Origin of the sequence: Brevibacillus sp. NPDC003359 (assembly GCF_042878995.1) — a bacterium.
GTDB lineage: Bacteria > Bacillota > Bacilli > Brevibacillales > Brevibacillaceae > Brevibacillus.
Genome location: NZ_JBIAOR010000002.1, coordinates 432,542 through 490,212 on the forward strand (window position 1 = coordinate 432,542; position 57,671 = coordinate 490,212).

Annotated in this window: 50 protein-coding genes (2 of these 50 running past the window's edge); 13 read left to right on the forward strand and 37 right to left on the reverse strand. The window is 48.8% G+C overall.

Features of this window, described 5'->3' with window-relative positions; genetic code table 11:
• From ACFYU8_RS11535 to ACFYU8_RS11565, 7 genes are all read right to left on the reverse strand, one after another.
• Nucleotides 1-266 carry the 5' end (the start) of an electron transfer flavoprotein subunit beta/FixA family protein gene (locus ACFYU8_RS11535; protein ID WP_390298442.1) on the reverse strand. 502 nt of this gene lie to the left of the window's left edge, so 266 of the gene's 768 nt are visible here — the first part of the coding sequence; the start codon lies at nt 264-266; its stop codon lies off the left edge, out of view.
• Nucleotides 267-318: 52 nt separating this feature from the next.
• Nucleotides 319-1,092: an enoyl-CoA hydratase gene (locus ACFYU8_RS11540; RefSeq protein WP_390298445.1), complete on the reverse strand. Its 774-nt coding sequence runs from the start codon at nt 1,090-1,092 to the stop codon at nt 319-321.
• A gap of 118 nt (nt 1,093-1,210) precedes the next feature.
• The gene (locus tag ACFYU8_RS11545; RefSeq protein ID WP_390298448.1) at nt 1,211-1,801 is read right to left on the reverse strand and encodes a fatty acid metabolism transcriptional regulator FadR; all 591 of its coding nucleotides are present in this window, start codon (nt 1,799-1,801) and stop codon (nt 1,211-1,213) included.
• Nucleotides 1,802-1,952: 151 nt separating this feature from the next.
• A complete protein-coding gene (locus ACFYU8_RS11550) occupies nt 1,953-3,653 on the reverse strand; it encodes an AMP-binding protein (protein ID WP_390298451.1) in 1,701 nt (566 codons plus the stop codon).
• A 207-nt stretch (nt 3,654-3,860) separates the two neighbouring features.
• Nucleotides 3,861-4,850 (reverse strand): LCP family protein, encoded by a 990-nt coding sequence (locus tag ACFYU8_RS11555; protein ID WP_390298454.1) that lies wholly within the window; start codon nt 4,848-4,850, stop codon nt 3,861-3,863.
• Between the two features lie 53 nt (nt 4,851-4,903).
• Nucleotides 4,904-6,079, reverse strand: coding sequence for an acetyl-CoA C-acetyltransferase (locus tag ACFYU8_RS11560; RefSeq protein WP_390298457.1), 1,176 nt, complete (start codon nt 6,077-6,079; stop codon nt 4,904-4,906).
• 39 nt (nt 6,080-6,118) lie between these two features.
• Nucleotides 6,119-7,066, reverse strand: a complete 948-nt coding sequence (locus ACFYU8_RS11565) for a 50S ribosomal protein L11 methyltransferase (protein ID WP_390298460.1) — start codon at nt 7,064-7,066, stop codon at nt 6,119-6,121.
• A 430-nt stretch (nt 7,067-7,496) separates the two neighbouring features.
• Here ACFYU8_RS11565 and csaB point away from each other — a divergent pair, with 430 nt between their 5' ends.
• Together csaB and ACFYU8_RS11575 are read left to right on the forward strand one after the other, a co-directional pair.
• Nucleotides 7,497-8,594, forward strand: coding sequence for a polysaccharide pyruvyl transferase CsaB (gene csaB, locus ACFYU8_RS11570; protein ID WP_390298463.1), 1,098 nt, complete (start codon nt 7,497-7,499; stop codon nt 8,592-8,594).
• Nucleotides 8,595-8,618: 24 nt separating this feature from the next.
• Nucleotides 8,619-9,470 (forward strand): class I SAM-dependent methyltransferase, encoded by an 852-nt coding sequence (locus ACFYU8_RS11575; protein WP_390298467.1) that lies wholly within the window; start codon nt 8,619-8,621, stop codon nt 9,468-9,470.
• Between the two features lie 57 nt (nt 9,471-9,527).
• On the opposite strand, the gene ACFYU8_RS11580 is transcribed toward ACFYU8_RS11575, so the two are convergent.
• Complete coding sequence (locus ACFYU8_RS11580) at nt 9,528-11,180, reverse strand: putative polysaccharide biosynthesis protein (RefSeq protein ID WP_390298470.1); 1,653 nt, start codon at nt 11,178-11,180, stop codon at nt 9,528-9,530.
• Nucleotides 11,181-11,384: 204 nt separating this feature from the next.
• Between ACFYU8_RS11580 and ACFYU8_RS11585 the strand changes: the two genes are divergently transcribed.
• The gene (locus ACFYU8_RS11585; protein ID WP_390298473.1) at nt 11,385-12,761 is read left to right on the forward strand and encodes a phenylacetate--CoA ligase family protein; all 1,377 of its coding nucleotides are present in this window, start codon (nt 11,385-11,387) and stop codon (nt 12,759-12,761) included.
• Here ACFYU8_RS11585 and murJ read toward each other — a convergent pair.
• Nucleotides 12,736-14,262, reverse strand: a complete 1,527-nt coding sequence (murJ, locus tag ACFYU8_RS11590) for a murein biosynthesis integral membrane protein MurJ (protein ID WP_390298476.1) — start codon at nt 14,260-14,262, stop codon at nt 12,736-12,738. The two genes, ACFYU8_RS11585 and murJ, sit on opposite strands and share 26 nt — an antisense overlap.
• A 189-nt stretch (nt 14,263-14,451) precedes the next feature.
• Between murJ and ACFYU8_RS11595 the strand changes: the two genes are divergently transcribed.
• Genes ACFYU8_RS11595 through ACFYU8_RS11605 form a run of 3 tightly spaced genes read left to right on the forward strand, consistent with a single transcriptional unit; the run spans nt 14,452 to nt 18,158 of the window.
• Nucleotides 14,452-15,714 (forward strand): O-antigen ligase family protein, encoded by a 1,263-nt coding sequence (locus ACFYU8_RS11595; RefSeq protein WP_390298479.1) that lies wholly within the window; start codon nt 14,452-14,454, stop codon nt 15,712-15,714.
• Nucleotides 15,715-15,718: 4 nt separating this feature from the next.
• Entirely contained in the window at nt 15,719-17,347 is a 1,629-nt protein-coding gene (locus ACFYU8_RS11600) for a hypothetical protein (RefSeq protein WP_390298482.1), read from the forward strand.
• Nucleotides 17,340-18,158: a hypothetical protein gene (locus ACFYU8_RS11605; RefSeq protein WP_390298485.1), complete on the forward strand. Its 819-nt coding sequence runs from the start codon at nt 17,340-17,342 to the stop codon at nt 18,156-18,158. Before ACFYU8_RS11600 ends, ACFYU8_RS11605 begins: the two co-directional genes overlap by 8 nt.
• Nucleotides 18,159-18,321: 163 nt before the next feature.
• Here the strand turns inward: ACFYU8_RS11605 and ACFYU8_RS11610 are convergent, their stop codons facing one another.
• A complete protein-coding gene (locus ACFYU8_RS11610) occupies nt 18,322-19,677 on the reverse strand; it encodes a glycosyltransferase family 4 protein (protein ID WP_390298488.1) in 1,356 nt (451 codons plus the stop codon).
• A gap of 208 nt (nt 19,678-19,885) precedes the next feature.
• Here ACFYU8_RS11610 and ACFYU8_RS11615 point away from each other — a divergent pair, with 208 nt between their 5' ends.
• Together ACFYU8_RS11615 and ACFYU8_RS11620 are read left to right on the forward strand one after the other, a co-directional pair.
• On the forward strand, nt 19,886-21,019 hold the full coding sequence (locus ACFYU8_RS11615; protein ID WP_390298491.1) for a glycosyltransferase: 1,134 nt from the start codon (nt 19,886-19,888) through the stop codon (nt 21,017-21,019).
• 156 nt (nt 21,020-21,175) lie between these two features.
• The gene (locus tag ACFYU8_RS11620) at nt 21,176-22,003 is read left to right on the forward strand and encodes a M55 family metallopeptidase (protein WP_390298494.1); all 828 of its coding nucleotides are present in this window, start codon (nt 21,176-21,178) and stop codon (nt 22,001-22,003) included.
• Nucleotides 22,004-22,444: 441 nt separating this feature from the next.
• Here ACFYU8_RS11620 and ACFYU8_RS11625 read toward each other — a convergent pair whose 3' ends face one another.
• The 6 genes from ACFYU8_RS11625 to ACFYU8_RS11650 form a co-directional block, all read right to left on the reverse strand.
• Nucleotides 22,445-22,645, reverse strand: a complete 201-nt coding sequence (locus tag ACFYU8_RS11625; protein WP_390298497.1) for a cold-shock protein — start codon at nt 22,643-22,645, stop codon at nt 22,445-22,447.
• A gap of 108 nt (nt 22,646-22,753) precedes the next feature.
• Complete coding sequence (locus ACFYU8_RS11630; RefSeq protein ID WP_390298500.1) at nt 22,754-23,518, reverse strand: DUF4179 domain-containing protein; 765 nt, start codon at nt 23,516-23,518, stop codon at nt 22,754-22,756.
• Nucleotides 23,497-24,084 carry a sigma-70 family RNA polymerase sigma factor gene (locus ACFYU8_RS11635; protein ID WP_390298503.1) on the reverse strand — a complete coding sequence of 196 codons (588 nt, stop codon included), beginning with the start codon at nt 24,082-24,084 and terminating at the stop codon, nt 23,497-23,499. The genes ACFYU8_RS11630 and ACFYU8_RS11635 overlap by 22 nt, the downstream gene beginning before the upstream one ends.
• Nucleotides 24,085-24,230: 146 nt before the next feature.
• Nucleotides 24,231-25,529, reverse strand: coding sequence for a nucleotide sugar dehydrogenase (locus tag ACFYU8_RS11640; RefSeq protein WP_390298506.1), 1,299 nt, complete (start codon nt 25,527-25,529; stop codon nt 24,231-24,233).
• 277 nt (nt 25,530-25,806) lie between these two features.
• Nucleotides 25,807-26,217: a DUF350 domain-containing protein gene (locus ACFYU8_RS11645; protein ID WP_007728502.1), complete on the reverse strand. Its 411-nt coding sequence runs from the start codon at nt 26,215-26,217 to the stop codon at nt 25,807-25,809.
• 17 nt (nt 26,218-26,234) lie between these two features.
• On the reverse strand, nt 26,235-28,592 hold the full coding sequence (locus tag ACFYU8_RS11650) for an endonuclease MutS2 (RefSeq protein ID WP_390298509.1): 2,358 nt from the start codon (nt 28,590-28,592) through the stop codon (nt 26,235-26,237).
• Between the two features lie 243 nt (nt 28,593-28,835).
• Between ACFYU8_RS11650 and ACFYU8_RS11655 the strand changes: the two genes are divergently transcribed.
• Nucleotides 28,836-29,210, forward strand: a complete 375-nt coding sequence (locus tag ACFYU8_RS11655) for a phage holin family protein (RefSeq protein ID WP_390298512.1) — start codon at nt 28,836-28,838, stop codon at nt 29,208-29,210.
• Between the two features lie 95 nt (nt 29,211-29,305).
• Here ACFYU8_RS11655 and zapA read toward each other — a convergent pair whose 3' ends face one another.
• The 3 genes from zapA to pheS form a co-directional block, all read right to left on the reverse strand.
• Nucleotides 29,306-29,581 (reverse strand): cell division protein ZapA, encoded by a 276-nt coding sequence (gene zapA, locus ACFYU8_RS11660; protein ID WP_007728510.1) that lies wholly within the window; start codon nt 29,579-29,581, stop codon nt 29,306-29,308.
• Nucleotides 29,582-29,662: 81 nt separating this feature from the next.
• Nucleotides 29,663-32,086, reverse strand: coding sequence for a phenylalanine--tRNA ligase subunit beta (gene pheT / locus ACFYU8_RS11665; protein WP_390298515.1), 2,424 nt, complete (start codon nt 32,084-32,086; stop codon nt 29,663-29,665).
• 15 nt (nt 32,087-32,101) lie between these two features.
• Nucleotides 32,102-33,136: a phenylalanine--tRNA ligase subunit alpha gene (pheS, locus tag ACFYU8_RS11670; RefSeq protein WP_390298518.1), complete on the reverse strand. Its 1,035-nt coding sequence runs from the start codon at nt 33,134-33,136 to the stop codon at nt 32,102-32,104.
• Between the two features lie 458 nt (nt 33,137-33,594).
• Between pheS and ACFYU8_RS11675 the strand changes: the two genes are divergently transcribed.
• Nucleotides 33,595-34,314, forward strand: a complete 720-nt coding sequence (locus ACFYU8_RS11675; protein WP_390298521.1) for a DUF2225 domain-containing protein — start codon at nt 33,595-33,597, stop codon at nt 34,312-34,314.
• Here ACFYU8_RS11675 and ACFYU8_RS11680 read toward each other — a convergent pair.
• Both ACFYU8_RS11680 and ACFYU8_RS11685 read right to left on the reverse strand, forming a co-directional pair.
• Entirely contained in the window at nt 34,311-35,138 is an 828-nt protein-coding gene (locus tag ACFYU8_RS11680; RefSeq protein ID WP_390298524.1) for a TrmH family RNA methyltransferase, read from the reverse strand. The two genes, ACFYU8_RS11675 and ACFYU8_RS11680, sit on opposite strands and share 4 nt — an antisense overlap.
• Nucleotides 35,139-35,142: 4 nt before the next feature.
• Nucleotides 35,143-35,796 (reverse strand): potassium channel family protein, encoded by a 654-nt coding sequence (locus tag ACFYU8_RS11685; protein WP_007728524.1) that lies wholly within the window; start codon nt 35,794-35,796, stop codon nt 35,143-35,145.
• 171 nt (nt 35,797-35,967) lie between these two features.
• On the opposite strand from ACFYU8_RS11685, the gene sspI reads away from it, so the two are divergent.
• The gene (gene sspI / locus ACFYU8_RS11690; protein WP_007728525.1) at nt 35,968-36,204 is read left to right on the forward strand and encodes a small acid-soluble spore protein SspI; all 237 of its coding nucleotides are present in this window, start codon (nt 35,968-35,970) and stop codon (nt 36,202-36,204) included.
• Between the two features lie 43 nt (nt 36,205-36,247).
• Here the strand turns inward: sspI and ACFYU8_RS11695 are convergent, their stop codons facing one another.
• The 10 genes from ACFYU8_RS11695 to ACFYU8_RS11740 form a co-directional block, all read right to left on the reverse strand.
• A complete protein-coding gene (locus ACFYU8_RS11695) occupies nt 36,248-37,378 on the reverse strand; it encodes a GerAB/ArcD/ProY family transporter (RefSeq protein ID WP_390298527.1) in 1,131 nt (376 codons plus the stop codon).
• A gap of 13 nt (nt 37,379-37,391) precedes the next feature.
• The gene (locus tag ACFYU8_RS11700; RefSeq protein WP_390298530.1) at nt 37,392-38,522 is read right to left on the reverse strand and encodes a Ger(x)C family spore germination protein; all 1,131 of its coding nucleotides are present in this window, start codon (nt 38,520-38,522) and stop codon (nt 37,392-37,394) included.
• Nucleotides 38,515-39,675 carry a GerAB/ArcD/ProY family transporter gene (locus ACFYU8_RS11705; protein WP_390298533.1) on the reverse strand — a complete coding sequence of 387 codons (1,161 nt, stop codon included), beginning with the start codon at nt 39,673-39,675 and terminating at the stop codon, nt 38,515-38,517. The genes ACFYU8_RS11700 and ACFYU8_RS11705 overlap by 8 nt, the downstream gene beginning before the upstream one ends.
• Nucleotides 39,672-41,210: a spore germination protein gene (locus ACFYU8_RS11710; RefSeq protein WP_390298536.1), complete on the reverse strand. Its 1,539-nt coding sequence runs from the start codon at nt 41,208-41,210 to the stop codon at nt 39,672-39,674. Before ACFYU8_RS11710 ends, ACFYU8_RS11705 begins: the two co-directional genes overlap by 4 nt.
• Nucleotides 41,211-41,321: 111 nt before the next feature.
• Complete coding sequence (gene kynU, locus ACFYU8_RS11715) at nt 41,322-42,602, reverse strand: kynureninase (protein ID WP_390298539.1); 1,281 nt, start codon at nt 42,600-42,602, stop codon at nt 41,322-41,324.
• A 95-nt stretch (nt 42,603-42,697) separates the two neighbouring features.
• The gene (locus ACFYU8_RS11720; protein ID WP_390298542.1) at nt 42,698-43,081 is read right to left on the reverse strand and encodes a DUF1294 domain-containing protein; all 384 of its coding nucleotides are present in this window, start codon (nt 43,079-43,081) and stop codon (nt 42,698-42,700) included.
• Between the two features lie 3 nt (nt 43,082-43,084).
• Nucleotides 43,085-43,702 carry a DedA family protein gene (locus tag ACFYU8_RS11725; protein WP_390298545.1) on the reverse strand — a complete coding sequence of 206 codons (618 nt, stop codon included), beginning with the start codon at nt 43,700-43,702 and terminating at the stop codon, nt 43,085-43,087.
• A gap of 170 nt (nt 43,703-43,872) precedes the next feature.
• Nucleotides 43,873-44,544: a DNA alkylation repair protein gene (locus ACFYU8_RS11730; RefSeq protein ID WP_390298548.1), complete on the reverse strand. Its 672-nt coding sequence runs from the start codon at nt 44,542-44,544 to the stop codon at nt 43,873-43,875.
• A gap of 40 nt (nt 44,545-44,584) precedes the next feature.
• Nucleotides 44,585-46,363, reverse strand: a complete 1,779-nt coding sequence (locus ACFYU8_RS11735) for a B12-binding domain-containing radical SAM protein (RefSeq protein ID WP_390298551.1) — start codon at nt 46,361-46,363, stop codon at nt 44,585-44,587.
• Between the two features lie 122 nt (nt 46,364-46,485).
• Nucleotides 46,486-46,992, reverse strand: coding sequence for a MogA/MoaB family molybdenum cofactor biosynthesis protein (locus ACFYU8_RS11740; RefSeq protein ID WP_390298554.1), 507 nt, complete (start codon nt 46,990-46,992; stop codon nt 46,486-46,488).
• A gap of 173 nt (nt 46,993-47,165) precedes the next feature.
• Between ACFYU8_RS11740 and ACFYU8_RS11745 the strand changes: the two genes are divergently transcribed.
• Nucleotides 47,166-48,608, forward strand: a complete 1,443-nt coding sequence (locus ACFYU8_RS11745) for an aminotransferase-like domain-containing protein (protein WP_390298557.1) — start codon at nt 47,166-47,168, stop codon at nt 48,606-48,608.
• 86 nt (nt 48,609-48,694) lie between these two features.
• Nucleotides 48,695-50,041: a TrkH family potassium uptake protein gene (locus ACFYU8_RS11750; RefSeq protein WP_390298560.1), complete on the forward strand. Its 1,347-nt coding sequence runs from the start codon at nt 48,695-48,697 to the stop codon at nt 50,039-50,041.
• Between the two features lie 63 nt (nt 50,042-50,104).
• Here the strand turns inward: ACFYU8_RS11750 and leuB are convergent, their stop codons facing one another.
• From leuB to sat, 6 genes are all read right to left on the reverse strand, one after another.
• Entirely contained in the window at nt 50,105-51,199 is a 1,095-nt protein-coding gene (gene leuB / locus ACFYU8_RS11755; protein WP_390298563.1) for a 3-isopropylmalate dehydrogenase, read from the reverse strand.
• Between the two features lie 78 nt (nt 51,200-51,277).
• Entirely contained in the window at nt 51,278-52,816 is a 1,539-nt protein-coding gene (locus ACFYU8_RS11760; protein ID WP_390298566.1) for a 2-isopropylmalate synthase, read from the reverse strand.
• Between the two features lie 56 nt (nt 52,817-52,872).
• Complete coding sequence (ilvC, locus tag ACFYU8_RS11765; protein WP_390298570.1) at nt 52,873-53,895, reverse strand: ketol-acid reductoisomerase; 1,023 nt, start codon at nt 53,893-53,895, stop codon at nt 52,873-52,875.
• 56 nt (nt 53,896-53,951) lie between these two features.
• The gene (gene ilvN / locus ACFYU8_RS11770; RefSeq protein WP_390298573.1) at nt 53,952-54,458 is read right to left on the reverse strand and encodes an acetolactate synthase small subunit; all 507 of its coding nucleotides are present in this window, start codon (nt 54,456-54,458) and stop codon (nt 53,952-53,954) included.
• Between the two features lies 1 nt (nt 54,459).
• Nucleotides 54,460-56,196, reverse strand: a complete 1,737-nt coding sequence (gene ilvB / locus ACFYU8_RS11775; protein WP_390298576.1) for a biosynthetic-type acetolactate synthase large subunit — start codon at nt 56,194-56,196, stop codon at nt 54,460-54,462.
• A gap of 594 nt (nt 56,197-56,790) precedes the next feature.
• A protein-coding gene (gene sat / locus ACFYU8_RS11780) for a sulfate adenylyltransferase (RefSeq protein ID WP_390298579.1) crosses the window boundary here: on the reverse strand, nt 56,791-57,671 show its 3' portion. Its footprint extends 259 nt past the window's final position; the window shows 881 of its 1,140 coding nt (coding positions 260-1,140); its start codon lies beyond the right edge, outside the window; it ends in the stop codon at nt 56,791-56,793.

The following is a 57,671-nucleotide window of genomic DNA, read 5'->3' on the forward strand; positions in this document are numbered from 1 at the left end:
AACAGAGACTCGTCGTCCACCAGTACAGCCTTGTCTGCTCCCATTGCCAAAGCAGTGCGTAGCGCACTTTCAGCCCGGTCTGGACCTACACTGATCACGGTTACTTCGCCGCCGTGCTCTTCCTTGAGCTTGATTGCCTCTTCCACAGCGTACTCATCGTAGGGATTAATGATGAATTCAACGCCATCTTCGGAAATTTGCCCGTTTTGGATGACGATTTTTTCTTCTGTGTCAAACGTCTGTTTCAACACAACCACGATATTCATCAGGATGCCTCCTCCTTAGTGGTACCTCATACTTGTGAAGCTATATGCTTAACTACCGATCTGCGAATTGCGGCTTGCGCTTTTCGAGAAAAGCAGTCACGCCTTCTTTTACGTCCTCCGTCGCGAATACATCGCCAAAGAGCTTTGCTTCTTGCTCCAAGCCTTGTGACAACGACATCTCCGTTGTGTTGTGGATGGACGCTAGGGCAAACTTAAGGGTAATCGCGCTCTTACTTGCGAAAACACCCGCCAGCTTTTGCGCTTCTGCAAGCAACTGCTCAACGGGATAAACCGCTTCCACAAGACCGATGTGCAAAGCTTCCTCGCCACCGATCATCTCTGATGTGAGGATCATTTGTGTCGCTTTACCTCGGCCAACCAGGCGTGGAAGACGTTGTGTACCACCGTAGCCAGGAATGAGTCCGAGATTCAGCTCAGGTAGCCCGAGCTTAGCTTCTGGTGCTACCAAGCGGATATGGCATGCCAATGCAAGCTCCAATCCTCCGCCAAGGCAAGCGCCGTTAATTGCTGCAATGATTGGCTTCGGGAACGTTTCCAAGCGATTAAACAATGCTTGACCCTTCTTCGCCAGTTCTTCCGCATTATCCCGATTCAGTTGGGTAAATTCTTTGATGTCCGCTCCTGCAATGAAAAACCGACCTTCGCCAGTCAAAACGATTGCTTTGATCTCATCGTTATTTTCCCACTGGTCTAAAAGTTCACTCAATTGACCGAGCACTGCTTGACTAAGTGCGTTTGCAGGCGGGTTGCTAATCGTAACCGTAGCAACGCGATCAATGATTTCTACATTCCAATGCGACGCCATTCCTCTCCCCCCAAACTCTCCCCATATATAAAAACAGCATTCTTTTAATTCCGAGCGATCGCTCAGTCTTACTGTTTCCATTGTAACAAACGTTTTCATGCAAAAAAAGCTTTTCTTTTCATTCTTTTCCCTTCATACCAAGCAGGAAGAGGTTATGAATGGAATCAACATAAGAGACAAGGTCGTACTTACACTGTTTCATCACCCAAGATGTCGTCACTTCGTCCAGCGTTCCAAAAATCATTTTGCGTGTAATCCGCACCTCAAGATCGGATCGGAATACCCCCTGTTCCATTCCTTCCACGATCACTTCATCGATGAGGTTGAAATACTGCTTCATCACATTGCCGATTCCCTCGCTGATGATCGGACTGGATTGGCGTAGCTCGATTTGCGTCACTCTTGCCAGATCATGATCATTGGATAGCTGGCTCAAGTGTGCATGAATGAGTACATACAGTTTTTGCTCAATGGTCGTCGCTTCCGAAATGCGTTTGCGGTTTGTCTCCACAAACTGGCCCATCTTTTCGTTAAACAGTGAAATCAAAATATCATCCTTGTTTTCAAAATAGAGGTATATGGTGCCGTCTGCTACCTTCGCCTCTTTCGCAATTTTCGATACCTGGGCACTGTAATAGCCCTGTTTGGCGATTACTCGAACAGCAGCATCAATAATGGCTTGATACTTTTCCCCCGTTTTCTTTGCCATAACTACCTCCATGTTTACTAACATTGATGACGAAATGAATGATCGCTCATTCATAATTAGTGTAATACAGGGCTACTTCTCTGTCAATCGCAAGAGGTCAGCAAAAAAGGCCGCTTTCCACCTGGGATCGCAAGCCTCAAAACATCAGCTACTAGCTCGTTTTGATTTCTTCCTGAGCTTCCCTTTTCTTCTTGTCTTCTTCTTGTAATTGGCGACGCAATACTTTTCCGACCATGGTTTTGGGCAAATCTGTACGAATCTCGTATTGTCTCGGAATCTTATAGGCGGCAAGTCTCTGTCTGCAATGTGCTTCCAGATCCTCTTCATTCGCGAGCTGTCCATCCTTGAATACGACGAATGCTTTGACTGTTTCCCCCCGGTACGGATCAGGAACACCGATGACTGCTGCCTCCTGGATAGCGGGATGCTCAAACAGCACCTCTTCTACTTCGCGCGGATAAATGTTGAAGCCACCAGCTATAATCATGTCTTTTTTGCGGTCTACGATATAAAAATAGCCGTTTTCGTCCATATAGCCCATATCTCCCGTCAAAAACCAACCATCCTTCAATACGGCAGCGGTGTCCTCAGGGCGATTCCAATACCCCAGCATGACTTGAGGTCCTTTTACGGCCAACTCCCCGACCTCGCCTTGGGGCATCTCTTCTCCCGTGGCGGTATCAACAATTCGACAATCCGTATCTGGCCACGGCATTCCGATGCTTCCCGTAATTCCTTTTTCCCAAATGGGATTGGAATGTGTGACGGGAGAAGCCTCCGTCATCCCATAACCCTCGACCAGCTTGCCGCCCGTCAACTCTTCAAATTTGAGCTTGACTTCGATTGGCAACGGAGCTGATCCACTAACACATGCGTCAATGGAAGAAAGATCATGCTTCTTCAGGTCCGGGTGGTTAATGAGACCGATATACATGGTTGGTGCCCCTGGGAAAAGAGTAGGCTTACGCTTGTCAATCATTTCAAATATTTGTTTCACGTCGAATTTGGGAACGAGAATAATTTCCGCTGCGATACAAATGCCTTTGTTCATCACGGTAGTCATCCCGTACACGTGGAACAGTGGGAGCACACACAAAATCCGTTCTTTTCCCTTTTTCAGCTTGTAAAGGACCGCTTGGCACTGGACTGCATTCGCAATGAGATTGGCGTGCGTCAGCATGACGCCTTTGGCAACACCTGTTGTCCCCCCTGTATACTGGAGGAGCGCGATGTCCTGGGTCGGATCGACTGGTACTTCTACAGGCTTGGTAGCGCTTTCTTTTAGGACGGAAAGAAAAGGCTCAATATCTGCACTGTATGTAACCTGCGGATTTTGTCCTTGTTTCTTCTGCACGAACGGATATAGCCATTTTTTCAATAAGGGAAGGAAATCGCCAATGCTTGTGATGATGATTCGTTGAAGTGAGGTAGATGCACGGACTTGGGTAACACGTTTGTACAACAAATCCAGTGTGATGATGGTCTCGGCGCCTGAATCGTTCATTTGGTGAATCAATTCTCGCTCGGTATATAGCGGGTTGGTCATGACCACGATCGCGCCTGCAAAAAGCGCCCCGTAGTAGCTGATGACGGCTTGAGGAGTATTTGGCAGCATAATCGCCACGCGGTCACCTTTCTTTACACCGCGCTTGATCAATGCATTGGCAAATTGGTATGACAACTGCAAAAGCTCTCGATACGTAATGCTTTTTCCCATGAAATAGATCGCGTTACTGTCTGGATACATAGCTGCAGACTGCTCCAGAAAATGCGTCAAAGGAACACGGGGGTAATCCAATGACGGCGCAGTTTCGGGCGGGTAATTGGCAATCCAAGGCTTGGCATTTGACATGGTCATTCCCTCCATCCCTTAAATGGCCTTGCCTCTCCCTATGATCTACATTCATAATCTCTTCCTAATGACTATTGTATTCGAAACATATTCAATTTTCCAACTAAAATCAAGAATTTTCCTTTTTTTAGGACAAAACTATTCTACGAAAAAAAGGACAAAGCCCCTGATGATAGCCGTGTCCTTTACCCTTATGCTCTCCGTGTTTTACGGTGTTACTTCTTTGATCATTTGCTGTCGTGCTCTTTCCCGTTCAGATGTGGGGACGAGATGATACCAGCCAACGATTCCATTATGCCAAATGCGCTCATCCTGCCCGACCAGTGTATCAGCTTGAATGGAGTTCGGAGTGCCATCGCCATAAGACAATAGTAGAGAGGCGATTTCTTGCTCAGTGAGGTCCGTTTTCACATGCTGACCCAGTATTTCCATGAGTGAAAATGCTTTAGTATACACTTGGAGCGAGGTGCCTTTTGAGGCCAATGCTTTGAGAATCTCCTGCTGTCGGCCAATCCGCATGTAATCACTGTCTTCCTTGCCCAGATCACTTTTGCGATAACGGGCGTAATCCAAAGCCTGTTCACCCGATAAAGTCTGCTGCCCTGGTTGAATGTCGATATACGTGTTGTCGCTCGGATCGCTGTACTTCATTCGTTTCTTCACATCGACAGTGACACCTCCCAGCTCGTCCACAATTTGACGGAAGCCATCAAAATCTACGGAGATATACCGATCAATTTTTACATTCAAAAATTTCTCAAGCGACTCTTTCACCATCTTCGGACCGCCAAAAGCCATCGCATGGTTCACTTTGTCGTACCCTTTTCCCGGGAGCTCCATGTAACTGTCACGCGGGATGGCCAGAAGATAGACGGATTGCTTCCCGGGATGAATCGCCGCAAGCATCATTGTATCTGAACGTGCACTTTCCCCGTCTCGACTATCAACACCAAGAAGCAGGGCGACAAAAGGCTTCAATGGTTCTGTTCCTGTCAAAAGATCACGTGGAGGAAGTGAAGCAGCTGCCTGTTTTGCGCTTCCTTTCGCTCCATCGATCGGGGCATACCACTGATTTGTCATTTGCTTATATTGATAGGCACTGTAGGCAACCAGCAATAATGCCGCGATCGCCAAACAGGAAAAGGTATGAAACGCAATCTGTTTTCCATGTCGTTTGAAAAATGACCGTATAAACATGACAAAGCCTCCCCCTTTGCTTCCATTTTTAACAGGGGAGACTTCGTTTAAACCTACATGCGTTCGACAACCATCGCCATACCCATCCCGCCGCCAACACAAAGTGCAGCCAAGCCTCGTTTTAGCTGTCGCCGCTTCATTTCGTGCAGCAAGGTTACGACAATTCGGCATCCAGTAGAACCGACAGGGTGACCCAGCGCGACGCCGCTTCCGTTCACATTCGTCAGTTCCCGCGGCAGCTCCAGCAGTTTTTCCACGGCGAGGTATTGTGCAGCAAAGGCTTCATTTACTTCGATCAGTTCCATATCCGCAAGCGTCAGCCCGGCTTTCGCCAATGCTCGCTTCACTGCTGGTACGGGTCCATATCCCATCAAATCGGGTTCTACCCCCGCTACCGCCCACGAGACAATTCTACCGAGTGGTTCGATCCCGAGCTCTCTCGCTTTTCCTTCCTTCATCAAAACGGCTGCGGACGCTCCATCGTTGAGCCCGGAGGAATTGCCTGGCGTCACTGTACCATCGTCTCGGAAACTGGGTCTGAGTTTCGCGAGGCTTTCCATGGTCACTCCCCTGCGAGGGAATTCGTCTTCCGTTACGATGATTTCTTCGGTGCGTTTTTTAATAGGGACTCCGATGATTTCTTCAGCAAACAAACCGCTGTCTATGGCTCGGATCGCATTTTGCTGACTGCGCAAGGCAATTTCATCCGACTCCTCGCGCCTGATCCCATAACGATCGACCAAACGTTCTGCCGTTTCGCCCATCAGGATTTGGTGGTGGGGATCTGTTAACAACTCCCACATCGAATCGGTCATCTCACCATGCGTCAATCGTTTGCCCCAGCGTGCATTTTTCAGGACATACGGGGCATTGCTCATGCTCTCAACGCCGCCTGCCAAGACGATTTCACTGTCGCCTAAAAGGATTTGGGAAGCGCCGCTTACAATCGCTTGCATGCCGGAAGCACATTGACGTTGAATCGTGTAGCCCGTCACTTCTTTTCCCAATCCTGCATCCAATGCTGCCACTCGCGCTATGTTTGGTTCGTCTGTCCGCTGAATGCAATTGCCTAAAATGACTTCATTGATCTGAGAAGCTTCCAGACCAGATCGAGCCATGACACCACGAATGACAGTTTCTGCTAGCTTGCGAGCGCTTACATCTTTCAGGACGCCACCAAACGTACCGATTGGCGTACGTCCGGCAGCAACAATGACAACCTGCTCCATTTGTTTTCCCCTCCTGTGTAGCATGTTTTCTCTATTGTCTCACACGGAAGTTACATGGCGGTTCAGAGCGATATTTTTCAGTAAAATAGTTACCCATTCGTCTTGTTGACTTTGTTTCTCTACTTGAAATCCTGCCTGTTCAAATGTGGCGATGACAGCTTCCCGATTCCATTCAACAATTCCCGAGAGAATCAAGATTCCTTCTGGCGCGATTCGCTCCGTAATCATCGGAAGCATCGCGACATTTTCATCGCCTCCGATATTGACCAGAATAACATCAGCTTGGTCAGGCAATTGAGACGTAACTGCGTCTTCCCTCGCATCCCCAATCACGACTTTTACAGCCTGGTCAGGAAGATGGTTATTGGTCGCATTGACGAGGACCTGATACTCACTTTGAGGATTAACATCCACTGCCCATACAGGATGCTTAGCTCCATTCAAAGCGCAGTACAAGGAGAGAATTCCTGAGCCAGCTCCTACATCAATGACTCGCTTACCCTCCAGATCCATCTCTTGCAAAAACAAAAGAATGTCCTGCGTCGTTCCATGATACCCGGTTCCGAAGGCTGCACCTGGATCGATCCATAGGATATGCTCTGCCGACTCCAGCGCTCCGGGGTCCGTCCACGTTGGTGCCACCCACCAGTCGCCTATTTTGACTTCCCGGAACTCCTCTTTCCACGATTCATTTTCCTCAGCTACGAGTTCTACTTCTTTTATGGTGACTTGTCCATTCCAGCGCAGAATGTAGGTCTTCAGGCGGTCTACATGCTCCTCTTCATGATCGTGCTGGGGTTCAAACAAATAGCCAACAAGTGGACCTTCCGTATTTTCTGCGTAATCATATCCGTTTTCTGTTGTCAGTACTTCGATTTGCGGTTCGATCCAGCCAAGCGTATAGGAGCTGGTCAAAACCTCTGCCACAAACAAATCCTCAATCTCTGGTTGCACTAGTAATGTGTATTTGAGCCACATGCTTTCCATGATGAAAAATGCTCCTTCCCTTTTGCTGTCATACGCCCCTAATCTTGCGGACATCTATTCACTCATATGTGGATGGCAAGGATGATAGAGAACATGGTATGATAGCAGAATGGACTATCATAACCGCAGGGAGGCTTACCATGTTTGACGAATTTTTTTACCGCCGCCGCAAAAATAAGGGACTATTCATCGTCATGATTGCCCTCATTGTTCTTGGCATCGGCATGTTCGGTATGGGTTTCCTCTATATGTTCTCGTAAGTCGGAACAACATCATTATACCCTACGAACCGCGCTGAACCCACTGTATCTGTCCAAACAATTGGGGCGTGAAGTTTTCTACTGTGGTTGCTTTACTTCCCCTTGTTTACTCGATTATACTTGAGAATGTATTTTTCCTGTACGTTTGATATAGAAAGAAGGTTCACTCCATGTCGCGAATTCTCATCTCCGGGTACTACGGATTTAATAATGCCGGAGACGATGTGGTCCTGTACGGCATCATCAGCTCTCTTAAGCGGGAACAACCAAATATCTCTCTCTCCGTCTTGTCCAATCAGCCTGATCGGACAGCGGAATTATTCGGGATTGAAGCCTATGACCGCTGGAGCTTTGGAACCATCGTCCGCGAGCTTTCGCGAAGTGACATGCTGGTGATGGGCGGCGGCACACTGATGCAGGATGTAACCAGTCCACGCAGTGTCCTCTACTATTTGGGCATCGTCACCATTGCCAAGCTTTTAGGTAAACCCGTGGTCTTTTACGCACAAGGGTTTGGACCCATCCTCAAATCGCTCAGTCGCACGATGATTAAACGAGTGGTGAATCACGTCAACATCATCACAGTTCGCGACTACGAATCCGGGGAGGACTTCAAAGCCTGCGGCGTAAAAAAAGCCCCGATCTATATAACAGCTGACCCTGCTCTGACGATATCCCCAGACGATATTGCAGATCAACGGGGAAATGAGCTGCTCCATGGTATGTTTGATGATCCTTCCAAGCCTTTAGTCGCCATCTCCGTCCGGGACTGGAAGCAGGAACAGCAATTCAAACAGAAGATAGCCCGAGCAGCAGATTGGTTTATCCTGTGCGGATGGAATGTTCTCTTCCTTCCGATGCATGTCCCTAGTGATTTGGCACCGTCCAAGGAAATCATGGACCAGATGACCCAACCAGGAGCACGTCTTCTCGATGCGCCTGTTACTTTTCATGACATTATGTCGGTACTGAAGCAATGCAACTACGTCGTTGGTATGCGGCTTCACTCGCTCATTCTTGCGTGCATGCTGCGAATCCCTTTTATCGGTATCTCCTACGATCCGAAAATCGATCGATTCGTCGAACGCGCTGGAATGCCCAATGCTGGTCATATTACTGAACTCGATGAAACTACACTTTTGACCTTGCTCGCTGAAAAACTGGACAACCTCAATCACGAAATTGATGTGGTAACGGAGCATTCCCATCTACTAGCGATCGAAGCTTCCAAAAGCAGTGAACTTGTTCTGCAGGCGCTACGTAAATAAGGCTGACCTGGAAAGGAGGACATCATGTCCTTTTCTTCACAAGTGTTAGTTGGTTTAAATCGATTATTTCCTCTCCCCGTTCACCCTTTCAACCTGGCAAACAACGGGGAAATGAGCTATACCGAATGGCAATTTCAAAAAGGGGATCAAACCATTCAGTTTTTCCTCCCCTTCCATTCACAGGAGCAAATGTTCCGTGACAAAACCGTATTGGACATCGGCTGTGGCGGCGGGGGAAAAACCTGCTATTATACCACCTATGGTCCGAAAAAAATGATCGGCATCGACATCGTCCCCCACTACGCGGAGGAAGGAAATGAATTCGCGAAGAAAAAAGGACTGGATCATCTTGTCTCCTTCATGACTGGTGATGCCGCAAGAATGGACTTCCCAGACAACACGTTCGATACGATCATCATGAATGACGTGATGGAGCACGTAGGCGAACCGAAAAAGACGCTGGAGGAATGCTTTCGGGTATTGAAGCCTGGCGGGCATCTCTACATTAATTTTCCGCCGTATTATCATCCATACGGTGCTCATTTGTCAGATGCAATCGGCATTCCTTGGGTGCATGCTCTCTTCTCGGAGCAAGCCTTGATTGACGCCTATAAAAAGCTGGTCCGCGACTTGCCAGACGGTTCTGACCGGATTGCTTTTCGCTTCGACCAGCTTCCTGACGGCAGAGATACCATCTCGTACATCAATCGCATGACGATTAAACGTTTTCGAAAAATCCAGCAAGGCGTGGTGCAGCCAGCCGTATACCAGCGCGAGATTCCGTTGCGCAATCAGCTACAAGCATTGGCAAACCTCCCTGCTATCCGCGAGTTTTTCGTAAAGATGGTTGTCTGTGTTTATCAAAAAACGAAATAATAAGAGCGAAAAACCCCCCTTCCTCTATCGCAGAGAAAGGGGGGTTATTTTCGTCCTTTAATCGTTATTCGTATTGGATTTTAGCGACGAGGCTTGCTTCTTCCGAATGAGTTGGATAAAGGCCCGCAGCTTGTTTCCGCCTGGCAGCCAGTCCAGCTCCTTGTCCTCAATGAGTGGAATGAGGATCAGCAGTCCCAAGTAAACCACAAGTCCTACCCCGACCCCAGCAACGGTCTCTATCGCTCCCAAAATGCGCACCGGTTCTCTTCCCCTGAACAGGAAATCAACTACCTCTGTCGCTCCCCAAGCCAGAATGAGCATGAGGTTAGCCACCAGTAACGGGTATATGGTATCGAAACGCCAGTTAATCGGAATCGATACGTACCGGCTGATGACTCGCATATTCAGTACGCAGACAAATGCAGTAGCAACCAGCCATGACAGGGACAAGCCGTCCATACCGAACATCGAGGTAAACACGAGTGTCGCCAATACTTTTACAATGACACCATACAGCAGATGACGCGCAGGGATTTTCTCTTTACCTATGCCTTGCAAAATACCGTTTGTAGCAAGCAACAAGGAAAGTGGGATCGCCGTAATGCCTAAAATCGCCATCGCACGTGTCCCTTCCATATCACCGTACAAAGCCAGATTCGCACCTTCGGCTACAGCTGTCAGCCCAAGACCAGCAGGCAGACCGATCAGCCAGGCAAAGCGCAGCGAAAGCTTGGTCAAGGTCGTAATCCGTTCCTGATCCTTTTGTCTCATCGCTTCCGCAATGGCAGGCACGATCGAGAGGGCAATCGACGATCCGAACAAGCTCGCCATTTGCAAAAGTGGACCTCCCCTGCTGTAAATGCCAAACCACGTATCCGCCGTCAAGCCGTCCACATTCCATATGTAGCGGAAGATGTTAATCGCCAGGAAGGAATCGGTCAGGCTGAAAATCGGGATCACCAAGGCGCTGATACAAATCGGCCAGGCAATTCGCCACATGTACAAGAAGAATGTACGATCGTACCACCAAGCAAGGCGCCCCCACTCTGCCCCGCTAAACACGGAATTTTTCCGATTATGCAGCCACATGAGCAATGCTAGAAACCCGAGACTTAAAAACGTACTAATCATCGTACCGAAATTGACTCCAGTAATCACGGTATCCGTATCTTCACCGAGTGACACGAGATACAGGGAAGCTACCAAAATAAATACGACACGCAAGGTCTGTTCTACGATTTGCGAAAGACCGACAAATAGCATTTTTTGATGGCCATAGAAAAAGCCGCGAATGACCGCAATCAAAGGAACGAACAACAGCGACATGGAAATCGCCCGAATCGGCTCAATCAAATGCGGATTCCCCATGAGCTTTGCGATGAGTGGAGAGCTGGCGTACAGGAGCGCAAACAAGACAAGTCCGATGGCGCCCATCATGACCATGCTGCGGGCGAGAATTTGCCCAATAGAGCCTTGCTTTCCTTCAGCCAATGCCTCTGCAATAACCCTCGACAACGCTACTGGCACACCTGCTGTCGCCAATATGAGAAAGGTCAGGTAGAGAGGATATACTTCCTGATAGAGTCCGAGACCTCTGTCCCCCACTATCTCCTGAAGCGGAATCCGATAAAACATCCCGATAACTTTTGACAAAATCCCCGCTATGGCTAAGATCAACGCTCCCGCGAGAAAATGACTTTTTTTCAACATGGGTAACTCCTTTATTCGTCTCTTTGACTGGATACCCTTGGGGTAGCACCAATCGACATGAACCCACTCTCTATCCTACTATCATTTCCCTCTTCCGGCAAACAGGTATATCGATGGAATTTGGCAGGAATACTGATGAAAAACAGATTCCATTGATTTTTTATAATCGTCTGCATGTCTGATCTGTGAGTAGGAGGGGATATTATGCCCACAACCGGATTTTTGATCCGCCATGTACAGTGGCCCTTAATGGAGGTTTTGAAAGGAAATCGCATCCGTCATTACATGAAAGAATGGCAAGCAGCCGAGCATCTATCGACCGAGGCATTACACGTGCAGCAGCGAGAAAAGCTGGTGAACCTACTCGATCATGTGATACGAAACGTCCCCGCCTACACAGCCTTAGCACTAGACTGGAGCAAAATGCGCGAGATGCCCGAACGTTTTTTGCAGCGCATTCCTGTTCTAACCAAAGCACACTTTCGGCAAAACGCTGATCACTATATGAGCCAAGGCCTACAAACAAGCAGGCTCATCGGAAATCGTACGGGAGGCTCCACAGGTGAACCTACCCATTTTTATCTCGACCGTCCAACTGTCGAGCGATATGAAGCTGCACGCTGGCTGGGGCTGTCCTGGTACGGCATTCGCATAGGTGACCCATGTGTGATGATCTGGGGCTCTCCTCTCGAACTGAACGCCCAGCAAGCTCGCCGCTACCGTTGGAAGGAACGCTGGTTGAAAAACCGCTTGATGATTTCTGCCTATGAACTGGATGAAAGACAGTTGGAAGCAAACCTGCGCCTCATCCGAGAATTCCGTCCAGTTTATTTATACGGGTACGCCTCAGCGCTTCATTCACTCGCCACGATGATGCTACGACGCGGCATGTCACTCGGGCTCCCGCTCAAAGCCGTGGTCTCTACAGCAGAAAGCTTGCACGAGCACCAGCGGCAAACAATTGCCCAAGCTTTTCATGCGCCTGTTGTGAATGAATACGGCGCCCGTGACGGCGGGATCATCGCCTATCAATGCAAGGCTGGTAGCATGCATGCCTTTTCCGGGAACTGTTATTTGGAGGTAGTCGATCCAATCACGCACATTCCCCTCTACAAAGGGCAACCAGGAGCCCTGCTCGTCACAGACCTGCACAATACCGTCATGCCTCGTCTTCGCTACCAATTAGGAGACATCGCCGCTCTGTCTGATTCAGCCTGCTCATGCAATCTCCCGTTTCCACTACTTTCTACGATCGACGGCAGAGAAGACGACATGTTCCTATCGCTAAGCGGACAGTACGTACACGGCCATTATTTTAATCACATCGTGCGCAATATGGACAGCTTCCGCACCTTTCAAATCGTCCAGCATGAGCCCGAACGACTGAGCCTGAGACTTGTGAAGGAGCCCGAACGTTTTTTGCCTGCGGATGAAGCCAAGCTTTTGGCAGGAATTCGCCAGGCGTTAGGCCAAGTGAGCATTCACGTCTCATACGTGGAGACCATTCCCTCCGCAAGCTCGGGTAAGACTCGATATGCAATCAGGGAATTCCCGCTTACGAGCGCCCTCCCGCAGGAGTAGACCGCTTTCGTACTTTTTGCAGTAGCTCTGACACAAGTGGCTCTCGAACCACAATGAGCACCACGAGATAAAGCAGAGCCGCACCGATAATTCCTAGCGGCAAGTACACCCAAACAGGCAGTGCGGATAACCATGGATCAACGAGTAAAATAGCCCCGGCCATGACTCCGCAACCCAGAATGGTTTTCCCGGCCGTCATGAGGAAATTCGCTCGAACAGGGCTGCCCACAGCCCTCCACAGCAAAACAAACAGCAACAGCGCTTGGCTGACAGCCGAAACCGCATTAGCCAGGGCGATTCCGCCATGACCGAGGACCGGAATGAGCAACCAGTTTGCAAGGGCGTACACAACGATCCCGATCGCTCCAATGATAACGGGTGTCTTCGTGTTTTCTAGTGCATAAAAAGCGCGAGTCAGCAAGTCTCTCGATGCTAAAAAGAAAAGTCCCAAGCCGTAAAACGGCAGCGCCCATGCTGTCAAAGCGACAGAACGCTCATCGAACGCACCGCGCTCAAAAGCTAGTCGGATGATAGGCTCTGCGTATAGCGCAAGTCCAACCGTCACAGGCAACAGCAAAATGAGGAGATAGGCAAGTCCCTTTTGCAGAATTTGCTTCATCTCTGACATTTCCCCCCGCTTGACGTGACTAGCCAACAATGGGAACAACGGCAACGTAAACGCCCCGACAAAAATAGCCAGAGGCAATTGCATAATCTGGTTCGCATTGGCGAGAGCCGAAACTACGCCGGTTCCGAGTCCTTCTGCGAAGCCTCGCTCCAAAAAGGTAGTGGCCTGAGCTACCACCGCACCAATCAAAATTGGTATGACGCGCTCGCCCATGCCTTTGAGAGCAACGTCATCACTCCAAGCGAAAGAGAGGCGTTGCTGATAGCCGAATCCACGCAAAGTCGGGAGAATCGGCAACAGCGCAGCCAAGTAACCGATGGTCGTAGCCATTGCCAAACCAATGGGACCATACATCGGAACAAGCACATACATGCTGACAATCACCAGAGCTCCGTTGACTACCGTGCCAAGCGTCGGTGTAAAAAAATGTTGGTGAGCGTTACAAATACTCGACCACAGCCCTGTTAACCCAATGAAAATAGCGGATGGCCACATCCATTGCAGCATGCTAGCCGTGAGTTCCAGCTTCTCACCTGTCAGTCCAAACATCGCAGCAAGTTCGTAAGAAAAGACAACCCCTAAGACAGAGAGAGTTACGAATATACCCAAAATGATCGTGAGCATCTTCTGATACAAGGCAGAAGTCCGCTCTCCTTTTTCCATCATGCCACGCATCGTCGGAATCAGCACAGCATTGACCGCTCCCGGTATGACTAAGAACAGCGTCAGCGGGATCGTCGCCGCAATATTAAACGCATCGGCCTCCATCCCAGTACCGTACAAGCTGGATACATACACACTGCGAAAAAAGCCCAGAAGTCTTCCAACGAGAGTCAGCACAACAATCATGGAAGCGATTTTCAACAAACTCATGTCCACTTATCTCCTATCCCTATTTGAAACCCTTCGTTCCAGGCTTGGTTCTCATCCCTCAAACTACCTAGCTATCATATCTTATTTCTACTGTTCCTACCAACCTCTTTCCCCCCGGCTTGCTACCGGGTTGTCAGATTCATTATAATAGGTAGGTTAAACCCTACCTGTAGGAGGACTACAATAAAAATGAGAGAAACCGTGTTGAAGTGGGGAAGCCAATCAACTACGTGGTTGTATTTGCTATTGGCCTATCCTGTAATCGATTATGTCATGCGACAGATTCTACCGATTCCAGTCATATCTTCTTTGTGGGATGAAGGACTGCTCATCGTTCTGATGCTGTTTACGTTTGGAGCCTTCTTGCAATCAAACAGAACGATGCCTGGAATCAAACATTGGCTGGGAGCCTTTTTCGTCCTAGGTGTTGCCATCATGGTAACAGACATGGCGAACTGGGGAGCGACAGTGGAAGGATTCCGCTCTGTCTACCAGTACATCCTCGCCTTTTTCATGGGCTTCTATTTACTGAAGTCGATGGAAGACTTGGACAAGTTCATGAAGGGACTTGCCCTTGTCGGTTTCATAGCCGCTCTGTACGGTGTTTTTCAAGTCGTTATTGGTGTCAAAACGCCTGAATCATGGGTTCAGGAAGGCGAAGCGATCACGACTCGCGCCTTCTCCTTTGTGACGAGCCCGAACGTATTGGGCAGCTACATGGCGTTGGTTTCACCGGTTGCCGCTGGTCTTTTCATGACTGCTAAAGACCGTAAGCAAAAATGGATCTGGGCTATCGTTACACTGACCACTGTGCTTGCTATGCTATTAACAGGGTCTCGCGGTGCCTGGTTCGCACTCGCCTTTGCCGTATTCGTGTGCTTCTACATATGGAACAAGCGAATCGCCGGATACTTGGTGATCGCAGGAATCATCGGGCTTGTCGCTCTGTTCTTCGTTCCTGATTCCGTTCCACTTGTCGGAAAAGTTAAAGATCGCATTTTCACGCTGTTTACACCTGAATACTTCGAATCTAGCAGTGAAGGTGGACGCATCGGGCGCTGGGGAAAAGCATACGACAATATGCGTATCGAACCATTGTTCGGCGTCGGACTCGGTCATCACGGCGGAGCAGTTGCTACTCGCCATTTCGGTACGATTTATTCAGACAGCTATTTCTTCAAAAGTTTGGCGGAATACGGTCTGATCGGGATCATCCTGTTAATCGGAGCCGTGATCACCATGTTTAAATATGGGGCTGGGCTCATCCGCAGCCTTCAAGGCACGCCGCACTTTTTTGCGATACTCGGCCTACTGGGCGGATTAATAGCAGTAGCTACCCATAACCTCGTGGAAAACATTTTCGAGGTGCCGTTCATGGCCCTCTATTTCTGGCTGTTTGGCGGCTTCCTCTGCGCATTATTCGTCGACCAGACACAAAACAAAAGGTGGTGAGGGCATGCGCCGGAATCCTATTCTTGAAACGATAAGCTGGGCGCTGTACGCCATTGCCCTGTTTTTGATTTACCATTTGCTCGTGAAACCTGCGTTCCTTGATTTAACGTGGATTGCCTTACTCATTTTCCTGCCACTACTAGCTTTTTGCTACTTTGTGGTGCATCCGTCGGAACGTCGTCAAGTGCTTGTGTTTACCATCGGCTTCTTGCTCTTGGATCGGGCACTGACGCGCGTAGACGTGAAAACGACTGCTGCTATCTTGATCGGTGGAGCAATCGCAGTCATTGTGATTGCCCTGCTCGTGAAATGGTACGGGCGCCTCAATTGGCGTGCAGTCGGATCTTTGGTTCTGATTGCCCTCTTGGCAAATGTCACGTTCAACAGAGATACACTGACTGCACTGAGCCACTTTACTGTGAAGTACGAATCTGACCGTCTGTACAACGGGGATTGGGTCGATTACTTCCCACTCACGCTGTACGACGTCAATGGCGATGGCAACATGGAGATCATCACCCTTGGAAATGCGGAAGAGCTCCCACTGCCAGAAGAAATTGAAAAGCCAGAGACGGAGGAAGAGAAAAAAGCAATGGCTGAGAAGCTGCGCCATTTGCAGGCTGAACCTGTTTCTCTTTACGTCCTGACCTGGAAAGACGGCCAAATGGTGCGGATGCCGAATGATCAGATTCCGGCAGATACCATGGAGATCATCAAGGAAAAATTGCCGACCGACTACCCAGGCTTCCCATACTACACGCTAAAAGACGGACAATTGGTACCAAATGTACAGCGACAGCCTTATGCGGAAGGCATGCTGCAAATCGGAACAGCACCGTACCGTGCGTTTGTCCTCGATATGGAAAATATCGCGAATCAGCTGGAAGAAAACCAAGGAAGTATGGATGTACGCCAAACCTTGGGCTCGAAGTACACAGATCTGCACATCAAGGACGGCATGCTGACAGGAAACTATGAAGGAAAACCATTTGGTGGCACGACAAAATCAACCAAGCTACTGACCACCATGATGCTCCCTGATGGACACGAAGGACTCGTTGTCATGGGTGAGCACCTCAGTGTACTGACAGTAGAGTCGGATGGTACACTGACGGAATCCTACACGCTAACTCGCAAGCAAGCTGAATTGGCGACAGGTGAGTTCATTCCTGCCGATATCGACAACGACAAGGTGGATGAATTGCTCGTGGCTGGCAAGCCTTCGTACATCTTGAAGCCAAAGCAAGATGGCACATGGGAAATCTTGTGGGCGAGCGGTGACCGCGACAAGAGCTTCCGCTTCTCCAACTTTGCTACGATCGGTAGCAATGAAAAGCCTGAGATCGTAGCAAAGGCAAAAAGCTGGGTAAGCACAACAGATTCCCGCTATTTGTCTGGCTATGACTTCACACCAGAAGGCTTGAAACAAAACTGGCGCATTTACTTGCCGCTGATCAATGTTCAAATTGGTGACATCGATGGCGACAAGCAAAACGAAATCGTGGCCAACATGTACAATACGCATCGCATTTTCGTGTTTAAGCAGCACAACATTCCGGTATTCGGACTCACGATCGCGCTCTTCGTGGGACTCTTGGGATACGGAGTCGTAAGGAGGTTTCGCCATGCGTAAAGCGACGAAAGCATGGGCATTGCTCGCTGCCGTATGCACAGCCTCCCTCCTCGGTGGCTGCACGTATGAATCAGGGACAAAAGCTTTTGCCACTACTAATTTTGACCAGAAGCCGGATCAGACGACCACGGTCCAAACCGAGTCAGGTGCGGAGTGGTTGAAAACAGCCTTGGAACGAGGCAAAACAGATGAGGTGGCACAGACCTACTGGTACAGAGGTTATGTTAAAAACACGATTCTCTCTCGTACCACAACAAGTATGTTTGAGGGAGCCGTCATCAACGGGAAAGGCTATAATGTGGATGCCCGTATTGCTGCCCAGCCATATTCGTACTATCGAGTTAACGACAAGCGCTATATCAAAGCCAAGGACCAGTTTGTAACAGCCCCTGATGAACCGCTTGCTTTCGATGTATTGAAAGGTTTTGAGGACTGGCTGCCTTTCATGGACAAGGCTATCCAATTGCCTGAGGAAAAAGTTATCGGTGTCGTCAGCGTTCCGTTCCAATTGAAAATGACAGGAGCAGAATGGCTGAAAAATAGCCAAAGCCCACTGTTTGAACCATTGAAAAATCAATTGGGAGAACGCCCTGATCTTGATTACATCTTGAAGGAATCCACGATCAAAACTACGATTTGGTTCGGCAAGGAAGATCGTCTGATCCACCAGTACGAGACGTGGATCATTCTGCCGCTGCCTGAAGCCGGAACAATGGACCAGCAAGTGATGTTCAATTTGTTCAAATACGGCGATACTGGCGGTATTCACATCAAAGAACCGGAAGAAGTAGAAAAGTATTTGTTGTACTAAAAAAGCCTGCTGCAATTGCGTTGCAGCAGGCTGATAGGCACGATCAGGATCTGGCGATTATCGTCAGGTCCTTTTGTATTTCTACGAGGATATTGCTCAATATTACATGTGTCTGTCACGAAGAAAACCCCGCAGCCTTCATTGGCTCCGGAGTTATGATGTATTATCTTTTCACCAGCTCATCCATTAATCGCGCCAACTGCTTGGCCTGTTCACGTCGCTCGTACGGTTTAACACGCTCTGCAAAATCTGCTCCGCGTTCCTCGCTATCCGCTTGTCCTTGCGTTTTCCACTCCTGATACAGCTTCAGGTACGCTTGCTTGATCTCGTCTTTTTGCTCTGGATCAGCTACTTGCCCGAGACGGAAATCTTCAATAATCTCTGTCGCTTCGCCTCTTTTATTCAGGGCAAGAATCGGGTTACCGATCCCCATGTATTCGTAGAGCTTACCCGGAATATACGCTCCGGCGTCTGCGGACACATCCCCGATCAACAAGAGGGCATTAGCGCCTTTCATTAATCCGAGCGCTTCTTTATGCGGCAAGTTCCCTAGCACTCTCACGATGTCACCGAGCCCCAATACTTCCACACAATCGCGATTTTCGGAATACCCCGGATAATCGAACACCCCGGCAAAACTGAGCAAGAGATCATTTCGGTCTACTGCTTTTTCATCGATGAGTTCACGGATGGCTTGCAGGAGAAGGCGCGGGTTGCGCTTTTGGTACAAAATACCTGCGTACACCGCATGAAATTTGTCCGGAACAGCATGGCTAGGAGCCAACCCTTGAAAATCAGCCTGATCAAACCCATTGTAAATCAGCTCCATCCGCTTGATGCGGTCCTGGTGCTTCTCACGAAAATTATAGGCGAAGGTCGCGGTAACGGTCGTGACCGCATCCGCTTGGGACATCACCGCCTCCTCCATTCGCTCTTCCATGCGCTCTCGCCATTCAATGCCAGAGGTGTGCATATTTTGCGTCCACGGATCACGGAAATCCGCTACCCATTTGCAGCCAAACTCACGGGAAAGCTTTTTCGAAATCAAATGGTTCGTTACAGGTCCCGATGTGGAAAAAATCACATCGATCTTTTCACGGCGCATTATTTCTCGCCCCAGCTTGAGTGCATTCGGCATCCACAGGATTTGATCGTCTGGAATCAACAAGTATGGCTTTACTTTTTTCAGGACATTGACGACCTGTTTTTTTACCTTCGTCTTGAATGAGGGATGTAACGGTGAGGACGTTGTATTGGCACTTGCTGAGGCGGCTTGGGCTTGGCCCCCACGATTCGGCAGCATCTGCCACTCCTTCGCACGGTGAATGGTGACATCACTCGGCAGCTGAGCCAAAAGGGATGGATCAAGCGTCGCATGATAGGCAGGATCTACTGTCAGCACATGGACGTTCCAGCCAAACTCCCCCAAATATTTAGCCATTTTCAACGGTCTTGGCACGCCACCCCCGCCAATTGGAGGAAATATGTAGCATATGATTAACACGTTGTGCGGATTCATTTACGTAACCGTCCTTCTCCATTCAATTTTCCATCATCAACGATACCATAAGTGCTGTCTTATTGCGAATCTAGCAGGCATCTGCTATAGTGAAAATGGCTTTGTTTATTAATGATCGTTCTTTTTTTGGTACACCGCCTCTATACGGTCGTGCCTCCATGTACATACCTCAGCAGAGGTTTTTTAATTACGATTCGGGTGAAATCAGATGAGCAAATTACGAGTCCTCCACGTGATTGGCGGGGGGGAATTTGGCGGTGCTGAACAACATATTCTCAATTTGGTCACTACTTTTCCAGTCGACGAAGTAGAAGTCGCAGTCGTATGCTTCTATGATTCTCTCTTCGCGAGTAAATTGCGGGAATCAGGCATCCAAGTCATTACACTGAATCAGTTCGGACGTTTTGACTTACGATTGTTGCAGGCTTTGCGGAATGCCTTTTCCACATTCCAACCAGCGATCATCCATACGCATGGGATTAAAGCCAATTTCTTTTCCCGACTAGCAGCTCGCGGTATGAAGGTGCCGTTGTTGACCACTGTTCACAGCTCACTCCGTTATGATTATACAAGCTCTTTGGCCTATGCCATTGTCAGCATGATGGAAATGAGCACGAGACATTGGAACCGTCATTATATCGCGATCAGTGGTGCGATTGCCGATATTTTGCGGGGGCAGGGTGTCCGCTCGTCAGACATTAGCGTGATTTATAACGGAATGGACATGAAGCCTTATCGGCAAAACCATTTACGAGAGAATGACCGCAATCGACTGCGTGCGGAATGGAACATACCTGAGGACGCCTTTTTGTTCGGGACAGCAGCTCGTTTTGTTCCCGTAAAAGGTCTCCCGATTCTGCTCGATGCGTTTCATACGCTTGTGACGGACAAGAAAGAGGTCCCTTATCTCGTGTTGATCGGAGACGGCTCTGAGCGTGCTGCGCTCGAGGCCAAGGTAAAAGAATTAGGGCTGGAATCGCGTGTTCGCTTTGCCGGATTTCGGCAGGACATTCCTGCATGCTTGCATACCTTAGATGGCTTTGTCCACTCTTCCTTTTACGAAGGGCTAGGCTATACGATCATCGAGGCGATGGCTTCGGAGGTTCCTGTCGTAGCAAGCAATGTCGGCGGTGTGAAAGAGTTTGTTTTCGATGGCGAGACTGGACTGATCGTCGAACCGGGAAATCCAGCTTTGTTGGCGCAAGCTATGGAACGGCTTTGGACTTCACCACAGTTGCGTGAAACCATGGTACAAACCGCGCTGAACAAAGTAGAATCCACGTTTACCATTCAACTCATGACCGAACAAATTGTTACTCTTTATCGTACGTTACTGAAATGACGAAAAGCACGGTGAAACGCGAACAGCGGCATCGTGCTTTTTTCGTCATTTGTTTGAAGAATCTGTTTTTATGGTTGCCTACTCATGTTCAATCTGGTTACATATGAATTGGAACTATTTTGTATAGCAAGATACACCAGAAAGGGTGAAATTGAGATGAAACTATTTCTTTCAGTAGACATGGAGGGTATTTCAGGCATTGTCGATACGAGCTATATTAATCCGGATTCAGGGGTTAACTATCAGCGTGGTCGCCAGTTTATGACAGACGATGCCAATGCAGTCATTGAAGCTGCACTTGAGTCTGGCGTAACAGAAATTGTTGTAGCAGACAGCCACAACACGATGAACAACATTCTCTGGGAAAAGCTCCATCCGAAAGCGAGACTGTTAGCAGGTTCTCCACGCGATTCATCCATGATGCAGGGGCTTGATGAGAGCTTTGATGCAGCAATGTTTATCGGTTATCATACCCGCCAAGGGATTCCTGGTGTGCTCAGTCATACGATGTCCGGCGTTGTTCACAACATGTATATCAACGGACAAGTCGTGGGTGAATTTGGCTTTAACGCCGCAATTGCCGGCATGTACAACGTTCCTGTTGTCATGGTGTCTGGAGATAATCTCATCGCCGTCGAAGCACAGGAACTGATCCCAGGCATTCAAACAGCTATCGTAAAGGAAGCTGTATCCCGCACAGCTGCTATCTGTCTCTCGCGTGAAGAAGCGACCGCTGAACTAAAGCGCAAGACGACCAATGCCTTGCGCAACCGCAATAGCATCCAGCCATTCCGTACAGCTGTACCTGTAGAGCTGGCGATGGAATTCTCCCATGCAGGACAAGCCGAGATGGCCGCAATTGTCCCTGGCACGCGCTATGAAACAGCTACAAACATGGTTTATTACAATGCAGCCAATCCGCAAGATATGTATAAAACGATGCGCGCCATGCTGAACCTCGCGTCCGGTGCAGAGTTTTTCTAAACAGGTAAGGAGGGAACGGAAGACTGATATCAGTTCTTCCGTTCTTTTTACTGATCTTGAAATGGTACGGGAACACTAAAAGATAGCCGTTACTTCAACATGAGGTCAGATGCCTCTTAAGTTTTTTCCAGCAATCGTTCCGTTTGTGAGCAACTCTTCTCTTGTAGGAAGCGTGTAATCATCCTGATAAAACTCACATAAATGACTTCCATGAGAACTGTGACTGATGGAATATTCTTTTCCCTCGTAGAGAAAATGGATTTCTCGTCCCATTATCACGTCATTTCCCAAATCATCGAATGTATAGGGCACTTGAAAACACCTCGAATTCACATTTTACGTTTTTTTCATTTCTGAAAGCTACTGAGAAAGAAGTGCAGCTACTTCAAACCCAAATAAAAAAGCAGACCCATCACCTGAGTCTGCTTGTCGTTTCAGTTCTTATAGTTTCCGAACGTTCGTCGCTTGAGGACCGCGTTGACCGTTTTCTACTTCAAACTCAACCTCTTGCCCTTCGTCCAAGGCTTTGTACCCTTCGCCCTGAATAGCGGAGAAGTGAACGAATACATCATCTCCACCATCACGTTCGATAAAACCGAAACCTTTTTCGCTGTTGAACCACTTTACTCTTCCACGTTCCATTTTTGCCTCCTAGCATGTAACCCTTACATGACATTTTTGAAATATAGTCTTACCCCGGTTACTATTGCCATTAACGAGGCTTATTATACGTGGTCTAACTTTTTTCTCCTATTTCGCAGCCTTTGTTGCTTCTTCTGCTTTACTCTGGTCCACAACAATTTGTCCCTTCCAGTTGCCCGTTGTTTTGCCGATCCGGTTCACATCGACATTCAAGGTGAGTGGCTGCGGTAGCTTGAATCCACTCGCGAGGAAGGCAAGAACGCCCTCTGGCTGATCATGATCCGCTATTCCCACCTCTACTTCCTTACCGGACTCATCAGTTAAGTAGAAAGGCAAATGATCCTCTTTGCTGGTCCCGATAAAGTTTAGGACACTCGTACCTTCTATGCCTTTATCCTGGTACACCGGATTGCCATTTTGTTCGCCTACCACATCTAATCCTGTCGTATCGAATTCGAAAGGTACCAGTTCTCCGTTTTGTTGTTCGATACGATAGTGGAGCAGAACTTTGGATTCTTCCGCATACACTTCCGTAAAATGAATGGTAATTCCTTGATCGGTTATTTTTTGATCGATCGGAATGGACAGCCCTTCTGCCGCTGCTCGCTTAACCCCTTCATCGACTAAACTGTTCAAGTCTTTTGGTTTGTCTGCAAAATATGAAGTTCCATTTAAAGCCGCGTATACTCCAGTCGGCAGTACAATAGCAGCAACCAATCCCATCATAACTAATCTTTTCTTCATCGTTATAATCTCCTTTTTTTCGTGATAGCGATGAAAGGACTGCCTGACTCGCTGGTCTACTTCATCAGGTATCGTGGTCTCGTCAATTTGTTTGGTGAGTGACTGTTTTATGATTTTCTCGATAGACATGTTTGGAGCTCCTCCTCATTCCACTCGACGTCAAACGACTCTCGGATTCGCTTTACTGCTAGATGATTTCTCGATTTTGCTGTCCCCACTGGGATTTGCAGCAGTTCGGCAATCTGATCGTATGTGTAATCGTAGTAATACCGATAAATAACGACGATCCGCAGCTTGAACGGCAGCTTTTGGATTGCTTGCTGCATCTCTGTGGCAGACTCCATCATAAGCAATGGCTCATCCGGCGTTTCGACATGTTGCTGTTCTTCCAAGCTCTGTTTCCGTTCTAACAGACGGAATCTTCTCCAAATCTGTCTACGCCAGTTTTTCACCTGTCTAATGACAATCCCATTCACCCAGAAAAAAAACGGACGTTTGCGATCATAGCCAGGCAGTGATCTCCATAGCTGATAGTAAATTTCGCTCACAATATCATGAACATCTTCTTTATTCGAGACCATGGCTGATACGGTCCCGTAAATTTTTGTCCGTGTCATGCTGTAGACCACCTCAAAAGCTTCCTGATCGCCAGCAAGCAAACGGTCCAGCCACAGTTCTAACATTTGATCATTCATCGGAGGGCCCCCTGAAATTGTATACACCTTGTATTGGCTCTCTCGTTCAATATGGTTCACTACTTTTAAGAAAAAAACCTCTCCAAACGCTTTTACGTGCGTTTAGAGAGGTTTTGGCATTCGAATCAGTGGAACTTGTTCAAGAATTAAATGCGCACCACAGTCGCCTTGCTGACAAGGTCACGCGGTATGCGGTTCTTCGTATCGAAGAGGATCGGCGCGTCAGCCATCTTTTCAGCGACATTGGCCCAATCCGCCTCAGCAAACTCCTTTTGCACGGCAGTCAGGAACAACGCATCTGCTCCGTTCACTGCTTTCTCCAGACTGTCAACCTTATGATCATAGAAAGTCGGAACAGCCGGATCGTAGGAACGAACGTCTATTCCTTTTGCTATGAGCAGCTTGATCAGGTCATGGACAGGGCTTACGCGGTCGTCATTGGAAAAGTCTTTCATCGCCATTCCCAATACAGCTACACGGCTTCCTGCCAATGTCTTGCCATTATTCTTCAAGGCTTGCTCGAGCATGCTGATCAACACTTCAGGTACCGCATCATTCGTGTCGCGAGCCAGTTGCAGAATCGGCAGGTTTACTTCCAATTCACGTGCCTTAGGCTGCAAGTAGTACAACGCATTCGGCAAGCAGAAGCCGCCTACACCCGGTCCTGGCGATAACATGTTTACACGCGTGTGCGTATTGGCAACCTTGATCAGCTCGAACGTATCAATGCCGAATGCCTCGGAGAAACGAGCGAACTCCTGTACCATCGCAATGTTCACATCACGCTGGATGTTCTCGATGACTTTTGCTGTCTCGACTACGCGGATATCCGAGATCGTGATGTCCGTCTCGCTGATGAAGGACAACAGCTCTTTTCCTTTTTCAGCACTTTGTTCATTGATGCCACCCAGAACGAGCGGCATATGGATGAACTCTTCAAAAGCACGCCCTTCTGCAATTCGCTCCGAGCAATATGTCAAGTAGAAATCGACACCAGCAGTAAGACCGCTTGTTTCCTCCAAAATCGGCAGAATCACGTCTTCCGTCGTTCCTGGTACAACCGTACTGCGGATCATGACGGTATCGCCTTTTTTCAGTACGCGACCGAGCGATTGCGCACAGCTTTTCAGCGGTCCAAGATCAGGATCGCCGTTATGAACAGGCAAACCGGCTGTTACAATATAGTTATGGACTTCCGCAGCAGCTTCCTCGTAGGAGGTCGTTGCACGGAAACGTTTTGCTTCAATCTGCTCTTTGAGGATCTCTGGCAACGTTTTTCCCTGATAGGACTCCAGGTGATGGGAATGTGCCGCATTGATCTCATCGACGACATGCGGTAAGACGTCAATACCGATGACGTTTGCTCCTTTCATGGCATAGGTAAGCGCCAACGGCAAGCCTACAAACCCCAATCCCACAACAGCTACGCGTACAGGTTGAGTCATTGCGTATCTCCTCTTTCACATTCTCTAAGTAAGGTCCGTATGACTGTGGAAGTCACGCGGCCAACTTGCATTTTTAGGACAGGTAGTAAACACCTGCAGCGATAAAAACCACACACAATCCAATGAGGACCTTGTACAACGTTTCCAAGGCGTATCCTCCCCCATACAATCTTGGCTTGTCCTCTTTTTCGTAAAAAGGACTTTGATTGGGCAGAATAGTTTGGTACTCTTTCGCCAAATCAAATTATACTCTCGTTTGAAATATCGTTCAACCCGTCTAACGAGGCAAGGATGCCCCTATGATATACGAAAAGCCGATGGACAGGACCATTGCAATAAAACCAATGGCCCTGTTATCTTTTGCAATTTCCTGATCGACATTAAAAGTAGGGGTCATGAATTCAAAAATGAAGTAAGCAGACAATAACAGGAAAAATCCGAAAGTCGCCCAAATCAACGCTTCGCCCAAAGACAAATGCGCCTGAATGGAATAGCGAAAAATGTTCGCGATCCCAAAAATTTTCCCACCTGTTGCCATTGCTACAGCCATGTTCCCACGCTTCAATTCTTCCCAAACACGATAACGCGTTACCAGTTCAAAAATGGCTAAGAATAAAACCATCGCCAGTCCCGACACAGTAAAATAAGCTGCAGTTGCAAAATATGGATTGTGTAGAAGGCTTTCCATATGTCCCTCCCGACCTCTTATTTCAATTCGGCAATGGTAGCACCTACGCCGCCTTCTCCTTGACCACCTAAGCGGAAGGATTTTACATTACGATGGTTTCTCAAATATTCGTGCACGCCTTTGCGCAGTACCCCTGTCCCGTGTCCGTGAATAATGGAGACCGAGTGCAAGCCTGCCAACAGCGCATCATCTAAAAACTGATCGATTTCCCGAATGCTATCCTCGACGTTGTAGCCGCGTAAGTCGAGATCCATCTTGATATTGTCACTGCGACGTTTCACAGAGGTGTACGGAGCCGCTTGTGGTTTTTGCTGGATAGAGTTTTGTACATGCATATCATCGCGCTTCACTTTCATTTTCATGATCCCGATCTGCACGAGGAATTCTTCATTGTTTACCTTTTCCAACACGGTTCCTTTTTGTCCGAAGCTCGTCACCATGACCTCGTCGCCCACCTTGATCTGTGTGGCACGAACCGCTTTCGCCGGCTTCTTCACCTTTTCCTTTTCCAGCTCAAGGACGGCATTGCCCAGGCGCTTCTTCGCATCGATGAGACGATGCTCCTTGATTTCCATGCCTTCTGACATCATCTCGCGCAGCTCGCGAATGATCGTCTCCGCTTCTTCTTTTGCGAGTTGGACGGCAATTCGCGCTTCGTCCTCAGCTCGCTCCATTCGCTTGTTTTTCTCTTCAGCAAATTGGGCGCGCTCTTCTTCCAGCTGTCCACGCAGCTCTTCCGCTTCCCCGCGTGCCGCTTTTGCTGCCAACCTGTCTGCTTCCGCCGACTTGCGATTGCGCTCCAACGAAGCGATCATGCTCTCGACCTGATTGTCTTCCTCACTGATCGAGCCGCGCGCTACATCAATGATGTGTTCCGGCAATCCCAGACGTCTTGCGATGGCAAACGCGTTGGACCTGCCAGGCACCCCGATGAGCAAGCGGTAAGTAGGACGTAGCGACTGTACGTCAAATTCTACGCTGGCGTTAATAACCTCAGGTCTATCGTAGGCATACGCCTTCAATTCGCTGTAGTGAGTCGTTGCGACCAATCTCGCACCGGAATCAATCACATGGTCGATGATGGACATGGCCAGAGCAGCACCCTCTGTCGGGTCTGTTCCTGCGCCCAGCTCATCAAACAGAACCAAGCTCTTGTCGTCCATTTTCGCCAAGATTTGAATAATATTGGTCATATGGCTCGAGAATGTAGACAGGCTCTGCTCGATGGATTGTTCATCCCCGATATCTGCAAACACGGAGGAGAATACGGTCATCTCGCTCTCTTCCTCTGCCGGAATATGCAAGCCTGCCATGGTCATCAAAGACAGCAGTCCGATTGTTTTGAGGGAAACGGTTTTTCCGCCTGTATTCGGCCCTGTTACAACAATCGCCTGATACTCTCCACCTAGCTCCACATCTACTGGAACGACAACTTCTCGTGGAATGAGTGGATGACGCGCTTTTCGCATGTTTACGTATCCGCGATCATTGATGCGTGGACAAATCGCCTTCATGCTCCAGGCAAGTTGAGCCTTAGCAAACATAAAATCGAGCTCTGTCAGTGCTTCTGTGTTCTCGACCAAAGCTTCTACCGCAAAGGATACCTGCTCCGTCAACACATACAGAATTCGTTCCACTTCACGCTCCTCGCGCAGGCGATGCTCGCGAAGCTTGTTGTTCATCTCGACAATTACTTCCGGTTCGATAAAGAGCGTCGCCCCAGATGCCGACTGATCGTGGACAATTCCGCCAAATACAGAACGATACTCCTGCTTCACCGGTATCACGAAACGATCGCCACGAATCGTTACGATGTTTTCCATCAGCATTTTTTGGTACGTAGATGAGCGTGTCATTTGATCGAGCTTTTCGCGAATGCGCGACTCGAGCTGTCTGATCTCCTGACGTACCTGACGCAATTCAAGACTCGCGCTGTCCAAAATATCGCCGTTTTCATCAACACAGCGGCGAATTTCGGTTTCCAACTCGCGCAGACCCTCAATCCGCTCTGCCTGCTGTTGCAATAATGGCAACTCGTGATCCTCACACATATCCAGCAAAAACGTTTTGAGCCTGCGTCCAGCCATAACGGTGCTGGCGATATCCAACAATTCCATCGAAGCAAGCATGGCGTTCAATCTGGCACGCTGTACGGGACCGCGGATATCGCGAATGCCACCGAGAGGCACGCTGCCCTTTAGGCGTAATACGGTTGCTGCTTGTTCAGTCCCTTGCTGAGCGGTTATGACTTCATCCAAGCGTAAAAAAGGAATTAGCTCTACCGCTTTTTCTTTTCCATATGTGCAAGATGCCTTGTCAATCAACAGGGCGACTATTTTATCGTATTCTAACGTCTTTAAAACCCGTTGTTCCACTGTGCTCCTCCTTCTTTCTCCAGCGGCGACCGTTGTACCGTGCGGGCGGGAGCGACGGTCTATACCGGCAATCATTACGATCTCCCCATTATAGCATGGCAGCGGAGCTTAGAAAACTTGAGCAACGGATAGCACCGGACAGGCACCGCCGGCGAAGGATAATTTTACACGTTTTCGTTTGGCATAGTTCTACTCTTTACGTGAGAGAATGAAAGGTGAAACAACTCTAAAGGAGGAGTACACATGACGATCATGCGCCATATCGTCCGCTTTATCGTCGCTGCCGTAGTCCTGATGTTTGTCGGCTTTCTGGTCCCCGGCTTTTCGGTTAGCAGTTTTTGGACAGCTCTGCTCGCGGCCGTTGTCATCGCACTAATTGGCTGGGCCGTAGAAGCCATTTTCGGAGATCGAATTTCGCCGTACAATCGTGGTATTATCGGCTTCTTGGTCAGTGCCGTCGTGATTTATCTCACTCAGTTCATCGTCTCTGGCTTCCGCGTAACGATTCTTGGAGCGCTTCTGGCTTCCTTGGTGATCGGGATCATCGACTTGTTTATCCCGATCAAAACCCATATGGATATGCGCAATGGAGATGCCGGGAACAAGCAGGAGACATAGGCAAAATGCAACAAAGAGCCATCCCATCAAAGATGGGATGGCTCTTCTCCTTTTTCCCACAACGTGAAAAGAGAGGCATTCCGCCCCTCTTTTCCTTAATCTATCGGTTTAGCCTTTGCCTCTTCCTGAATGATTTTCAGCAGTTCTTCGTACTCCTGACGCAAGCGGAAGTATTCATCCGCAATATTGACCGCAGAAAGTACGGCAATTTTGGCAGTATCCAGTCGATGGTTGCCGTTTGCGATTTCGTTCATCTTGTCATCAACGAAACCGGCCACCATGCGTATGTGATTGACACTTGCCTTGCCACTGAGCCGGTATTGTTGGCCAAAGATGTCCACCGTCAAACGATTTTTCCCATCACCTTGCACGAGAGGTACCTCCCTACTGCGACCTTTGCTCTACTTTATCCTTTTTAGGTTACTGAAAATGTCAGATTTCGTCAAGCAATCTTACATGCGCAGTTCAGCGCCTGTGTTGTTTTTCAAGGCTTCGATGACAGCAGTAGTCACTTGTTGAATCTCTTCGTCCTGCAAGGTACGCTCTGCGTGACGGAATACGAGGGCAAATGCCATGCTCTTCTTATCTTGGGCAATACGCTCACCCATGTATACATCAAACAAGGTTACGGACTCGAGCAGTTCACCTGCTGCTTCGCGAATCGTTGCTTCCAATGCACCAGCAGCTACACTGCGATCGACAACGAGAGCCAAGTCACGCGTTACCGCTGGGGACTTCGGCAACTGATTGTAATGTCCCACCTCGGCAGCTACATCAATCATAGTAGTTACATCAAACTGGAATACGTATGTTTCGGACAGATCATACGCTTTTTCTGTACCCGGATGAACTTGCCCCATATAGCCCAGACGTTTTTCTCCTACCCATACTTCTGCGGTACGTCCCGGGTGCATACCCGCGATGTCCTGTACTGCTTTGTACCGGACAGCTTGGATACCCAAACGAGCGAAGAGTGATTCCACAATCCCTTTGGTTTGGAAGAAATCAACAGGCTGTTTAGCACCCATCCAGTTTTGTGTGAGCAACTGCCCAGTCAATGCACCCGCTACATACAAACGCTCTTCTGGAAGCTGCGTGAGTGTTTCTTCTTTCGTCAAGAACACACGGCCCAATTCAAAAATCGCGACATCGTGGTTTTGGCGGTTTTTATTGTAAGCGACTGTTTCCAAGAGGCTAGGAATCAAGCTCGTGCGCAGAACGCTATGGTCTTCACTCATAGGCATCATGAGCGCAACAGGGTTTACTTTTTCCTGATGCAGACCGGCTACTGCCTCGACACGATCTGGATGAACCAGTGCATAAGAAATCGCTTCATTCATGCCAGCACCGATCAAATGATGACGGATGGTACGGCGCAATTGCTGTTCTTTTGTCAACTGTCCCTGTGTGGTCGAACCAGAAGGCAAGCTGGTCGGAATGTTGTCGTAGCCGTACAGACGTGCAACCTCTTCCACCAAATCCACTGGCAGTGTAATGTCTCCACGTCTCGTCGGAACGGTTACCGTCCATTTGTCGCCAGTTACTTCAAACGGGAATTGCAGACGCTCGAAAATCGGCGATACATCAGAAGCCGACATGTCGGTTCCCAGATGCTGATTGATTTTGGTAAGCGTAACGGAAACAACAGCAGGTGTAGCTTCGCTTACAACAGCAGAGCTGATTCCTTTGGATACCGTTGCCCCAGACAATTGCTGAATCAGCGCAGCAGCGCGCTCTCCCGCTTCCTGTACACGCGCTTGGTCAACACCTTTTTCCCAACGTACGCAGCCCTCCGTACGCATGCCGAGCATACGAGCTGTGCGGCGCACTGTTTTCGGGGTGAACCAAGCTGCTTCGAGAATGATTTCGCTCGTTTCACCAGTGATTTCAGAGTTAGCTCCGCCCATTACACCTGCGATCGCCAAACCTTTGGTCTGGTCGGCAATCAGCAACGTTTGCTCATCCAGCGTGCGCTCTTGATCGTCCAATGTCACGAGCTTTTCACCCTCGTTTGCCAGTCGAACGACAATAGAGCGATCAGCTACTTGTGTCGCATCGAAAGCATGCAGCGGCTGACCATATTCGAGCAGGACATAGTTCGTTACGTCTACCACGTTGTTGATCGGACGAATTCCCGCTGCCATCAGGCGATTTTTCATCCATTGCGGAGATGTCGCGATTTTGGCGTTGGTGAAGTGACGGCCGTGGTATTGATAGCTTTCATTCGTAGCTTCGATCTTGACTTGAATCGGGTTGTCTCCACCATTTTCGGTCAGCTCGATTTGCGGGAATACCACTTCTTTGCCCAAAATAGCGGCAACCTCGTAAGCAACCCCCAACATGCTCAAGCAATCAGAACGATTCGGCGTCAATCCCAATTCCAGCACGTAGTCATCCAAGCCGAGGTACGAAATGGCATCCATTCCGATTTCCGCATCCGCTGGCAGGACCATAATGCCTTCTTGCTGATCTTTTGCCAGAAGCTTTTCGTTTAAGCCCAATTCTTTTGCCGAGCAGATCATCCCTTGGGATTCTACACCGCGCAGCTTGGAACGCTTGATGTTCAGACCATCAGGGAGCTTTGCACCGATCAGGGCAACGAGAACTTTTTGTCCTTTGTCTACGTTCGCTGCTCCACACACGATTTGCAGGTCTTCTCCTTGTCCTGCATCAACGACGCATACGTTGAGACGGTCTGCATCCGGGTGCTTGCTGCGTTCTTTTACATAACCGATCACAACACCGGATACACCTGCGTTGCGCGATTCAACTGCGTCTACTTCAATCCCACTGCGAGTCAGCTTTTCAGCCAGCTCCTGGGGCGTCGTTCCACTCAGATCGACGTATTCAGATAACCATTGGTACGATACCTTCATCTTTGCCTCTCCTCTCTAGCCTCGATTGAACTGACGCAGGAAACGAACGTCGTTGGTATAAAAATGGCGGATGTCTTCCACCGCGTATTTGAGCATCGCAATTCGTTCTACACCCATACCGAATGCAAAGCCGCTGACTTCCTCAGGGTTGTAGCCAGCCATTTCCAGTACGCGCGGGTGTACCATACCAGCACCCAAAATCTCGATCCAACCTGTTTGCTTACATACACGGCAACCCTGACCACCACAGTTGAAGCATTGCAGGTCTACTTCTACGGAAGGCTCCGTAAACGGGAAGAAGCTTGGGCGCAAACGAATTTGTTGGTTTTCCCCGAACATTTGACGGGCAAACGTCAAGAGGGTACCTTTCAAGTCACTCATCCCGATTTTTTTATCAATCACGAGACCCTCGATCTGCGTGAATTGATGGGAGTGTGTCGCATCGTCATCATCGCGGCGATACACTTTACCCGGACAGATCATTTTAAGTGGTGTTTTGCCTTCTTTTTTCAACATCGTACGTGCTTGCACTGGAGATGTCTGCGTACGGAGCAATAGCTCTTCTGTGACGTAGAACGTATCTTGCATGTCGCGTGCCGGGTGATCTTTCGGCAGGTTCAGCATTTCGAAGTTGAAGTGGTCCATTTCTACCTCAGGGCCTTCTGCCACCTCAAAGCCCAGTCCGATGAAAATGTCTTCGATCTCTTCAATGATTCGAGAGAGCGGGTGCATGGTGCCTGCTGGTACTGGACGTCCTGGCAGTGTCACATCGATCGTTTGAGAAGAAAGCTTGGCATTCAGAGCCGCTTCTTCGAATGCTTGTTGTTTGCCAGAGAACGCTGCCTCCAGCGCTTCCCTTACTTCATTTACCAGCTGACCGACAACTGGACGCTCTTCTGGGGACAGGCCGCCCATTCCGCGCAGCAGTTCTGTCAACCCGCCCTTTTTCCCCAGGTATTTGACGCGCAAATCCTGAAGTTGTGCGGCTTCTGTCACTTGGCTGATTTGGCCCAGTGCGGACTCTTTCATTTCTTGCAACCGAGTTTGCACTTCGAATCGCTCCTTTTTTCATTTCGTAAAAAAAAAAGAAAAACCCGCCCCAGAAAAGGGACGAGTTACTTTTTTCTCGCGGTACCACCCTTGTTAGACAATTCGTTTCCAGCCTGTGACAAATACATGACAATATCACTAGTGGAAAGAGACATTTGTCTCACTTCAGATCATTGGTAACGGGTATGACCCGGCTGCTCCTACTGCGCGAAAAGCGGTTCAGAGTGCGGCTTTGGAGTGAATTCGGCAGCTATCATGTTAAAGATGCTCGCAGTCTGTGACATCTTCTCCCTGAAAAACAGATAGGTCCTGCGTACTAGTCTCCGTCATCGCTTTACGTTATAATTAAGACGTAGGAAAATTATAGCGCAACAAGAGAGAACTTTCAATTCTACAAATGTTACATATCCGCATGAGCGTTTCCATGCGTGTGTTACCATTCGAAAGGGGATTTTGACATGATTGAAAATGTTTCCGCCCTTTACGATAAGACAAGCAACTGCTGCCATTGCCAAGCGACTTTTTCGACGAAAAGGATCAGAGGCGGCACGTTGACGATGCTCCATCGCGACAGCGACTTTTATACCACCTTTAAAGAGCAATCTTTGAACCCCATTTTATATACCGTCAATGTCTGCCCGGAATGCGGCTTTGCCTTTACAGACCAATTCCGGGACAAGCTCGCTCCCTGGCAAAAGCAAATCGTGGACGAGCAAATCTCCTCAAAGTGGAGACCAAAAGATTTTGGCAAGGTTCGTCAAGTACCCGAAGCCATTGTCAGCTACAAACTGGCCATTTACGCAGCTGAAATAACAGATCAGCCCCATTCCGTAAAAGCGGGTCTTTATTTGCGCCTCGCATGGCTTTATCGATTCCAGGAAAATGTCGCGGAAGAAATGCGCTTTATCGATATGGCCGTGGAAGAATATGAACAATCGTATATTCATTCCGACTATACACGCGGCGACAAGGAAATGACCGAAGTCCGCTTGCTGTACTTGATTGGTGAGCTCTACCGCAGACTCGAAAAGTTTGACTTAGCCATCAAGTATTTCGGCAAAGCACTCGCCTTTCGCAACCACACCATTGAGAGCGGCATTATCCGAATGGCGCAGGATCAATGGCAGCTCGCGCGCGAAGAGTACAAAGAGAAGAAAAGTGAGCAAAAGATCGGCTAAACAAGCCGATCTTTTCTTTTGCGTTGTGCCTCGTATACAAAAATTCCTGCCGCGACTGCCGCATTCAGTGACTCTGCACCGCCATATAGCGGTATGTGAACGAATTGATCTGCCCTGGCAAACATCTCTCTGGAGACGCCTCTTCCTTCATTTCCGATGACCATTGCCGTCAGACCAGCATAGTCAGCCTCGTCATAGGAAACACTGTTTTGCTCCAAGGAAGAGATCAAAACTCGCCCTCCCTTTACCTTCCATTCATCTGTCGTCTCGACTAACGATTGCGTAAAGACCGGGATGCGGAACAGTGCCCCCATTGTGGCCCGTACCACTTTTCCATTGTAAATATCGACACTGCCACTCCCAAGTACGACACCATCGACTGCTGCCGCTTCTGCTGTGCGCAAAATCGTGCCGAGGTTGCCCGGGTCCTGTATTTCGTCCAAAAAGAGGAGCAACAAGCTGCCCTGTTCCTCTCTCTTCTTATCTACCCATTTTGCCCAATCTGCTGCTGTTTTTTTCACTTCGGCCACAATTCCTTGCGGCGACTTTGTTTCGGACAGCTTCGCCAGCACTGCTTCTGATGCAGCAATGACCTGGACAGCTTCCGGATGATTAGCCAAAGCACGCTGACAAGCAGGGTCCATGTCACGCTGCTGATCGTAGATAACCGTGACTACCTCCGCCCCGCTTTTTAACGCCTCCTCTACCAGATGCGCCCCTTCCACGAGAAAACGCTGCTGCTCTTCCCGTCCTTTCCGTGACAGCAACTGGTGCAATCGCCTTACCAGAGGGTTTTGTACCGAAGTAATGATTTCATTTGTCATAAACCTATGCCCGCTCCTCAAATTCGCGTAAGTCTTTGTTGTTCCCGATCACCACAAGCACGTCGCCGTATTGGATGACTTCATCCGGGCTAGGAGCGATGTTGAATTTATCTCCGCTTTTGATGGCAATAACGTTGACCTCGTATTTCTTCCGAATATCCAGTTGCCGCAGGTTTTGACCGACCAGCTTGGACGACACGACTACCTCCGCTACGCTGTAGTCCTCCGCCAGCTCAATAAAGTCAAGAACGTTAGAGGAGATCAGATTGTGGGCGACCCGCACCCCCATGTCGCGCTCAGGGAATACGACACGGTCAGCTCCCACCTTGTACAATACTTGTCCATGACGCTCATTCTGCGCTTTTGCCACGATCTTTTTGACACCCAAGTCTTTCAGTGTCAAAACCGTCAGGATGCTCGCCTGAATATCGACCCCAATGGCCACGACGACTACGTCAAAATTGCGAATGCCGATTTCTTTCAAGGCGCGTTCATCCGTAGAATCGGCTGCTACCGCGTGCGTTACATATTGAATATTTTCGTTAATACGCTCCTCGTTCTCATCTATTCCCATGACTTCATAATCCATCTCGTACAGCGTTCTCGCCACGCTAGAACCAAAACGTCCCATCCCGATAATGGCAAATTGCTTGGACATGTTAATCTTCTCCTTTACGGAACTTACCAATAACAAGCATTATAGCACATCCAAAACATCCGCCACAAAACGGTCATGAACGTTTTGTTCGAAAAGCATGGTATGTACAAATCAGCGTTTACAAATACTATTTCTTGAATTCATTCTCACAAGAGAGGTGTATGCACGGTCATGAATATTGCCTCACTCAACTTACGTCAAGCGATCATGTACAAAATGCAAGGCTCAGATCCAAACGCAGTTGAAGAAACCATCAGCGATGCCATCTCGAGCGGTCAGGAGAAGACGCTCCCGGGTTTAGGTGTTTTGTTTGAAGTTCTGTGGCAAAACAGCGATGCTTCCTCACGTCAATCCATGATTACGACGATCGCGGAACACTTGCCTGAGCAAGCCGAAAAACCGATCTAACCACATCTTCTTCGAACAAAGCAAGCTACAAAGGGAGGGACTCCTATGTCCCTCCCTTTTCATTGTTCACTTCCCGACCTTTATTGAACTGATTGCGCATGAATTGGGTGATTGCCAGCAAGATCGGAATGAAGATGGTTACCATATATCCCATGGTGGTCAAGTGTTTTAAATATGAATACAACTCCACCATATTTTGCGGTATTAATGAAAAGAAAAAAAGTGGCACCATCATCACGATCGCGCTAATTCGCTGAAAACGAATGCCTTTGCGAAACCAGTGCCGTAATGAAAAAATCGTCGCATAAAACATATTCCCGATCGTTGTAAATATAGAAGCAACCCAGATCGCAAGAAAAGCGGACTCAAAACGCTCCAAAAACCAGCCGGTTCTCTGAGTTACCTTGACCAGTTCAAGCGTAGGCCAAATCAGCCGCTGTAATTCTTCATATCCAAATACAGTGATACCTGCGATCACTGTAAGCATATAAACGACAAAGGCAAAGCTCATGCCTGTGATGCTTGCCACTCCAAGCCTTGCACCTGGCATGGCGAAAGCAAAATAAACCATTAACAGCTCATATCCGGTATAAAGCGTGTAAGTATCCAGACCTGTTTTTACGACATCTGTCCATGACTCTACATGGAATGGCAATAAATTGTACCAATCTGCGTTCATAAAGGAGACGAGCGGAATCACGAGAGACGGCAACAGGAGGAAAGGAATCAACAGCTCATTTACCCTTGCTACTACTTCAATCTCATGACAGCATAGAAACACGACCAACAAAAGCAGCGTGACTACAATTGCCTCCAGCGGTGTATTTGGCAACACGGAGGTCACGACGACTTCCCCAAACACTCTGGCTGTTATACCTGCATTGAAAAACTGATAAAGAATGAATAGACAAATACACAGGGTGCCTATGACAGAACCAAATATCCGCGGCATAAATTCGACAAAGGTAAGGCCAGGAAACTGGTTACCTAAATACACGATGGCCGTCACTGCCACGCCGGCTATTAAGGCACCTGAAATAGGGCCAATCCACCCCGATTGATGAAGAAGAATAGTGGACGTTCTCGGGATGGTGAGAATCCCCACCCCGATCATCGAACTGATCATAATACTTGTAATTTGCCAGGTACCAAAATTACGTTGCTGATTCTCCACAGTGATCGCTCTCCTATTGCATTTCCATACCAAGACGGCGCAGCTTGATTGTGTATTTGACGCGAATCGGAAAATCCCTGAAATCTTTCTTCCAGTTGTGAGTCTTCCAGTAATCACTGTAATGCTTCGCACGCAGTATAAGGCCGAGCTTCAAAACGTCGCTATTGTACTGCTTTTGCAATTGCTGCAAAAGCTTCTTTGAACGCTTTTCCATTTCTTTTTTGATAAGCGCCTGCATTTGTGTGACGAATTGCTCTGGGGTAATATGCAGGTCTTCTGTGAGTTCGACTATATCCCCTTGGAGCTCGCAATGAAAGGTAGCGGAAAAGTCATCATGAATGGTCACCTTTTTTTTTGCGAAGTGCGGTCGAAAGCTTACATATCCGTTCTTGGTTTCCGGCAACGCAATCACAATGTCTCCACCCGGTTTTTCATTTCGCAGCTGTAGCAATGCCCATGTTTGCAGGTGATCCAGTATCCCCATCATCTTGTGTCCACGAAAAACAGCAACCCCTTTCCAGCTCACCTCATTTTTACTTGCCTCTACATAATTCAGAAACGGCTCCATGGTAAGATTAGAGGTCTGATTGAAATAGTCGCCCAACGTTTGGTCCGGAATTCTCCCTAATTTCATGCCATTTTCGATCAGCCCCATCAAAAAGACGACCGGAATCGGCTCGATCCTCGGCTTGATTTCCAGCAGGGTAGACGCTTTGCCCCTTACGACGATCGGCCACAGAAGTCGCCGTATTTGCGGTTCGCGACGAAAACTGTCCATGATGTCTTGGATTCCCTTTCTAGCGATCTCCTCACTCAAGGCAAGAATACGCGTATGCCCAAGAAACAATCGTTGGTTCAGTCGCATTTGCAGATTGTTAGAAGCATCTGTCACCGTTCTTCCTGTCACGCTCATGATTTTCACGGCATCCGCACCACTTCCTCCCCCTTTCCCGCTGCTCCCCGCGATTTTGATGGGAATCGGAATTTGGACGGTCATTTTGTACAGATTTTCATCATTTTCATCCTGGTCAATCGCAATCGCCAGTACCGATGCGCGTTCTTCCAATTCACGTCTGTCCCAGCATCCTGTAAGCAAGCTTGTACAGACGATCAACAGAGCGAAGTATCTAAGAGACTTACCCATCGACATTACGCCCCTCTCGTCGAGTCACCATGTCACGGATGAGGATTGCTACCCAATATACGACCGGGAAAAGCAAATTAATGACCAGGCTAGACAACCCCAACAACGACGCCACCTTAAATACTTCTATGATGTTTTGTGGAATAAGAGAAAAGAAAAATAAAGGGACGAGAAGGACAAAAGCCATGATTCTTTGAAACCTGATTCCCTTACAAAACAACTGTCTCAGTGAATAAACAACAACGTAATACGCATTAGCTACAGTGGTAAAAACAGCCGAAACCCACACTGCCAAAAAAGCGGACTCCAATCGTTCCAAGATCAATCCAGGCACCTGCGTCGTCTTGACCAATTCAAGTGTCGGCCACGTCACCCTTTGCAGCTCTTCATACCCAAATACCGAAATGCCAGCCACCACAATTAACATGTAGAGCAATGCTGCAATTAACAGACTGTAAAATCCCGCCAATTCTCTGTTCGTGTTTTGTTGTGCATAAGCGAAAAAGACGAACATAATTTCAAAACCGGAATAGGAATAAATTCCTTCGTATACCCCTTCTACCATTGAACGGAATGACACATGATTAATCGGCAAGAGATTCCCAAATTCCGCTTTTTGGAACGACGCAAGCGCGATAAAAAGAAGTGGCAAGATAATAAAAGGAAACAGCAGCTCGTTTACTCGCGCTACCACTTCCACCTCATGCATGCACAAAAATAGGACCAGCAATAACATCGTGATAAGCACAACTTCCAACGGTGTCTGCAAAAGAACGGAAGTCACAACCACTTCACCAAATACGCGCGAAACGACTACCGTGGAAAAGTACAGGTATACCAGATAGATACAAATCCAAGGGAAGCTGAATACTTTGCCCACCCAAGGCCGTCTGGCGGATCCCCATACCTTGTGACTGTATTCAATAAATGTTTCCCCTGGGTAACGCTTGCTCAATTTGACAATCAACCATAAGGAAACAAACGCACCTGCAGAGCCAATAAGGGGGGCGATCCAGCCTGCCTCAAATAATTTCGAACTGGTTGTACGAGGAAGGGTCAACACGCCGACACCGATTAAGGTACTTGTCATGAGACAAATTTGCTGCCACATCGATAGAGCCTGGTGCCAGCCGCGCCCCTCCCTCCTGTTCATTTCGGGTTATCCTCCTCTCTCATCCGGGTTTTATCTTGAACATGAAACATCATCGGCCTTGTTTTGAATAGATGATGGGGTGCCCTTATGAACAAGTCCTTCATTCCATTTAGGTTGAGCGGACTAAGTGGGCTCATATAGGGTACTCCAAACGATTTCAATGAAGACAAGTGAATGAGGATGACGATCACAAACAGCATAATCCCGTAAAGACCAAACATCCCTGCCAAGATCATAACCGGAAAGCGGAGCATACGAATGGCAATCGCTGCACTGTAACTCGGCGATGCGAACGAACCGATTGTCGTCACAGCTACGATGATTACCATGACAGGACTGACAAGCCCAGCAGTTACCGCCGCTTCACCGACCACGAGTGCTCCAACAATCCCGATCGTAGGACCTATTGGACCCGGCAGCCTCACACTTGCTTCCCTCAATATCTCAATGGCCAACTCCATAAACAGGGCTTCGACTAATGAAGGGAATGGAACGGTAGATCGTCCTGCCGCCATCGCAATGACCAGTCGAGAAGGAATCATCTCCGGATGGAACGCGCTAAAAGCGATATAAAGAGACGGAAGCATCAAGGCGATGCTGATACTGATAATCCGAATGAAACGAATCAAGGTCGCGATGTAAAATCGCTCGTAATAATCCTCGGGACTCTGATAAAACTGCGAAAAAACAGCCGGAGCAATCAAACCAAACGGTGTCCCATCTACCAGAATGCCTACCTTCCCTTCCAATAGATTGGCCACTACTTTGTCAGGGCGCTCCGTGTTTTGAATCTGCGGGAATGGGGACCATCTCCGATCCTGGATCATTTGTTCGATGTAACCACTCTCCAGCACAGAATCCACATGAACACTCTCAATTCGCGCAATCACTTCCTCCACCATCGGGGGATACGCAATGCCGTCGATGTACATGACGTAAATGTCAGTCTGTGTTCGTTCGCCGACAACCATATGACGCACTCTGAGATTAGGGTCCTTCAAGCGGAAGCGGATCAGCGCTGAATTCACACATAATGTCTCACAAAAACCATCGCGTGGCCCTCGTACGACTGATTCCGTCTGAGGCTCTTCCACCGAACGCCTGTCCCATCCTCTCGTGTTGTTCAAGTAAGCATTCTGACACCCATCGATGATCAGTACCGCACATCCAGACAAAATATTTCGGACGATCTGCCTCAGTTTGTCGGTCAAATCCAGCTCATTGGTCGCCGGATCATGATAGGTGATATCGGGAGTTGTCATATAGCGGATAATAAAATCACTGATGACATTGCGATCCACCATGCCATCTATAAAAACGATAGCGGCTTGAGCCTTCGACTTCGTTTGAAAACGACGTACGACAAGATCGTCACACTTTCCAAACTGCGCTTCAATCAATTGAATGTTTTCTTCCACATTTGTCGTGAGCGTGACATCCGATACACTTTCCATGCTCTTGTCGGAGTACTGCTCCAACGCTTTTGACTGGAGGGCTTCTTTTCTTTTTTGCCATGCTTGAAAGAACTGGCTCACCCTGCTCACCCTTATTCATGGAATGTACGGATAGTGTGCCCAATAATGGAAAGGAAATCCGGTAAAAGGCGTATTCAAAAAGAAAAACAGGTCCAACCTAAGTCGGACCTGTTAAGCAACTACCTCACGCTTGTTTTCAAATTTCTCGTAGCTCTTCTCTTGCATGATCGTCTTTACTATCTGGACACTTTCCCAAACCTCTGTATAAGTCGTATAGAAAGCAACAGGGGCTAACCGGATGATGTTCGGTGCACGGAAGTCAGGAATAATGCCCGCTTCCTTCAAAGCCTTGCATATACGTATGGCCTCATCGTGCTCAAGGCTGACATGCCCACCTCGTCGATCATCCTGCTGTGGGTTCGCAATCGTAAAGCCCATGTCTGCCAGCTCCACCTCGATCAAATCCATCATGAACCGCGTTAAGCCGAGCGACTTGGCACGAAGCTTTTCCACGGACACCTCCTGGAACATTTCCAAGGAACCAAGCAGCGGGGCGAGACTCAGCATATGTGGGGTACCAATCTGGTAAGCTCCCGCATTTTCGCATGCCTCCAGCGTATGTTCCATGTCAAATTGCTTATCCTTTTTCGAACTGAACCATCCCGCCAATCCCGGAGCCCTGCCAAAGTGCTTGCGGTTGACATAGAGGCTGCCCACGCTTCCTGGCCCTGCATTTACGTATTTGTAATTGCACCAGTAGGCAAAGTCCACTCCCCATTTGCTGAAGGAATGCGGGATCGCTCCTACAGAGTGACATCCGTCAAAACCGATGAGAATGCCTCGCTCGTGTGCGGCTGCTGTCAACCGTTCGATATCTAACAGCTGACCGCTACGATACAGGACCGTCGGGAGGACTACTAGTGCTACTTCATCCGTCATCGCATCGATAATGTCCTCTTCCTCGATCAGGCGACCATCTCTTGACGCTACCCGAACCAAATGCTCTTCCGGGTCCAGTCCATGGAGCTTCATTTGACTCTGGAGGGCGTATATATCGGTAGGGAAATCCAGCTCGGTCGCAATCACCTTCGTCCTCTTCCCAACCGGATGATAGAAGGTAGCTGCCAGCTGATGCAGGTTGATCGTCGTAGACCCCGTTACGATCACTTCTTCGGGGCTTGCCCCTACAAGCGCTGCGCTCATCTCTCCCAATTTCTCCGAGAAGAAAAACCACGGATGCTTACCCGTTGTCCAGCCTTCCACACCCAACTCCTTCCAAGACTGCATCATGTCCATGACGCTTTTTTCCGCTCTTTTTGACATGAGGCCAAGCGAGTTTCCATCCAAATACAGGCTCGGAAGCAAATAAAACTCTTCGCGATAGCTCGCGAGTTCATCCTGTGCATCCAATTGTTGCGCATACGTTTTCGTTAGGGGACTTGATTGAGACATAGCTACCTCCTCAGCTTGTTCTGTCGTTCCTCTCTATTATAGGCTGAATTTTCAAACAAGAAAATCACCTTCTCAAAAAGAAAATCCCGTGCCATCTACGACACGAGATTTTTATCCAAATATAGCTGTGTTAGCCAAATGACTAGCAAGATTTGCGCGATGCAAAAGAGCGGAAGCAAGATGAGAAAAGAGATATGCTTGGTCTTATGCCGTTGAATGAGCATACCCTCAAGCGCCCCGATCCCTCCTCCTAAAAATGCGACCACCAAAAGGCTCAGTTCCGGAACCCGAAACCCTTTTTCTTTAGACAGACGCTTGTCTGCCTGCATCAAGTAATAAGCATAGCCATTCAGCAGCAAAGCTCCTGCCGCCAGCACCCAGACATTCGAATTGAAATATCCTACCAAGAGGAGGGCCCAGCTTATGATTAGCACCAGCACGAAATTGCGGCGATGGGCAGCTAATTGTTGATGGTACATTTCTTATTCTCCTTTTGCCCGATATGCCCGATTTCCCATAAACTGCTTGCGTACGAAGAATACCACACCCAAAACAACCACGATCACCAGCAAAGCGTAGAAACCGTATTTACGGATGACCTCGATAATTGCTTCCACGTTATTACCGAATACATAGCCGAGAAAGTAAAAGGCGATGGTCCAAACCAACCCGATCGGATAAGACAGCATCGCATATCGTCGGAAGGTCATACCGCCCAGCCCGACCAAATAAGGTACGACATGGCGAACAACCGGAAATAAGTAGCTGATGCAAAGAGCAGCAGTACCATACTTCTCCAGCAAGCCCGTTGATCGATTAACGGCGTTCCTCATTTTCTCGGTTTTGCACAGCCATTGCAATATTGGTTTCCCAAAATACTTTCCAAGTAAAAAGCCAATCGTCAATCCGGAGGCAACCCCTAAATATCCCGCCAAAAAAGAATACCAAGGGTTTAACACGCCGATGGAGGCAAGAAATCCTCCTGTAGCGACAACCAGCTCATCGGGAATCGGCAAACCTACAATCCCCAGCCACAGCAGGAAAAAAATCGCTACATAGCCGTATTGCTCTATGATTGACATCAGCAGGTCGACTTCCATGAGGCAAAATCCCCTATCCTTGCCACAGTGCGGTCATTTCTTGACATACTAGCAGCTATGGCATCGCACGATATCTGACTCTATGTATTACGTATGAACCTCAAAAACGGTACTTGTTTATTTTGCAATAGATTTACGTATTTTATCAAGCACAGATACGCGAGACGACTCTATCGTGATAGATGCTTGAGCGCTTCACGTCTGGACAGACTCGCGAGTGGAGTCGCTTCTACAAATTCACGTACGGCGTCGGGATTTGTCTTCGCATACTCTCTCAACGCCCAGCCGATTGCCTTCTGAATAAAAAACTCTTTGGAATCCGTGCATCTTTCCACCAAGGAAAAGAGAAGCCGCTGATCTGTCTTGTCCTTGTACGACAACTGAAATAATATTGCCGTTCGTTGCAGCCACATATTCGTTCCATCCATCCAGGCAGTCGTATTCGGTTCAATCAGTTCGGGCTGCAAGGCAAACAATCTGCCCGTTGTATGGGAGGCCAAATAATCCACGGTATCCCACCACGATTTTGTCGTGATGAGTTCGACAACGAACGGTAGATGGTCAGGGGTGAGACGCTTTTTGGACTTATCGAGTACGTCAAGCGCTACATACTGGTACTCGCGCGCTGGTAAAGCCCACAAGGAACGAACGACCTGCTCCCAATTTTCGGGTACGCCATAATCTCGAAAGATTTGTTTGGTCAGTTCTTTGCGCTGTGGTGATTTTATCCCCAGAAAAGGAAAATGATTTTTCATGTACTGCGCCATTGGGCCAGCCTCATTCGAATCACCGTGTGCACGCAACACTTCCTCGACCGACTCTGCATACTCCCTTGCGTTCATCGGCGTCTCCTCCTCCCAACTCATCTGATAATCCGATGGTTTAGCCTACTGCTTGGACGTCCTGTTTGATGACAGCAAAAGCATTTTGTTCTTCATCTTTGTACGGATAATACACGACGAGTGTAAAATCTCCCTCGACAAGCTCACCGGTCTCCAACCATTTTTCAATGTCAAAGGTCACCTTGGCCGTCAGCGTGTGCTTGAAATAATCTTTTTCCAAGGCAGCATGTGCCGCAAAATCATCGCGGAGTCGCTCACGCTGCTCGGTTAGGACAGCGAACGTCTGCTGCATCTCTTCCTTGTCCATGACATCCTCCCACCACAGCTTGCGCGGGCGATGCTTCTGGTTGCGCAGGAAATCGAATTTCATCATACTGATCACATGCCCCATACCGTCCACTTGCTGCACCTGCAAAAACTTCTGCAAACGTACGAACAAATCCTCTAATTGATGACCGATACGGCTCCAGCCTTGATTTTCCCAATAGTCGCCAAATGTCTGGAAGAAGTCAAAAGCCGTTTCGAACTGGTTCGCCAACACCCACTCCACGGTATAGTCCATACGATGAGCGTTCCAGTACTTTTCCAGAATGTCTTCTACACGCTTGATTTTTTGCATGTCCTCAAAGGAAAGGACGTTGTTCCCCAAAATTTCGTAAGGAGCCTCATCCATAAAAACATAGCCGTGGTTAGCCGCACGCGCACGAACACCTGTCCCGCGCAGCATTTTCAAAAAGCCGAGCTGAAGCTCTTCCGGGCGTAGACCAAACACGTCATTGAAGGTTTTACGGAATGATGCATAATCTTCCTCAGGCAAACCTGCGATCAAGTCCAGATGCTGATCGATTTTTTTCGAATCCTTGATCTGTGTTACCGTACGAGAAAGACGATCAAAGCGCTGAATCCGCTGAACAAGGCGGTTGGTCTCATCATTTGTGGACTGAACCCCGATTTCGAAGCGGAAAATGCCCGGCGGTGCGTTCTCAGTCAAGAAATCGAGTACATCCGCACGCAAAATGTCTGCCGTGATTTCGAATTGAAAGATCGTGCCATTGTGGTTGTCGATCAAGAATTGAAAGATTTCCAACGCATACTTTTTATTGATGTTAAACGTGCGATCTACGAACTTGATCGTTTTGACGCCGTGATTGATCAAACGCATGAGATCTTCTTTTACTCGTTCCAGACTGAAATAGCGTACGCCGTCTTCAATTGAAGACAGACAGTATTGGCATTTGAACGGACAGCCGCGGGATGCCTCAAAATAGACGACGCGATTGTTCAGCTCGTCCAGATGGTCTGCGTATGGCGAAGGCATGCTGTCCATCTCTTCCACTTGCGCACGCGGCATGGAAAAACGTACGTACTCCTCTTCGCGATAAGCGATTCCGGCTACATCACGAAGGCGTGGAGGCTGCTTGGTTTGCAACGATTCTTGATACACCTGCAAGAGCTCCAAGAAGGTCTGCTCCCCTTCACCAATGCAGATGACATCGATTTCAGGATGCTTCTTCATCCATTCGTCCGCATCGTAGGTCACTTCTGGTCCCCCGAGGATAATCGGAACATCCGGGCAAATCTTTTTCAGCGTGCGAATGACACTGAGCGTCTCGCGAATGTTCCAGATATAACAGGAAAAAGCAATGACATCAGGCTTGCGCTTGTGTATGTCTGCTACTATATTTAACGTCACATCGTTGATGGTATACTCCACCAGCTCAATGGAAGGAAATGCTTCCTGGGCATAGCTTCGCAAATAACGCAAAGCAAGTGAGGAGTGAATAAACTTGGCATTTAACGTCGATAGTAAAATCTTCATGGATGGGTCTACTCTCCTTGCAAAATTCGGCACCAAAAAACCATCTGCAATCGATGGTTCATGGTCTGACCGATCTTTTTCCTTTCGTAACAGTACCATACGAGGCTAGTAACGGCAAATCGTTACCGGTTTAATTCACGCACCACATGCCCCAGCTCTGGCACGATCAACCGATTCATCGCCAGTCGCACCGCACCTGTCGAGCCTGGCGTGGAAAAAATCATTTTCCCTTTCCGTGTCCCTGCAATCGCACGACTGAGCATCGCTGCTGAACCGATGTCTTCTGTATAGCTCAGCATCCGAAACAGCTCGCCAAATCCCGGCATTTCCTTATCGAGTAAGCCAGAAACAGCCTCAAAGGTATTATCTCTTGGCGAAATGCCTGTACCGCCGTTGAGGAGAATGACTTGAACATCATCATGTGCCATTCCCGCTTCGATCGCCGAAATAACCTGTACAGGCTCGTCCTTTACAATTTGATAATGGGCAACGCTGTGACCGGCTTCAGTGAGGAGCTCCTTCATTAATTGTCCGCTTTTATCTGTATCCTCTGTCCGGGTATCGGAAACGGTAATGACCATACATGTGACTTGCTTGGGCGATAGCGCCTTGTGTTCCTGTGTGCTCATCCGTAATTTCCTCATTTCCTTCAATATATACTCTTCTCATGATACCATGTTCAGGTTTTCAATACCTTCGTCGTTCCGGCAACATTTTCTTCACTCCCTATACCCGAGATGCTCCCCTTTCCTATATAATGCTGATGACTGCTATTTTTCGACAGACAAGGAGGCGTGCGCGAATGCCAGATCGCCCTTATTTTTCTTTTCATTTCCACAAACAATCGCACACACCGATCTATGTACAACTCGCTGATCAATTAAAAACAGCGATTCTGCGTGGTGCCTTTCTTGTAGATGGACAACAATTGATATCGCTGCGAGATATGAAAACCATTAGCGGCTGCTCGTTGGAGACAGTCAAAAAAGCATACGATCATCTTGCGTTGGAAGGCTGGCTGGAAGCTGTGCATGGCAAAGGCTATTACTTGACGCAGCTTGCTAAAGAAGCTCGTTTGGAGAATCGCCTCCCACTCACAGATATTCCGATTGCTTCCCTGGCTGATTCCTCCCCTCGTCCAAGCGAAGAACTGGTGAAGCGATTGCGTGGTGCTTTTTATGAGAGTCTGACCGTATTGGATGAACCGTCCGCGCAAAAGAAAATCAGGCGTACACAAGCTGCCAAAGTTTTTGCCGATCACCTCAGCCGCCGAGGGCTTCCTCACTCACCTGAGCGCCTCCTGCTTTTTAATAGAAGCACGAGCGGCTTCGCCTTTCTTGCGCAGCGTGTCATGAATTCACGTGATGTCGTCTATGTGGAGGAGTACAGCTATCCCGTGTTTCTTCGCCTATTGAGCCAGTGCGGAATTACCGTTCGCCCGATTCGCATGGATGAAGAAGGCGTTTGTATTCAAGCCCTCACGGAAGAGCAGGAGCATTACCCAGCCAATTGGCTTTTGATTAACCCGCATTATCACTTCCCTACCGGCATCAGCTATTCGTTGAAACGAAAGGAAGATCTGCTCGAATGGGCGCAGAGCCATAACGTACGTCTTGTGGAAAATGACCATTATGGCGATCTCTGGTTTGAAGAACCGAGTCTTCCGCTGTACCAGATGGCTGCGCAGGCAAAAAGCCCTGTGGAGGTCTACTATCTGCATTCGTTGTCCAAAACATTGGCTCGTGATCTGCAATTGGGCGTGTTGATGCTTCCTTCTGATTTATCGGATGACGAGTTGGAGCGCTACAGCCAGCTTGTTTCCATGACGGGTGCAGAGCCGTCCTTGCTCGTCGTGGAATCAGCCGTTCGACTCCTCGATGATCCGTGGTTTTATGAGGAGTTTCTGGCGGATCGTCGCGCCCTGTTCCAGACCCGCTTCCTGCGACTGTGGCAGGAAAGACGCCAGGTACTCCCAGATCACGCACGAATGTACCCCATTGCAGGGGGCTTAAATACGTGGATCAAATGGGGCACGCCAACCGCAAGAGCAACAGAACAAGAAGAGAGAGTCGTCGCCATCCTTCGAGAGGAAGGTCTCGAGCTGACAGGCGGCCATGCTTTTCGCGTAGCAGATGAGCCTGCCGACATTATGCGCTGCCCGGCTGTCCGTTTCCCACTTGCTCCACTGGAGGAACGAGAGTTGAAACATTGGCTTCACCGATTGGGTGCTGCTCTTCTTCGGTAAGTTTTCCAAGGGAAATGCCATACTAAGAGATGGATTTCCCTCTCTCTCATACACTAGACTCGAAAAAAGCCGAGGTATAACCTGCTATGATTAAAAAAATCGTAGAAAAGCTTCACCTTGATCCACCAAAAACGCTTGTTCTTGGGTTTGCCTTGATTATCTTCTTGGGAGCACTGCTTTTGACACTCCCGATCGCTACGGTTGATGGACTTGGCCTGCATTGGCTTGATGCTCTGTTTACAGCCACCTCTGCTACGTGTGTAACAGGATTGGTTGTCGTCGATACTGGAACGACCTTTACGATCTTTGGTCAGCTTGTTATTTTGTCTCTCATTCAAATTGGCGGTCTCGGATTTATGACGTTCGCTACCTTCTTCGCACTGATTATGCGTAAAAAAATCTCATTGCGTGAACGGCTCATCCTGCAAGAGTCGCTGAATCAGATATCGATAGAAGGTGTCGTACGTTTAGCCAAAATGATTTTAATTTTTACTGCCCTCACTGAGTTTATAGGAGGAATGCTTCTCTCTATTCGTTTTGCATTTGACTTTCCTCTGTCAAAAGCGATATACCTTGGCTTTTTCCATGCGATTTCTAACTTTAATAATGCTGGGTTTGATTTGATGGGGAATTTCGCCAGCTTAACTGCTTATGTAGATGATCTGCTCGTCAATCTCGTCGTCTGTTTGATGATCATTCTTGGCGGTATTGGTTTCATTGTTGTGAGTGAGTTATACGATTATCGTCAAACCCGTCGCCTGTCTTTACATACAAAAGTGGTACTGGCAACAACCGGTCTCTTGATTACGGCAGGGACCGTGCTTATCTTCATTTTGGAGTATAACAATCCGAAAACGTTACAGCCCCTATCCATGATGGGCAAAGTGCTTGGCTCCTTTTATCAGTCGGTTACACCTCGTACGGCAGGTTCGAACACATTGAATATCGGTGATATGTATCAGTCGTCCCTCTTCCTCATTATTATCCTGATGTTCATCGGTGCTTCCCCAGGATCGACAGGTGGCGGTATCAAGACGACGACATTTGCCACACTGATTGGTGCTGTTATCGCCCAAATTAAAGGAAAAGAAGACGTGATCTTCTTCCGGCAACGCATCTTGCCTCACATGGTCTACAAATCGCTTACATTGACGATGATCGCCTTGTTCATTGTACTTGTCATGACGATGGTGCTTTCCATTACAGAGACAACTGCGCGATTCGAGATGATTCTGTTCGAGGTCACTTCTGCATTTGCTACGACTGGACTATCTATGGGGTTGACCCCAAACCTTACTCCCATCGGTAAAGCGTTAATTGTTCTGACGATGTTTGCCGGTCGCTTGGGGCCACTCACGATTGCCTTTGCCCTCGCGCAGCGAAAGCAGAAAGAATACTTCCGTTATCCCAAAGGGAAGATCACTATCGGATAAGCCAAATAAAAACCCTGCCAAAGCACCCGAAGGACTTTGGCAGGGTTTATTTTTGTGTCTACGTTATTGTTTTTGCCACTGTTTGGACAGCTCGTCGCGAACCAGTTGGCCCATCTCGACTGTACCAATCGCTTTGCTTCTGTCTGCCGCGATATCGCCAGTACGATGTCCTGCTTCCAGTACGGACCATACTGCGTTTTCCACTGCTGCTGCCGCTTCATCCATACCGAGCGAAAGACGAAGCATCATCGCTACGGACAGAATGGTTGCCAGCGGATTGGCAATGCCTTTTCCAGCAATATCAGGAGCAGAGCCGTGAACCGGTTCATACAGGCCAAAGCTGCCTGCTGCCAGACTCGCCGAGGACAGCATCCCGATCGAACCAGTCAGCATCGCTGCCTGATCGCTCAAAATGTCGCCAAACATGTTTTCCGTCACGATGACGTCAAACTGTTTTGGTTCACGTACGAGTTGCATCGCGCAAGAGTCAACGAGCTGGTGAGACAGCTCTACATCTGGATAGTCAGCCGCTACTCGCTCGGCTACCTTGCGCCAGAGGCGGGAGCTTTCGAGAACGTTTGCCTTATCTACAGATACGAGACGCTTTTGGCGTTTGCGTGCAATGTCGAAGCCGACTCGAATGATTCGCTCGACTTCCGCTTCATGATAAATGCACTGATCTTCTGCCACTTCACCGTTTGGACCGTCGTAGCGTTTTTTCTCACCGAAATAAATACCCCCGGTCAGTTCACGTACAACGATCAAGTCAACACCAGAAACGACTTCTGGCTTGAGAGACGAAGCATCAACCAGAGAGCTGTGCATGGTAGCTGGGCGAATGTTCGCAAACAGACCGAGCGCTTTGCGAATGCCGAGCAGCCCTGTTTCTGGACGAAGATGCCCAGGATTCTGATCCCATTTCGGCCCGCCAACGGCTCCCAAGAGCACAGCATCCGCTTGCTTTGCCAGCGTTACGGTTGCTTCTGGCAACGGTGTTCCATCCGTATCGATCGCGATACCACCGATCCGGCCTTCTTCGCAAGTAAAAGTGACACCTTCATTTTCCCCTACGAGTGTAAGGACTTTAACCGCTTCCTGCATGATTTCTGGTCCGATACCGTCTCCAGGAAGAACGGCGATGCGATAGTTTTTCTTCATCGTTTATCCCGCTTTTCTATACGTAATGGTTTCCGAACGCTGCTGGTTCCTATGATCCTATCCACATGTGACTTATCTTTATATCGTTGCACTGACGGGCGCAGGCTCGCCACGCCGCTCCATGATCTTGTTGACTGCCCTCACATAGGCAATGGCGCTCGCTTCCAGTACATCTGTACTCACACCGCGACCTGTTACGATCAGTTCGCCCTGTTGTAGACGGACGAATACTTCACCCAAAGCATCTTGCCCGTGAGTAACAGAAAGGATTTTGTAATCGACGAGGGTGACTTCTTCTCCGGTAGCACGGTCAATCGCTTTGTAGATGGAATCAACCGATCCATTTCCACATGCGGCTTCTTCGCATACCGATCCGTCGGCACGAATCAGTCGAACACTCGCTGTCGGAACGGAAATGTTGCCGTAAGCGAGCTGGATGGATTCCAGCTGGAACGCTTCAGGTCCGCGAACCATCTTGGAGTCGACCAATGCGAGGATGTCGTCATCGCTGATTTCTTTTTTCTTGTCGCACAGCACCTTGAATGCTGCAAACGCCGCGTTTACTTCTTCCTGCTCCAGGTGATAGCCCAGATCTATTAGCTTTTCCTTGAAAGCATGGCGTCCAGAGTGCTTGCCAAGAACCAGTTTGTTTGACTTGAAGCCAACTGATTCCGGACGGATAATTTCGTACGTAGTGACTTCTTTTAACACACCATCCTGGTGAATACCGGATTCGTGCGCGAAAGCATTTGCCCCCACGACTGCTTTATTTCCTGGCACGAACATCCCTGTCAAACGGCTCACCAGCTGGCTGGTCCGTGCGATTTCTTTCAAATTCAGCTTGGTCGTCGCCTGGTAGTAATCCTTGCGCGTCTCCAATGCAAGCGCCACTTCTTCCAATGCAGCATTTCCGGCGCGCTCTCCGATTCCATTGATGGTGCCCTCGACTTGCGTAGCTCCACCCTCGACAGCAGCGAGACTGTTGGCGACCGCCATCCCGAGGTCATCGTGGCAATGGCAGCTCAGACGAATGAGATCAGTAGAAGGCACTCGTTTTTTGAGCTCACGGAAAATGTTTCCGTATTGATACGGCGTCATGTAGCCCACCGTATCTGGAATATTCACTGTGGTTGCCCCTGCCTTGATAACCGCCTCTACAACCTCTGCCAAAAAGTCGATTTCGGTACGCGCTGCATCCTCTGCGGAAAACTGGACTTCCGTAAAGTACTTTTTCGCATAAGTAACTGCTTCCACCGCCCGAGCAAGGACTTCTTCCTTGCTCATGTTCAGCTTGAACTGGCGGTGAATCGGAGATGTTGCGAGAAAGACGTGGAGGGAAGCGTTTTGTGCGTTGCGAAGCGCTTCGTATGCCTTATCCATGTCGTCTTTAACGGCACGAGCCAGGCTGACGATGGTTGCATTCTTCACCCGTTTTGCAACTTCGGCCACAGACTTTTGGTCACCAGGGGAGGCAGCAGCGAAGCCCGCCTCAATTCTGTTTACGCCCAGCTTCTCGAGTTGAAGGGCGATCTCCACCTTTTCGTTCGTGCTAATATTGACGCCCGGAGACTGCTCCCCATCGCGCAGTGTCGTATCAAAAATCTCAATGGTACGCATGAACTTTTCACCTCCACATTTTTCCCTACATTATATAAGAGTTTATTACGTGCCAATTATTGGCCGATTTTCGCTTCTTCTTTTTTCGTATCTTTGTTGATCCAAGACATCATGCCACGCAGCTGCTCCCCTACTACCTCGATGCCATGCTCGGATTCCAGACGGCGACGGGAAGTGAAGCCAGGACGGTTTGCTTGGTTTTCCAAGATCCAATTGCGAGCGAATGTACCGTCTTGGATTTCCGCCAGTACTTTTTTCATTTCTTTGCGAGTCTCATCTGTGATGATCCGACGACCTATGCTGTAGTCACCGTACTCAGCCGTGTCACTGATGGAGTAGCGCATACGAGCCAAGCCACCCTCGTACATCAGGTCAACGATCAGCTTCAGCTCATGCAAGCACTCGAAGTAGGCGATCTCAGGAGCATAACCTGCTTCAACCAATGTATCGAAGCCTGCTTTTACCAGTTCGCTTGCGCCACCGCACAATACTGCTTGCTCACCGAACAGGTCTGTTTCTGTCTCTTCACGGAAAGATGTTTCGATTACGCCAGCTTTTGTGCAACCGATTCCGCTGGAGTAAGCGAGTGCGAGATCTTTCGCGTTACCAGTCGCATCTTGGTAGATCGCGATCAAACCAGGTACGCCGAAGCCTTCTTGGTATACGCGGCGAACCAGGTGACCTGGGCTTTTTGGAGCAGACATGATTACGTCTACATCAGCTGGTGGCACGATTTGCGCGTAGTGGATGTTGAATCCGTGAGAGAAGCACAGTGCAGTACCGGATTTCAGGTTTGGTGCGATCTCGTCGCGGTATACTTGTGCTTGACGCTCATCTGGCATCAGGATTTGAACCACGTCAGCGCGTTTGGTTGCTTCTGCTACTGTCAGAACTTCAAAACCGTCTTTTGCTGCAACATCCCAAGACTTCCCTGGGCGAAGACCTACAACTACTTTATAACCGCTGTCGCGCAGGTTTTGTGCTTGTGCATGACCTTGGCTACCGTAGCCGATGATTGCGATTGTTTTCCCACGCAGTACCTCTTGTTTTACGTCCGCTTCATAATACATTTTTACCATTTGTATAGCCTCCCTAAAAATGTTTAGTTTGAATTTTTATTCAGAAATTTTGCGATTTAAACCGTTGCTGCGGCTGTTGCTGGAACAATACTGCGCGCCATCGCTACTGAACCTGTTCTTGTCAGTTCAATAACACCGTAGCTTTGTAATAGTACGAGCAGCGCATCAATCTTTTCGCTGTCACCCGTTACTTGCACGATCAGTGAGCTAGGGCCCACATCGACGATCGCGGCACGGAACGGCTCGACAATTCCGTTTAACTCTGCCAGTTGGCTAGGCGATGCCGTCACTTTAATCAGTGCCAGTTCCCGTGAAACAAAAGGGTTCTCGCTGAGATTCGTGACGGAGATGACATCGATCAGCTTGTGCAATTGCTTCATGAGCTGATTGATTTGGCGGTCATCTCCCCCGGTTGAAATGATCATCCGGGACAGCCCCTGTTCTTCCGTGCCTCCCACCGTAATACTGTCGATGTTGAAGCCGCGTTGGCCGAACAGTGTCGCCACTCTAGTCAAAACGCCTGGTTGGTCGTTGACGAGTACGGAAATGGTATGTTGCTGCATCCTAATCGTCCCCCAATTCCATCTGATCTAATGTGTTGCCTGTTGCAACCATCGGATATACGTTTTCTTCCTGTGCAACTCGGAAGTCCACCACGACTGGTCCATCATGCGCAAGTGCCTCTGCCCAAACTGCTTCGGCTTCCTGTGGCGTGCTTGCTCGCAAGCCTTTTACGCCATATGCTTCCGCCAGTTTGACAAAATCCGGGCTGCACGTCAGATCGATTTGGCTGTAGCGATTATCGTAGAAGAGCTCCTGCCATTGACGAACCATTCCCAAGCACTGGTTGTTCACAATCGCTACTTTGACCGGAATGTTGTATTGGGAGACGATTGCCAGCTCCTGGTTGGTCATCTGGAATCCGCCATCCCCTACGACGGAGATCACCGTGCGATCCGGGTGAGCGATTTGTGCGCCAATTGCTGCCGGGAAGCCGAAGCCCATCGTGCCGAGACCACCGGAAGAGATAAAGGAACGCGGGTGCTTGAACTTATAGTATTGAGCTGTCCACATCTGGTGTTGTCCAACGTCTGTTGTGACGATCGCTTCCCCATCTGTGGAGTTGTACAAGAGTTCAATGACTGCTTGTGGCTTCAATACGTCGCCATCTTTTTTGTACTTGTACGGATATTGTTCTTTCCACTCTTTCAACTGACTGATCCACGCTTCGGAATCACAAGCTTTTACAAGTGGAATGGCTTTTGCCAGCGTGCTCTTCACGTCGCCCGCTACTGTGACGGCTGTCGTTACGTTTTTCCCCAGCTCTGCTGGATCGATGTCGACGTGTACGATGCGGGCTTTTGGTGCGAACTCCTTGGTACGTCCCATCGTGATCCGGTCATCGAAGCGTGCTCCCAGACCAATCACACAATCCGCATTCAAGAGCGCTTGGTTCGCCGTGTAATTTCCGTGCATCCCTGGCATTGCCAGTGACAGCTCGTGTGTTCCAGGAAAACCGCCTAGCCCCATGAAGGTGTTGATTACCGGGATGCGTGCTTGTTCAGCAAAGTCACGCAATTCTTTCTCTGCTTGAGATGCAATGATTCCCCCGCCCGCCAAAATGACTGGACGCTTCGCTTCGCCAACGGTTTTTACAAACTCTTGTACTTCTTCGTTGCTTGGCACGAGTGATGCGCGGTAGCCACGAATCTCCACTTTATCCGGGTAAGTAAATGGTGCCTTCGCATTGGCGACGTCTTTTGGAATGTCGATCAATACTGGGCCCGGACGACCGGTTGTCGCGATGTGGAAAGCTTCCTTCACAATCCGTGGGAGATCGCGAATATCGCGGACGAAGTAGCTGTGCTTCGTTATCGGGATGGTGATTCCCGTAATGTTCGCTTCTTGGAACGCATCGGTACCAATCAGCGACTGTGCCACGTTACCCGTGATGCAAACCAGCGGAACCGAGTCCATCTGAGCGGTCGCAATCCCCGTTACGAGATTCGTTGCTCCCGGACCAGAAGTAGCGATACATACACCCGGTTTGCCTGTCGCTCGGGCAAATCCGTCAGCAGCGTGGATAGCGCCTTGCTCGTGACGAGTCAAAATGTGCTTGAAGTAGCTCCCGTATAAGGAGTCATAAATGGGGAGCACCGCACCGCCTGGATAGCCGAAGATGTATTCGACCTGCTCCAGGATCAAACAGCGCAGCAGCGTTTCTGCTCCTGTCACTTCTTCCCCGAACTGAATCGGTGGAATGCCGTTCTTTTTCTGCAATTCGGCCATTTCAACACTCATTGACCTCTCCTCCTCCCATTTCTCAACAGGTATTGAAAATAACTATAGACACATAGAAAAACCCTTTCGCCCCGACACGGTTTTATTTCCATGTCTTTTGGGGCGAAAGGGTTCGCGGTACCACCCAACTTTATCGGCGCCTCACGGTCAGCCGATCTCAGCCAGTCACAACGTATGTGGACTGTAACACGTTAACGGGTGTTAAGCGGTTTGGCCTACTACCTGCAAAGCAAGTTTCAGCAAAACGGCTCGGAGGTGAGCAATGCGGCGTACCCTATACCCGTTTCTCAGCATCAGGGCTCTCTGTAAAAGGGGTAACGCGCACCATCCTCGTCGTGGCCTACTATTAAAATATTTTCAATATTGTTGTTGTCAGAATAAAGTGTTACGTCTGATTATAGCTAGGCACCTAGGGGGTGTCAACGAAAACAAAAAGATTTTACTGGACTTTCGTCCGAACGAATGCTCAGTAGGAAATGGCTATACAGCGCGGTTTTTGCTTGAAAGCGGATACATGAAAAGGGAGACTTGTCCAGTTTTTGCAACGGAAAAAGAACGGCTTTGCCGTCCCTCTCCTGCTTTTTCGGTTCCGTTTTATTGTGAGGCTTGCAATCCCTCTATCAAAATAGTCGCGACTTCCGGACGAGTAAATTCCGGAGGTGGCGTAATCCCGTTTCTCAACATTTCCCTTACTTTTGTTCCCGATAAGGTCATATGAGAGTCTTTGTCATGCGGGCACGTCTTGGTCGTTGCCATACCTTGGCATGCCATGCAGTAAAAGCTGTGCTCAAAAAAGAGCAGCTGGATACCGAGCTCCCCTGGGGCAAACTCGGAAAAGATGTGTTGCGCATCATACGTGCCGTAATAATCGCCTACCCCTGCGTGATCGCGGCCGACGATAAAGTGTGTACAACCGTAATTTTTCCGTACCAATGCGTGGAAGACCGCCTCACGCGGACCCGCATATCGCATGGCAGCTGGAAAAGCTCCGAGCAATACACGCTTGTGCGGATAGTAGTTTTCTAGGAGAGCCAGATAGCTTTTCATTCGTACTTGTGCAGGAACATCGTCTGATTTCGTTTCCCCCATCAATGGGTTGAGAAAAAGGCCATCAACAATCTCCAATGCTGCCTTTTGAATATATTCATGCGCCCGGTGAACGGGATTGCGCGTTTGGAAACCAACCACCGTTTTCCAGCCATTTTCTCGAAATCTTTCTCTCGTTTCAGCTGGGGTCAAATAAAAATCTGAGAAGCGCTCAGGCCTTGGCTTTTGCAGTACTTCTACGGGGCCACCCACGTATAGGTCTGGCTTTTCAAACAGCTTTTTCACACCGGGGTGAGCGAGATCTACCGTGCGAAAAACGAGCTCTGCCTCACGCGTTTTGTCTGGCACAAAGCAGCTTTTCACCTGCAAAATCGCGTAGTCCACTCCATCTTCACCACGTAACAGAATACTGTCACCAGGAACAAGAT

Coding starts and splice junctions, on each gene's coding strand:
- ACFYU8_RS11540 (WP_390298445.1), bottom strand. CDS start 1,092: ATGGCGTCGCATTGGAATGTAGAAATCATTGATCGCGTTGCTACGGTT.
- ACFYU8_RS11545 (WP_390298448.1), bottom strand. CDS start 1,801: ATGGCAAAGAAAACGGGGGAAAAGTATCAAGCCATTATTGATGCTGCT.
- ACFYU8_RS11550 (WP_390298451.1), bottom strand. CDS start 3,653: ATGTCAAATGCCAAGCCTTGGATTGCCAATTACCCGCCCGAAACTGCG.
- ACFYU8_RS11555 (WP_390298454.1), bottom strand. CDS start 4,850: ATGTTTATACGGTCATTTTTCAAACGACATGGAAAACAGATTGCGTTT.
- ACFYU8_RS11560 (WP_390298457.1), bottom strand. CDS start 6,079: ATGGAGCAGGTTGTCATTGTTGCTGCCGGACGTACGCCAATCGGTACG.
- ACFYU8_RS11565 (WP_390298460.1), bottom strand. CDS start 7,066: ATGGAAAGCATGTGGCTCAAATACACATTACTAGTGCAACCAGAGATT.
- csaB (WP_390298463.1), top strand. CDS start 7,497: ATGTCGCGAATTCTCATCTCCGGGTACTACGGATTTAATAATGCCGGA.
- ACFYU8_RS11575 (WP_390298467.1), top strand. CDS start 8,619: ATGTCCTTTTCTTCACAAGTGTTAGTTGGTTTAAATCGATTATTTCCT.
- ACFYU8_RS11580 (WP_390298470.1), bottom strand. CDS start 11,180: ATGTTGAAAAAAAGTCATTTTCTCGCGGGAGCGTTGATCTTAGCCATA.
- ACFYU8_RS11585 (WP_390298473.1), top strand. CDS start 11,385: ATGCCCACAACCGGATTTTTGATCCGCCATGTACAGTGGCCCTTAATG.
- murJ (WP_390298476.1), bottom strand. CDS start 14,262: ATGAGTTTGTTGAAAATCGCTTCCATGATTGTTGTGCTGACTCTCGTT.
- ACFYU8_RS11595 (WP_390298479.1), top strand. CDS start 14,452: ATGAGAGAAACCGTGTTGAAGTGGGGAAGCCAATCAACTACGTGGTTG.
- ACFYU8_RS11600 (WP_390298482.1), top strand. CDS start 15,719: ATGCGCCGGAATCCTATTCTTGAAACGATAAGCTGGGCGCTGTACGCC.
- ACFYU8_RS11605 (WP_390298485.1), top strand. CDS start 17,340: ATGCGTAAAGCGACGAAAGCATGGGCATTGCTCGCTGCCGTATGCACA.
- ACFYU8_RS11610 (WP_390298488.1), bottom strand. CDS start 19,677: ATGAATCCGCACAACGTGTTAATCATATGCTACATATTTCCTCCAATT.
- ACFYU8_RS11615 (WP_390298491.1), top strand. CDS start 19,886: ATGAGCAAATTACGAGTCCTCCACGTGATTGGCGGGGGGGAATTTGGC.
- ACFYU8_RS11620 (WP_390298494.1), top strand. CDS start 21,176: ATGAAACTATTTCTTTCAGTAGACATGGAGGGTATTTCAGGCATTGTC.
- ACFYU8_RS11625 (WP_390298497.1), bottom strand. CDS start 22,645: ATGGAACGTGGAAGAGTAAAGTGGTTCAACAGCGAAAAAGGTTTCGGT.
- ACFYU8_RS11630 (WP_390298500.1), bottom strand. CDS start 23,518: ATGTCTATCGAGAAAATCATAAAACAGTCACTCACCAAACAAATTGAC.
- ACFYU8_RS11635 (WP_390298503.1), bottom strand. CDS start 24,084: ATGAATGATCAAATGTTAGAACTGTGGCTGGACCGTTTGCTTGCTGGC.
- ACFYU8_RS11640 (WP_390298506.1), bottom strand. CDS start 25,529: ATGACTCAACCTGTACGCGTAGCTGTTGTGGGATTGGGGTTTGTAGGC.
- ACFYU8_RS11645 (WP_007728502.1), bottom strand. CDS start 26,217: ATGGAAAGCCTTCTACACAATCCATATTTTGCAACTGCAGCTTATTTT.
- ACFYU8_RS11655 (WP_390298512.1), top strand. CDS start 28,836: ATGACGATCATGCGCCATATCGTCCGCTTTATCGTCGCTGCCGTAGTC.
- pheT (WP_390298515.1), bottom strand. CDS start 32,086: ATGAAGGTATCGTACCAATGGTTATCTGAATACGTCGATCTGAGTGGA.
- ACFYU8_RS11675 (WP_390298521.1), top strand. CDS start 33,595: ATGATTGAAAATGTTTCCGCCCTTTACGATAAGACAAGCAACTGCTGC.
- ACFYU8_RS11680 (WP_390298524.1), bottom strand. CDS start 35,138: ATGACAAATGAAATCATTACTTCGGTACAAAACCCTCTGGTAAGGCGA.
- ACFYU8_RS11685 (WP_007728524.1), bottom strand. CDS start 35,796: ATGTCCAAGCAATTTGCCATTATCGGGATGGGACGTTTTGGTTCTAGC.
- sspI (WP_007728525.1), top strand. CDS start 35,968: ATGAATATTGCCTCACTCAACTTACGTCAAGCGATCATGTACAAAATG.
- ACFYU8_RS11700 (WP_390298530.1), bottom strand. CDS start 38,522: ATGGGTAAGTCTCTTAGATACTTCGCTCTGTTGATCGTCTGTACAAGC.
- ACFYU8_RS11705 (WP_390298533.1), bottom strand. CDS start 39,675: ATGAACAGGAGGGAGGGGCGCGGCTGGCACCAGGCTCTATCGATGTGG.
- kynU (WP_390298539.1), bottom strand. CDS start 42,602: ATGTCTCAATCAAGTCCCCTAACGAAAACGTATGCGCAACAATTGGAT.
- ACFYU8_RS11720 (WP_390298542.1), bottom strand. CDS start 43,081: ATGTACCATCAACAATTAGCTGCCCATCGCCGCAATTTCGTGCTGGTG.
- ACFYU8_RS11725 (WP_390298545.1), bottom strand. CDS start 43,702: ATGGAAGTCGACCTGCTGATGTCAATCATAGAGCAATACGGCTATGTA.
- ACFYU8_RS11730 (WP_390298548.1), bottom strand. CDS start 44,544: ATGAACGCAAGGGAGTATGCAGAGTCGGTCGAGGAAGTGTTGCGTGCA.
- ACFYU8_RS11735 (WP_390298551.1), bottom strand. CDS start 46,363: ATGAAGATTTTACTATCGACGTTAAATGCCAAGTTTATTCACTCCTCA.
- ACFYU8_RS11740 (WP_390298554.1), bottom strand. CDS start 46,992: ATGAGCACACAGGAACACAAGGCGCTATCGCCCAAGCAAGTCACATGT.
- ACFYU8_RS11745 (WP_390298557.1), top strand. CDS start 47,166: ATGCCAGATCGCCCTTATTTTTCTTTTCATTTCCACAAACAATCGCAC.
- ACFYU8_RS11750 (WP_390298560.1), top strand. CDS start 48,695: ATGATTAAAAAAATCGTAGAAAAGCTTCACCTTGATCCACCAAAAACG.
- leuB (WP_390298563.1), bottom strand. CDS start 51,199: ATGAAGAAAAACTATCGCATCGCCGTTCTTCCTGGAGACGGTATCGGA.
- ACFYU8_RS11760 (WP_390298566.1), bottom strand. CDS start 52,816: ATGCGTACCATTGAGATTTTTGATACGACACTGCGCGATGGGGAGCAG.
- ilvC (WP_390298570.1), bottom strand. CDS start 53,895: ATGGTAAAAATGTATTATGAAGCGGACGTAAAACAAGAGGTACTGCGT.
- ilvN (WP_390298573.1), bottom strand. CDS start 54,458: ATGCAGCAACATACCATTTCCGTACTCGTCAACGACCAACCAGGCGTT.
- ilvB (WP_390298576.1), bottom strand. CDS start 56,196: ATGAGTGTTGAAATGGCCGAATTGCAGAAAAAGAACGGCATTCCACCG.